The sequence below is a fragment of the Thalassiella azotivora genome (assembly GCF_054781695.1).
This window is the reverse complement of sequence record NZ_BAAGTX010000022.1, coordinates 1-54,841: the sequence shown is the minus strand read 5'-3', so window position 1 is coordinate 54,841 and position 54,841 is coordinate 1. Positions and strand designations below refer to the sequence as shown.

The 54,841-nt window shown below is 75.4% G+C and carries 63 protein-coding genes (1 of these 63 cut by a window edge); 37 read left to right on the top strand and 26 right to left on the bottom strand.

Annotated features, from left to right (window positions below; translation table 11 throughout):
* Window positions 1-1,073, top strand: partial view of a flagellar hook protein FlgE gene (locus ACYVQV_RS15275; protein WP_461024169.1) — the 3' portion only. It extends 121 nt beyond the left edge of the window; 1,073 of the gene's 1,194 nt are visible here — the last part of the coding sequence; its start codon lies beyond the left edge, outside the window; its stop codon occupies window positions 1,071-1,073.
* Window positions 1,074-1,109: 36 nt separating this feature from the next.
* Here the strand turns inward: ACYVQV_RS15275 and ACYVQV_RS15270 are convergent, their stop codons facing one another.
* Complete coding sequence (locus ACYVQV_RS15270; protein ID WP_461024168.1) at window positions 1,110-2,099, bottom strand: type IV toxin-antitoxin system AbiEi family antitoxin domain-containing protein; 990 nt, start codon at window positions 2,097-2,099, stop codon at window positions 1,110-1,112.
* A 298-nt stretch (window positions 2,100-2,397) separates the two neighbouring features.
* Here ACYVQV_RS15270 and ACYVQV_RS15265 point away from each other — a divergent pair, with 298 nt between their 5' ends.
* The 11 genes from ACYVQV_RS15265 (at window position 2,398) to ACYVQV_RS15215 (ending at window position 10,500) form a co-directional block, all read left to right on the top strand.
* Entirely contained in the window at window positions 2,398-2,757 is a 360-nt protein-coding gene (locus tag ACYVQV_RS15265; protein ID WP_461024167.1) for a flagellar FlbD family protein, read from the top strand.
* 3 nt (window positions 2,758-2,760) lie between these two features.
* Complete coding sequence (locus tag ACYVQV_RS15260) at window positions 2,761-3,528, top strand: motility protein A (RefSeq protein ID WP_461024166.1); 768 nt, start codon at window positions 2,761-2,763, stop codon at window positions 3,526-3,528.
* Window positions 3,529-3,559: 31 nt separating this feature from the next.
* Window positions 3,560-4,465: a flagellar motor protein MotB gene (locus ACYVQV_RS15255; RefSeq protein WP_461024165.1), complete on the top strand. Its 906-nt coding sequence runs from the start codon at window positions 3,560-3,562 to the stop codon at window positions 4,463-4,465.
* Window positions 4,466-4,513: 48 nt separating this feature from the next.
* The gene (locus ACYVQV_RS15250) at window positions 4,514-4,996 is read left to right on the top strand and encodes a flagellar basal body-associated FliL family protein (protein ID WP_461024164.1); all 483 of its coding nucleotides are present in this window, start codon (window positions 4,514-4,516) and stop codon (window positions 4,994-4,996) included.
* A 230-nt stretch (window positions 4,997-5,226) separates the two neighbouring features.
* Complete coding sequence (locus ACYVQV_RS15245; protein WP_461024163.1) at window positions 5,227-6,156, top strand: flagellar motor switch protein FliM; 930 nt, start codon at window positions 5,227-5,229, stop codon at window positions 6,154-6,156.
* Window positions 6,153-6,926, top strand: a complete 774-nt coding sequence (gene fliN, locus ACYVQV_RS15240) for a flagellar motor switch protein FliN (protein WP_461024162.1) — start codon at window positions 6,153-6,155, stop codon at window positions 6,924-6,926. The genes ACYVQV_RS15245 and fliN overlap by 4 nt, the downstream gene beginning before the upstream one ends.
* Window positions 6,926-7,465, top strand: a complete 540-nt coding sequence (locus ACYVQV_RS15235; RefSeq protein WP_461024161.1) for a FliO/MopB family protein — start codon at window positions 6,926-6,928, stop codon at window positions 7,463-7,465. Before fliN ends, ACYVQV_RS15235 begins: the two co-directional genes overlap by 1 nt.
* The gene (fliP, locus tag ACYVQV_RS15230) at window positions 7,462-8,346 is read left to right on the top strand and encodes a flagellar type III secretion system pore protein FliP (RefSeq protein ID WP_461024160.1); all 885 of its coding nucleotides are present in this window, start codon (window positions 7,462-7,464) and stop codon (window positions 8,344-8,346) included. The genes ACYVQV_RS15235 and fliP overlap by 4 nt, the downstream gene beginning before the upstream one ends.
* A 5-nt stretch (window positions 8,347-8,351) precedes the next feature.
* Window positions 8,352-8,627 (top strand): flagellar biosynthesis protein FliQ, encoded by a 276-nt coding sequence (gene fliQ / locus ACYVQV_RS15225; RefSeq protein ID WP_461024159.1) that lies wholly within the window; start codon window positions 8,352-8,354, stop codon window positions 8,625-8,627.
* Between the two features lie 2 nt (window positions 8,628-8,629).
* The gene (locus ACYVQV_RS15220; protein ID WP_461024158.1) at window positions 8,630-9,400 is read left to right on the top strand and encodes a flagellar biosynthetic protein FliR; all 771 of its coding nucleotides are present in this window, start codon (window positions 8,630-8,632) and stop codon (window positions 9,398-9,400) included.
* Window positions 9,397-10,500 (top strand): EscU/YscU/HrcU family type III secretion system export apparatus switch protein, encoded by a 1,104-nt coding sequence (locus ACYVQV_RS15215; protein WP_461024157.1) that lies wholly within the window; start codon window positions 9,397-9,399, stop codon window positions 10,498-10,500. The genes ACYVQV_RS15220 and ACYVQV_RS15215 overlap by 4 nt, the downstream gene beginning before the upstream one ends.
* Before the next feature lie 127 nt (window positions 10,501-10,627).
* On the opposite strand, the gene ACYVQV_RS15210 is transcribed toward ACYVQV_RS15215, so the two are convergent.
* The 3 genes from ACYVQV_RS15210 to ACYVQV_RS15200 form a co-directional block, all read right to left on the bottom strand.
* On the bottom strand, window positions 10,628-10,999 hold the full coding sequence (locus tag ACYVQV_RS15210; protein ID WP_461024156.1) for a hypothetical protein: 372 nt from the start codon (window positions 10,997-10,999) through the stop codon (window positions 10,628-10,630).
* A 39-nt stretch (window positions 11,000-11,038) separates the two neighbouring features.
* Complete coding sequence (locus tag ACYVQV_RS15205; protein WP_461024155.1) at window positions 11,039-11,953, bottom strand: hypothetical protein; 915 nt, start codon at window positions 11,951-11,953, stop codon at window positions 11,039-11,041.
* 320 nt (window positions 11,954-12,273) lie between these two features.
* On the bottom strand, window positions 12,274-13,281 hold the full coding sequence (locus ACYVQV_RS15200) for an iron-siderophore ABC transporter substrate-binding protein (protein WP_461024154.1): 1,008 nt from the start codon (window positions 13,279-13,281) through the stop codon (window positions 12,274-12,276).
* 270 nt (window positions 13,282-13,551) lie between these two features.
* On the opposite strand from ACYVQV_RS15200, the gene flhA reads away from it, so the two are divergent.
* From flhA to ACYVQV_RS15175, 5 genes are read left to right on the top strand one after another with little or no spacing between them, the layout of a single operon-like run.
* Window positions 13,552-15,633 (top strand): flagellar biosynthesis protein FlhA, encoded by a 2,082-nt coding sequence (flhA, locus tag ACYVQV_RS15195; RefSeq protein ID WP_461024153.1) that lies wholly within the window; start codon window positions 13,552-13,554, stop codon window positions 15,631-15,633.
* A complete protein-coding gene (locus tag ACYVQV_RS15190) occupies window positions 15,617-17,464 on the top strand; it encodes a hypothetical protein (protein ID WP_461024152.1) in 1,848 nt (615 codons plus the stop codon). Before flhA ends, ACYVQV_RS15190 begins: the two co-directional genes overlap by 17 nt.
* A complete protein-coding gene (locus ACYVQV_RS15185; RefSeq protein WP_461024151.1) occupies window positions 17,461-17,748 on the top strand; it encodes a hypothetical protein in 288 nt (95 codons plus the stop codon). The genes ACYVQV_RS15190 and ACYVQV_RS15185 overlap by 4 nt, the downstream gene beginning before the upstream one ends.
* 20 nt (window positions 17,749-17,768) lie before the next feature.
* Complete coding sequence (csrA, locus tag ACYVQV_RS15180; RefSeq protein WP_461024150.1) at window positions 17,769-18,011, top strand: carbon storage regulator CsrA; 243 nt, start codon at window positions 17,769-17,771, stop codon at window positions 18,009-18,011.
* Between the two features lie 21 nt (window positions 18,012-18,032).
* Window positions 18,033-18,593, top strand: coding sequence for a hypothetical protein (locus ACYVQV_RS15175; RefSeq protein ID WP_461024149.1), 561 nt, complete (start codon window positions 18,033-18,035; stop codon window positions 18,591-18,593).
* Window positions 18,594-18,600: 7 nt separating this feature from the next.
* On the opposite strand, the gene ACYVQV_RS15170 is transcribed toward ACYVQV_RS15175, so the two are convergent.
* The 5 genes from ACYVQV_RS15170 to ACYVQV_RS15150 form a co-directional block, all read right to left on the bottom strand.
* On the bottom strand, window positions 18,601-19,887 hold the full coding sequence (locus ACYVQV_RS15170) for a lectin (RefSeq protein ID WP_461024148.1): 1,287 nt from the start codon (window positions 19,885-19,887) through the stop codon (window positions 18,601-18,603).
* 127 nt (window positions 19,888-20,014) lie between these two features.
* Complete coding sequence (locus ACYVQV_RS15165; RefSeq protein WP_461024147.1) at window positions 20,015-20,371, bottom strand: tetratricopeptide repeat protein; 357 nt, start codon at window positions 20,369-20,371, stop codon at window positions 20,015-20,017.
* Between the two features lie 193 nt (window positions 20,372-20,564).
* Complete coding sequence (locus ACYVQV_RS15160) at window positions 20,565-22,031, bottom strand: MFS transporter (protein WP_461024146.1); 1,467 nt, start codon at window positions 22,029-22,031, stop codon at window positions 20,565-20,567.
* Window positions 22,032-22,033: 2 nt separating this feature from the next.
* Window positions 22,034-22,348 carry a DUF202 domain-containing protein gene (locus tag ACYVQV_RS15155; RefSeq protein ID WP_461024145.1) on the bottom strand — a complete coding sequence of 105 codons (315 nt, stop codon included), beginning with the start codon at window positions 22,346-22,348 and terminating at the stop codon, window positions 22,034-22,036.
* A gap of 32 nt (window positions 22,349-22,380) precedes the next feature.
* Window positions 22,381-22,755: a YidH family protein gene (locus tag ACYVQV_RS15150; RefSeq protein ID WP_461024144.1), complete on the bottom strand. Its 375-nt coding sequence runs from the start codon at window positions 22,753-22,755 to the stop codon at window positions 22,381-22,383.
* A gap of 76 nt (window positions 22,756-22,831) precedes the next feature.
* Between ACYVQV_RS15150 and ACYVQV_RS15145 the strand changes: the two genes are divergently transcribed.
* Genes ACYVQV_RS15145 through ACYVQV_RS15135 form a run of 3 tightly spaced genes read left to right on the top strand, consistent with a single transcriptional unit; the run spans window position 22,832 to window position 24,468 of the window.
* Complete coding sequence (locus ACYVQV_RS15145) at window positions 22,832-23,710, top strand: Fpg/Nei family DNA glycosylase (RefSeq protein WP_461024143.1); 879 nt, start codon at window positions 22,832-22,834, stop codon at window positions 23,708-23,710.
* A 58-nt stretch (window positions 23,711-23,768) separates the two neighbouring features.
* Window positions 23,769-24,185: a DUF3817 domain-containing protein gene (locus ACYVQV_RS15140; protein WP_461024142.1), complete on the top strand. Its 417-nt coding sequence runs from the start codon at window positions 23,769-23,771 to the stop codon at window positions 24,183-24,185.
* Window positions 24,186-24,195: 10 nt separating this feature from the next.
* Window positions 24,196-24,468: a DUF2277 domain-containing protein gene (locus tag ACYVQV_RS15135; RefSeq protein WP_461024141.1), complete on the top strand. Its 273-nt coding sequence runs from the start codon at window positions 24,196-24,198 to the stop codon at window positions 24,466-24,468.
* A gap of 5 nt (window positions 24,469-24,473) precedes the next feature.
* On the opposite strand, the gene ACYVQV_RS15130 is transcribed toward ACYVQV_RS15135, so the two are convergent.
* On the bottom strand, window positions 24,474-25,010 hold the full coding sequence (locus ACYVQV_RS15130; RefSeq protein ID WP_461024140.1) for an SSI family serine proteinase inhibitor: 537 nt from the start codon (window positions 25,008-25,010) through the stop codon (window positions 24,474-24,476).
* Between the two features lie 162 nt (window positions 25,011-25,172).
* On the opposite strand from ACYVQV_RS15130, the gene ACYVQV_RS15125 reads away from it, so the two are divergent.
* From ACYVQV_RS15125 to ACYVQV_RS15095, 7 genes are all read left to right on the top strand, one after another.
* On the top strand, window positions 25,173-25,595 hold the full coding sequence (locus ACYVQV_RS15125) for a rhodanese-like domain-containing protein (RefSeq protein ID WP_461024139.1): 423 nt from the start codon (window positions 25,173-25,175) through the stop codon (window positions 25,593-25,595).
* A gap of 277 nt (window positions 25,596-25,872) precedes the next feature.
* Window positions 25,873-26,523 carry a hypothetical protein gene (locus ACYVQV_RS15120; protein ID WP_461024138.1) on the top strand — a complete coding sequence of 217 codons (651 nt, stop codon included), beginning with the start codon at window positions 25,873-25,875 and terminating at the stop codon, window positions 26,521-26,523.
* Between the two features lie 110 nt (window positions 26,524-26,633).
* Complete coding sequence (locus ACYVQV_RS15115) at window positions 26,634-27,824, top strand: ATP-binding protein (RefSeq protein ID WP_461024137.1); 1,191 nt, start codon at window positions 26,634-26,636, stop codon at window positions 27,822-27,824.
* A 145-nt stretch (window positions 27,825-27,969) separates the two neighbouring features.
* Window positions 27,970-28,251: a hypothetical protein gene (locus ACYVQV_RS15110; protein ID WP_461024136.1), complete on the top strand. Its 282-nt coding sequence runs from the start codon at window positions 27,970-27,972 to the stop codon at window positions 28,249-28,251.
* Between the two features lie 7 nt (window positions 28,252-28,258).
* Window positions 28,259-29,029 (top strand): LamB/YcsF family protein, encoded by a 771-nt coding sequence (locus ACYVQV_RS15105; protein WP_461024135.1) that lies wholly within the window; start codon window positions 28,259-28,261, stop codon window positions 29,027-29,029.
* 2 nt (window positions 29,030-29,031) lie between these two features.
* On the top strand, window positions 29,032-29,694 hold the full coding sequence (locus ACYVQV_RS15100) for a 5-oxoprolinase subunit B family protein (RefSeq protein WP_461024190.1): 663 nt from the start codon (window positions 29,032-29,034) through the stop codon (window positions 29,692-29,694).
* Window positions 29,691-30,581: a 5-oxoprolinase subunit C family protein gene (locus tag ACYVQV_RS15095; RefSeq protein ID WP_461024134.1), complete on the top strand. Its 891-nt coding sequence runs from the start codon at window positions 29,691-29,693 to the stop codon at window positions 30,579-30,581. Before ACYVQV_RS15100 ends, ACYVQV_RS15095 begins: the two co-directional genes overlap by 4 nt.
* A gap of 25 nt (window positions 30,582-30,606) precedes the next feature.
* Here the strand turns inward: ACYVQV_RS15095 and ACYVQV_RS15090 are convergent, their stop codons facing one another.
* The 6 genes from ACYVQV_RS15090 to ACYVQV_RS15065 form a co-directional block, all read right to left on the bottom strand.
* Window positions 30,607-31,419, bottom strand: coding sequence for an ABC transporter permease (locus ACYVQV_RS15090; RefSeq protein WP_461024133.1), 813 nt, complete (start codon window positions 31,417-31,419; stop codon window positions 30,607-30,609).
* Complete coding sequence (locus tag ACYVQV_RS15085) at window positions 31,416-32,378, bottom strand: ABC transporter ATP-binding protein (RefSeq protein WP_461024132.1); 963 nt, start codon at window positions 32,376-32,378, stop codon at window positions 31,416-31,418. The genes ACYVQV_RS15090 and ACYVQV_RS15085 overlap by 4 nt, the downstream gene beginning before the upstream one ends.
* Window positions 32,379-32,459: 81 nt before the next feature.
* Window positions 32,460-33,134 (bottom strand): methylated-DNA--[protein]-cysteine S-methyltransferase, encoded by a 675-nt coding sequence (locus ACYVQV_RS15080; RefSeq protein ID WP_461024131.1) that lies wholly within the window; start codon window positions 33,132-33,134, stop codon window positions 32,460-32,462.
* Window positions 33,131-33,616 carry an RNA polymerase sigma factor gene (locus ACYVQV_RS15075; RefSeq protein WP_461024130.1) on the bottom strand — a complete coding sequence of 162 codons (486 nt, stop codon included), beginning with the start codon at window positions 33,614-33,616 and terminating at the stop codon, window positions 33,131-33,133. The genes ACYVQV_RS15080 and ACYVQV_RS15075 overlap by 4 nt, the downstream gene beginning before the upstream one ends.
* A gap of 33 nt (window positions 33,617-33,649) precedes the next feature.
* Window positions 33,650-34,660 carry a cobalamin B12-binding domain-containing protein gene (locus tag ACYVQV_RS15070; RefSeq protein ID WP_461024129.1) on the bottom strand — a complete coding sequence of 337 codons (1,011 nt, stop codon included), beginning with the start codon at window positions 34,658-34,660 and terminating at the stop codon, window positions 33,650-33,652.
* Complete coding sequence (locus ACYVQV_RS15065; RefSeq protein WP_461024128.1) at window positions 34,657-35,931, bottom strand: PP2C family protein-serine/threonine phosphatase; 1,275 nt, start codon at window positions 35,929-35,931, stop codon at window positions 34,657-34,659. The genes ACYVQV_RS15070 and ACYVQV_RS15065 overlap by 4 nt, the downstream gene beginning before the upstream one ends.
* A 139-nt stretch (window positions 35,932-36,070) precedes the next feature.
* Between ACYVQV_RS15065 and ACYVQV_RS15060 the strand changes: the two genes are divergently transcribed.
* The gene (locus ACYVQV_RS15060) at window positions 36,071-38,059 is read left to right on the top strand and encodes a diguanylate cyclase domain-containing protein (protein ID WP_461024127.1); all 1,989 of its coding nucleotides are present in this window, start codon (window positions 36,071-36,073) and stop codon (window positions 38,057-38,059) included.
* A 65-nt stretch (window positions 38,060-38,124) separates the two neighbouring features.
* On the opposite strand, the gene ACYVQV_RS15055 is transcribed toward ACYVQV_RS15060, so the two are convergent.
* Complete coding sequence (locus ACYVQV_RS15055) at window positions 38,125-38,328, bottom strand: hypothetical protein (protein WP_461024126.1); 204 nt, start codon at window positions 38,326-38,328, stop codon at window positions 38,125-38,127.
* 231 nt (window positions 38,329-38,559) lie between these two features.
* Between ACYVQV_RS15055 and ACYVQV_RS15050 the strand changes: the two genes are divergently transcribed.
* The 4 genes from ACYVQV_RS15050 to ACYVQV_RS15035 all read left to right on the top strand — a co-directional run bounded on the left by ACYVQV_RS15050 (window position 38,560) and on the right by ACYVQV_RS15035 (window position 41,839).
* Window positions 38,560-39,408, top strand: coding sequence for a glycerophosphodiester phosphodiesterase (locus ACYVQV_RS15050; protein ID WP_461024189.1), 849 nt, complete (start codon window positions 38,560-38,562; stop codon window positions 39,406-39,408).
* 182 nt (window positions 39,409-39,590) lie between these two features.
* Complete coding sequence (locus ACYVQV_RS15045; RefSeq protein ID WP_461024125.1) at window positions 39,591-40,037, top strand: ATP-binding protein; 447 nt, start codon at window positions 39,591-39,593, stop codon at window positions 40,035-40,037.
* Window positions 40,038-40,105: 68 nt separating this feature from the next.
* Entirely contained in the window at window positions 40,106-41,068 is a 963-nt protein-coding gene (locus tag ACYVQV_RS15040) for a DUF5926 family protein (protein ID WP_461024124.1), read from the top strand.
* 174 nt (window positions 41,069-41,242) lie between these two features.
* Window positions 41,243-41,839, top strand: coding sequence for a dihydrofolate reductase family protein (locus tag ACYVQV_RS15035; RefSeq protein WP_461024123.1), 597 nt, complete (start codon window positions 41,243-41,245; stop codon window positions 41,837-41,839).
* Window positions 41,840-41,941: 102 nt separating this feature from the next.
* On the opposite strand, the gene ACYVQV_RS15030 is transcribed toward ACYVQV_RS15035, so the two are convergent.
* The 4 genes from ACYVQV_RS15030 to ACYVQV_RS15015 form a co-directional block, all read right to left on the bottom strand.
* Window positions 41,942-42,892 carry a carbohydrate-binding domain-containing protein gene (locus ACYVQV_RS15030; RefSeq protein WP_461024122.1) on the bottom strand — a complete coding sequence of 317 codons (951 nt, stop codon included), beginning with the start codon at window positions 42,890-42,892 and terminating at the stop codon, window positions 41,942-41,944.
* A gap of 100 nt (window positions 42,893-42,992) precedes the next feature.
* Complete coding sequence (locus ACYVQV_RS15025) at window positions 42,993-43,922, bottom strand: carbohydrate-binding domain-containing protein (protein ID WP_461024121.1); 930 nt, start codon at window positions 43,920-43,922, stop codon at window positions 42,993-42,995.
* On the bottom strand, window positions 43,919-44,884 hold the full coding sequence (locus tag ACYVQV_RS15020) for a carbohydrate-binding domain-containing protein (RefSeq protein WP_461024120.1): 966 nt from the start codon (window positions 44,882-44,884) through the stop codon (window positions 43,919-43,921). Before ACYVQV_RS15020 ends, ACYVQV_RS15025 begins: the two co-directional genes overlap by 4 nt.
* 99 nt (window positions 44,885-44,983) lie before the next feature.
* Entirely contained in the window at window positions 44,984-45,880 is an 897-nt protein-coding gene (locus ACYVQV_RS15015; RefSeq protein WP_461024119.1) for a carbohydrate-binding domain-containing protein, read from the bottom strand.
* A gap of 264 nt (window positions 45,881-46,144) precedes the next feature.
* On the opposite strand from ACYVQV_RS15015, the gene ACYVQV_RS15010 reads away from it, so the two are divergent.
* The 3 genes from ACYVQV_RS15010 (at window position 46,145) to ACYVQV_RS15000 (ending at window position 48,433) form a co-directional block, all read left to right on the top strand.
* On the top strand, window positions 46,145-47,203 hold the full coding sequence (locus ACYVQV_RS15010) for a zinc-dependent alcohol dehydrogenase family protein (RefSeq protein ID WP_461024118.1): 1,059 nt from the start codon (window positions 46,145-46,147) through the stop codon (window positions 47,201-47,203).
* Window positions 47,204-47,270: 67 nt separating this feature from the next.
* On the top strand, window positions 47,271-47,810 hold the full coding sequence (locus ACYVQV_RS15005) for a hypothetical protein (protein ID WP_461024117.1): 540 nt from the start codon (window positions 47,271-47,273) through the stop codon (window positions 47,808-47,810).
* Entirely contained in the window at window positions 47,807-48,433 is a 627-nt protein-coding gene (locus ACYVQV_RS15000) for a nucleotidyltransferase family protein (protein WP_461024116.1), read from the top strand. The genes ACYVQV_RS15005 and ACYVQV_RS15000 overlap by 4 nt, the downstream gene beginning before the upstream one ends.
* Before the next feature lie 82 nt (window positions 48,434-48,515).
* Here the strand turns inward: ACYVQV_RS15000 and ACYVQV_RS14995 are convergent, their stop codons facing one another.
* Window positions 48,516-49,166: a TetR/AcrR family transcriptional regulator gene (locus tag ACYVQV_RS14995; RefSeq protein ID WP_461024115.1), complete on the bottom strand. Its 651-nt coding sequence runs from the start codon at window positions 49,164-49,166 to the stop codon at window positions 48,516-48,518.
* A gap of 101 nt (window positions 49,167-49,267) precedes the next feature.
* Here ACYVQV_RS14995 and ACYVQV_RS14990 point away from each other — a divergent pair, with 101 nt between their 5' ends.
* On the top strand, window positions 49,268-49,960 hold the full coding sequence (locus tag ACYVQV_RS14990; protein WP_461024114.1) for an NAD(P)-dependent oxidoreductase: 693 nt from the start codon (window positions 49,268-49,270) through the stop codon (window positions 49,958-49,960).
* Window positions 49,961-50,020: 60 nt separating this feature from the next.
* A complete protein-coding gene (locus tag ACYVQV_RS14985; protein ID WP_461024113.1) occupies window positions 50,021-50,173 on the top strand; it encodes a hypothetical protein in 153 nt (50 codons plus the stop codon).
* Here ACYVQV_RS14985 and ACYVQV_RS14980 read toward each other — a convergent pair.
* The 4 genes from ACYVQV_RS14980 to ACYVQV_RS14965 all read right to left on the bottom strand — a co-directional run.
* The gene (locus ACYVQV_RS14980; RefSeq protein ID WP_461024112.1) at window positions 50,164-51,204 is read right to left on the bottom strand and encodes a GGDEF domain-containing protein; all 1,041 of its coding nucleotides are present in this window, start codon (window positions 51,202-51,204) and stop codon (window positions 50,164-50,166) included. The genes ACYVQV_RS14985 and ACYVQV_RS14980 overlap by 10 nt on opposite strands.
* 92 nt (window positions 51,205-51,296) lie before the next feature.
* Complete coding sequence (locus ACYVQV_RS14975; protein ID WP_461024111.1) at window positions 51,297-52,343, bottom strand: NAD-dependent epimerase/dehydratase family protein; 1,047 nt, start codon at window positions 52,341-52,343, stop codon at window positions 51,297-51,299.
* Between the two features lie 19 nt (window positions 52,344-52,362).
* A complete protein-coding gene (locus tag ACYVQV_RS14970; protein WP_461024110.1) occupies window positions 52,363-53,523 on the bottom strand; it encodes a cytochrome P450 family protein in 1,161 nt (386 codons plus the stop codon).
* Window positions 53,520-54,841, bottom strand: a 1,322-nt coding sequence (locus ACYVQV_RS14965) for an AMP-binding protein (protein WP_461024109.1), incomplete at its 5' end; no start/stop codon positions are given. The genes ACYVQV_RS14970 and ACYVQV_RS14965, both read right to left, overlap by 4 nt.

Below are 54,841 nucleotides of genomic sequence, written 5' to 3'. Positions count from 1 at the left end.
TCCAGGACACGCTGAGCCAGATGCTCCAGGCCGCGGGCGCGCCGCAGGGCGAGCGCGGCGGCACCAACCCCGCGCAGGTCGGCCTCGGCGTCCGCGTCGCGGGCATCACCACGAACTTCGGCCAGGGCGCCACCCAGCTCACCGGCCGCAGCACCGACCTGATGATCAGCGGTGACGGCTTCTTCATGGTCCGGTCGAACGGCGAGCAGATGTACACCCGGGCCGGTGCGATGAACTTCGACGCCTCCGGCCGGATGGTCACCACCGAGGGGGCCCCGCTGCAGGGCTGGATGGCCGACGCCACCGGGACGATCAACCGCAACGGCCCGATGCAGGACCTGATGCTGCCCGTCGGTGCGCTGATGCCGCCGTCCGCGACGACGTCCACGACGTTCGGCGGCAACCTGCCGTCCGACGGGACGGTCACCTCGATCAGCACGCCGATCGAGGTCTTCGACGCCCAGGGCAACGCCCGCACGCTCGGTGCGGTGTTCACCCGCACGTCCACCCCGCCCGCTGTGCCCACGACCTGGGACCTGACGCTGACCGACCCGGCCGGTGCCACCACCACGGTCGCGGTGGCGTTCGACGCGAGCGGCAACCTGACCAGCGCCCCGACGGCGGCGGTCGGTGGCATCGCCGTCGACCTGGCCGGCCTGACCGGGTACGCGGGCAACAACTCCGTGGCCGCGCTGAGCCAGGACGGCTACGAGACGGGCGCGCTGCAGGCGTTCACCCTCGGGCCGGACGGCGTGCTGACCGGCGTGTTCAGCAACAGCCTGAAGCAGCCCCTCGGCCAGCTGGCGATCGCCACCTTCGCCAACGCCACCGGCCTGGAGAAGGCCGGCAGCTCACTGTTCCGGACCACGGCCAACTCCGGCAACGCGCTGATCGGCGTCCCCGGTGAGGACGGCCGCGGCACGCTGACCGGCGGCGCGCTGGAGATGTCGAACGTCGACCTGGCGCAGGAGTTCACCAACCTGATCGTCGCCCAGCGCGGCTTCCAGGCGAACTCGCGGATCATCACCTCCTCCGACGAGATCCTCCAGGACCTGGTCAACCTCAAGCGCTGACGCCCGACCTCGGCTCAACGGCGCAGTTCCGGTCCCTCACAGGGACCGGAACTGCGCCGTCGTCGTTCTCGGCCCTCCGCGGTCCGGACCCAGCTCGCAGGCGGGCCCGCACGGCACGGGATCGCCCGACCACCCGCGCGCCCGCAGGGCTCGTGCGACCTGCGCCGCCGTCCGGCAGGGCGTGCCCGCGACGTGCGACCACCGGTACCGCAGGGTCAGGTCCCCGTCGGTCAGCGCCACCTCGTTGTCTCGCCAGCAGTCCGAGTCGGTGCGCCCACCGGGATGCGCCAACCGGCCGTCGAGCTCGATCCTCAGCCGCCAGCGCGCGTGCCGACGATCCGCGCGGATCCACCCCCCGGCCAGCCGCTGGCGGACCTGCAGCTGGGCGGCGGGCAGCCGGTGGCGTCGCTCCACGTCGCGGTGGTACCGGCGCTCCAACGCCGACTCCACACCGGCCGCGACGTCCTCGAGGACGTCCAGGAGCAGCCGCCGGTGCCTGACCCTGGCGCGGGTCTCGACGACCTCACGCAGGTCCGCGACGTGGCACCCCGCCCGCACGGCGGCGCACAGCAGCGCGACCACGTCGTCCACTCCCGCCGTCGCCTGCGACAGCAAGACGACGGCAGGAGCCCGCCGCAGGCGCCTGGGCACCGATGGCTGGACGTCCTCCGGCCGCAGGCCGCGGCGCACGCGCAGGCCGGGTTGCTGCCGGACCGTGCGCCGGGGCACGAGGACGTCGATCGGGGCGGGCGGTCGCGGGAGGACGCCCGCCAGGTAGGCGGACGCCGCCGGCCCCAGCACGGAGTCCGGCCCGGCGTACAGCAGCGCGGCGTGCGCCCGGGTGGTCCACGGCACCGGCCCGGTGAAGGTCACGTAGGTGCCCGGCCAGGCCCGCTGCCACTGGTTCGTCCGGACGCGTGACCGCAGCCACGACGCGGACGCGCCGCTGGCCAGCACCTGCTGCCGGCTGACCGCCCCGTGCTGGCGCCGGGCCAGGCGCCCGATCCGCTCGTCGTCCCTCGGCACGTGCCTGAGCGTCGTCCACGGTGCCCTGCCCATGGGGCACGGTGGTGCCGGCGCTGGGGACGACGTGCCCGTCCGGGGAGCCTGTGGAGGGCTCGACGCGCACAGCGACGCAGTTCCGGGTCCTCACAGGGACCGGAACTGCGTCGCTCGTGCCGCTCCGCAGCAGGGGGGGGGCACGCGGAGCCAGCGGGCGCCGGTCCGCCGGGGGACCGAAGTCCTCAGCCCCCGGGCGCTGCTGCCGATGGGTGGTCCGAAGGGCTCACGGACGGGTCCTCCTCGAAGCCCAAGGACGGACGTCGTGATCATCCTGACGCGCCTCAACGGCCCCCGGTTCGCGGTGAACCCGGACCTGCTCGAGCGGGTCGACACCACGCCGGACACCGTGCTGACCCTGCTCGACGGGACGAAGTACGTGGTGGCCGAGCCGATGGAGGAGGTCATCGACCGGATCCGCGACTTCCGGGCCAGCGTCATCGCCTCGGCCCGCGCGTGGGACGGCGACGCGAGCCCCGCCGACCGGGCCGCGGAGCGCGCCGCCGAGCGCGCCCACGACCGGGCCGAGCGCGCCCACGATCGGGCCGAGCGAGCCCACGACCGAGACGGCGCGGACCCGGGCCTGGCGCCCGCGGTCCCCCTGCGGCGCACCCGGAGGAGCTGACCGATGGATCCCGCGACCCTGCTCGGACTGGGCATCGCCTTCGCCTCGGTCCTCATCATGATGCTGCTCGAGGGCGGCAACCCGATGAGCATCATGCTGCCCCCGCCGCTGATCCTCGTCTTCGGCGGCACCATCGGCGTGGCCATCGCCGGTGGCCTGCTGCGTGACCTGAAGCTCGTCGTCGCCGGGGCGAAGAAGGCGCTGCTCGGCGGTTCCGTCGCACCCGAGGAGACGATCGCCGAGGTCGTCGGCCTGGCCGAGCGCGCCCGGCGCGAGGGCCTGCTGGCCCTGGAGGACGCCGTCTCCGGCGTCGAGGACCCCTTCCTCAAGGACGGGCTGCAGGCGGCCATCGACGGCACCGACCCCGAGGACCTGCGCGGCATCCTGCTCGACAAGATCGACGCCAAGCGCGCCCAGGACAAGGTCCCCGTGAAGACGTTCACCGACATGGGCGGGTACGCGCCGACCATCGGGATCATCGGCACCGTCATCAGCCTCGTGCACGTCCTGGAGAACCTCAGCGACCCCTCGTCGCTGGGGCACATGATCGCCGCGGCGTTCGTCGCCACCCTGTGGGGCGTGGCCTCGGCCAACCTCATCTGGCTGCCGCTGGCGGCCCGGCTCAAGCGGCTCAACGAGCTCGAGGTCGCCCAGATGACGCTGGTGGTCGAGGGCATCCTGTCCATCCAGGCGGGCGCCAACCCGCGCCTCGTCCAGCAGCGCCTGAGCAGCCTCGTCCCGCCGGCCTCCGCGGACAAGACCGCGGCATGAGCACCCAGCGACCCGCGCCGGGGGGTGGCCGGTGAGCGCTGACCGCCGTCGCCGCGGCGGCCACGAGGAGGAGCACGAGAACCACGAGCGCTGGCTCGTCAGCTACGCCGACATGATCACCGTGCTGATGGCGCTGTTCATCGTGCTGTACGCCATGAGCCAGGTCGACCAGGCGAAGTACGTCGAGCTGCGCAACAGCCTCGCGCAGGGGTTCGGCAACGACTCCAGCTCCCCCGTGCCCGGCGGGACCGGCCTGCTGGAGGACAGCGGCCGCCAGCCCACCCCCGTGCAGGAGCAGGTCGGCGCGGCCCCGCAGCCCATCGACCTGACCGGTGAGGGCCGCACGGACGCCGGCCGGCAGGAGGACACCGGGCTGACCCAGGAGCAGCTGCGGGCCCTCGCCGAGGCGGAGGTCGCCGACCTGGAGCGGGTCAAGGCCGAGCTGGAGGCCGCGCTGGCCGCCCAGGGACTGGGCGACCGGGTGCGGTTCCGCATCACCGAGCGGGGCCTGGTCGCGGCGGTCGTCGCCGACGACGTGTTCTTCGACTCGGCGAGCGCGGCGATCCGCCCGACCGGCCTGCGGGTCCTGGACACCATCGCCCCGGTGCTCAAGCAGCGGCCGGAGGAGATCGCGGTCGAGGGCCACGCCAACCACCTGCAGATCACCAGCAGCGCGGTCTACCCGACGAACTGGGAGCTGTCCGCGGCCCGGGCGGCGAGCGTCGTCCGGCGCCTCGTCGACGCCGGCGGGCTCGCCCAGACCCGCCTGTTCGCCACCGGGTTCAGCGACACCCGCCCGCTGTACCCCCCGCAGTCCCCCGAGGCGCTCGCCGGCAACCGGCGCGTCGACCTCGTGGTCGTCTCGCAGCAACCGGCCCAGGTCCGCGTCCTCCTGCCGGAGATCGCGGCCGCCCGGGCCACGGCACAGGGAGGGTGAGACGTGGCGACGTCCGTTCCGGCACCCCGAAGCACCCAGGAGAGAGTCATGTCGACAGCGACCAAGGCGCGGCCCGCCACCAAGGGCGCCGCGAAGGCCAAGGCCGCCGCCGCGGAGGAGACCGAGGAGACCACGGGGGGCGGCCGCAAGAAGCTGCTGCTCGTCGTGGTGGCCGCCGTCCTGGTGGCCGCCGCGGCGGCGTGGTTCCTCCTGCTGCGCCCCGCCTCCGGCGAGGAGCCGGAGCGGGTCCCCGGTGAGGTGCTCGTGATGGAGCCGATCAGCGTCAACCTGTCCAACGGGCAGTACCTGCGCTTCGGCCTGGCCCTCCAGGTGGTCGAGGAACCGGCGCACGCGCCGGACGGCAGCAAGGCCCTCGACCTGGCGATCGCGCACCTGTCCGGCCAGGACGCCGCGGCGCTCGCCGACCCCGAGCAGCGCGAGGCCGTGAAGTCCGAGCTGCGGGACAAGATCGACGAGGCGTACCACCACGAGGTGATGGACATCTACTTCACCGAGTTCGTCACCCAGTAGCCCCCAGCGCACCAGCACACGCCCGAGGAGGACGCCGGCACGGACGCCGGCGCACGCACAACCGGGTGGGACGCCGGCACGGACGCCGCGTCGTCCCGCCCCGCACACAGCCGTCGGCAGGACGTCGCCCCGGCCGCCGCGCGAGCCCCGCGGCGCCGTTACCGCACCCGTCCCGTTTTCCCGGCGTGTCACGGCTCAGGGTCACCCACCTGGCTGCCGATGAACGGCTTGTGACCGTCGACAACGCTCCGCACACGTCAGTGCGCTCCCGCCGTCGCGGCGCCGTCGTGGGGTACGACTTCAGCGCCCCCGCCGGCCTGTCCCGCGAGCACACCCGGCTGCTCGAGGTCGCGTTCGAGACCTTCGCCCGGCAGTGGACGACCCAGCTGGCCAGCCGCCTGCGCTGCAGCACCGAGGTCACGCTGACCTCGCTCGAGCAGCAGACCTACGACACGTACGCCGCCGACCTCGTCGCCCCCACCGTGCTCGTGACCTTCGCGACCGAGTCGTTCGGCACCGGCCTGCTCCAGATGTCCGTGCCGACCGCGCTGCAGCACCTCGACCACGCCCTCGGCGGCCGGGGCGCCGCCGAGCAGCCGACCCGCCAGCTGACCGACATCGAGGTGGCGGTCACGCAGGGGATGTGCGAGCGGGCCCTCGGGACCCTGGGGTACGCGTTCGCGTCCGTCGCGCCGGTCGAGCCGCGGGTCGACGGCTTCCACCAGGACCCGCAGCTGCTGCAGGCGGCGAAGGCCAACGACATGGTCGTGGTCGCGACCTTCGAGCTGCGGATGGAGGACGACGCCCAGCCGGCGACGCTGATGCTGCCGCTCGCGCCGATCCTGCAGCGGCTCACCGCCGGCGACGCCGAGGACACCCGCACCCCGGAGGAGATCGAGCGCGCCCGGGCCGCGGCCGCCGCCCTCCAGGCGTCCCTGCCGGAGGTCCCGGTGGACGTCGCCCTGCGGCTGGCCCCGACGACCGCCGCCCCGCACGAGGTGCTGGCGCTCGGCGTCGGCGACCTGCTGCGCCTGCCGCACCCAGCCACCAGCCCGCTCGAGGTCGTCGCCGAGGGCGTCGTCGTCGCACGGGCCGTCACCACCGCGCGGGGCAACCGCCGCGCCGGCCTGATCGTCAGCACCGAGGAGGACCACCGATGACCGCGCAGCCGGTCGAGACCACCGGTCTCAGCCCGCAGGAGGCCCGGGCCCTGTCCGTGGCCGCCGCCACCGCCGCCGCCCCGACCATCCCGTCGCCGCACCCGCTGGAGGTGGGCGCGGAGTCGTCCGCCGCCCCGGCCGCCGGCACCCCGGTCTTCGTCGCGACGTTCACCGGGACGGCCAGCGGTGAGGTGGTGCTCGTCCTGGACGACGCCGTCACCTCGGCGCTGACGGACGAGGCCCTCGGTGTGACGGTCGAGGACGCCGTGAAGCCGGCCCTCGAGGCCGCGGCCGCCACGCTCGGGCCCTGCGTCCTCGGTCCGGTCCGGTCCGCGGGCACCGAGGAGGTCGCCGGGACGTCGCTCGTCGCGCTCGTCGGCGGCGGCTCCGCCCTGGCCTGGGTGGGCGTGACGCAGCGGTCCGCGCAGGGCACGCCGTCCGTCCCGCGGCAGAAGGCCTCCGCCGGCGCCGCCGCGCCGTCGGCCGCCCCGGCGCCCGGGGCCGTGGCCGTCAACAGCCTCGGTCTGCAGCTGCTGAAGAACGTCGAGATGACCCTGTCGGTCGAGATCGGCCGGGCGCGGATGACCGTCCGCGACCTGCTGAACCTCGAGCCCGGCTCGGTCGTCGAGCTCGACCGCGCCGCCGGCGCCCCCGCCGACCTGCTGGTCAACGGCCGGCTGATCGCCCGCGGCGAGGTCGTCGTCGTCGACGAGGACTTCGGCCTGCGGATCACCGAGCTGGTGCAGCCGTCCGGGGAGGGCTCCGCCTGATGGAGACCCTCGGCCTGGTCCTGCGCGTGGGCCTGTCGCTGGCCTGCGTGCTGGGCCTGGTCTGGTTGTTCAGCAAGGGGGCCCTCAAGGGCGGCCTGGGCACCCGCCCGTCCGCCCGCGGGCGAGTCCAGCTGCTGGCCCGCCAGCAGCTCAGCCGCTCGGGCAGCGTGGCCGTCGTCCAGGTGGGCGGGCGGGCCCTGGTCCTCGGGGTCACCGAGCAGCAGGTGACCCTGCTGACGGAGACCGACCTGGACGCGGTGGTCGCCCCCGAGCCGAGCGAGGCGAGGGACGACGTCACGGCGAGCCTCGTGGCCGCCGTCCCGACGTCGACCGACGCAGCCGACACGCCCCCGGCGGCCCACGGGACGGTCACCGACCCGGCGGCGTCGTCCGACCCCGCCCCGTCCGCCGGCCCGTCCGCCGTCCCCGCCCCGCGCACGCCGTCGGCGCCGTCCTCGGCGCTCGCCGGCTCGGCGCTGTCCCCAGCGACCTGGGCCCAGGCGGTCGAGGTCCTGCGCGAGAAGACGACGCGACGATGACCCGCCGACCTCACCGGCCGACGCCCGCCGTCCGCCGGGCCACGAGCACGCTGCTCGCCGGCCTGCTGGTCGCCGCGGCGACGGTCCTGGGCGTGCTCGTCACGGCGTCCGGCGCCCACGCCGACCCGGTCGCATCGACCGAGGTGCTGCTCGCGGCCCCGGTGCCTCCCACCCCGCCGGAGGCGCCGACCGAGCCCACCGCTCCCGCGGGGCAGGACCCGACGGTCTCGGTGGACATCAACGGCATCGAGGGGACGCCGAGCACGTCCATCGTCGTCATCCTGGCCATCACGGCCCTGTCGGTCGCGCCTGCGCTGCTGCTGATGATGACGTCGTTCACGAAGATCTTCGTGGTGCTGGCCATCACCCGCAACGCCCTCGGCCTGACGTCGGCGCCGCCGAACCAGGTGATCGCCGGGCTGGCGCTCTTCCTGTCGCTGTTCGTCATGGGGCCCGTGCTCAGCGACGTCAACGACACCGGCGTCCAGCCCTACCTGCGCGGTGACCTGACCCAGTCGCAGGCGCTGGAGACCGGCAGCGTCCCGCTGAAGGAGTTCATGCTCGAGCAGACCCGCGCCGAGGACCTCGCGCTGGTCACCCGCGCCGCGGACCGGCCGAACCCCGAGACGCGGGCCGAGACGCCGATGCTCACCCTCATCCCGGCGTTCCTGCTCTCGGAGCTGCGGGCCGCGTTCATCATCGGGTTCGTCGTCTTCGTGCCGTTCCTCGTCATCGACATCGTCGTCGCCTCGGTGCTGATGGCGATGGGCATGATGATGCTCCCGCCGGTCACCGTGTCGCTGCCGTTCAAGCTGCTCCTGTTCGTGCTCGTCGACGGCTGGGGCCTGGTCATCACCGCCCTCATCGGAAGCTACGGGTAGCCGCGATGGACGACACCGGGGTCATCGAGATCGGGCTGGCCGCCCTCACCGTCGCGGCCAAGCTCTCCGCGCCGATGCTGCTGACGGCGCTCGTCGTGGGGTTCGCGATCTCCTTGTTCCAGTCCGTCACCCAGATCCAGGAGATCACCCTCAGCTTCGTGCCGAAGGCCGTGGCGGTGGGGATCGCCCTGCTGGTGTGCGGCAACTGGATGCTGCACGAGATCACCTCGTTCACCATCGCCCTGTACGACCGCATCCCCGACCTCGTCCGCGGCGGGTAGCGGTGCAGTACGAGCTGCCGATGGAGACGCTGGTCAGCCTGTTGCTGGCCACGGTCCGGACGGCGAGCTGGCTGCTGCTGGCGCCACCGTTCTCGCACCGCTCGATCCCCGCCCAGGTCAAGGCGCTGCTCGCGCTCGCGCTCGGGCTAGCGGTGCTGCCCGACGTCCCGCCCGAGCTGCTGCGCGGTGGCCTGGACGGCGTCGCGCTGACCGTGGCGACGGCGCAGGAGGTGCTCGTCGGCAGCGCGCTGGGGTTCCTGTGCCTGCTCGTGTTCGCCGCCGTGCAGTCGGCCGGTGACCTGCTCGACCTGTTCGGCGGGTTCCAGATGGGCGTCCTGTTCGACCCGCAGACCGGCGTCGGGTCCGCGGTCATGGGCCGCACCTACTACCTGACCGCGCTCGCGCTGATGTTCTCCACGGACGCGCACCTGCTGGTGCTGCGCGGTCTGCTGCGCACGTTCGACGTCCTGCCGCTGGGGCAGCTCCTCGACCTCGGGACGCTCGCGCAGGTCCTCACCGACGGCGTCGTCGGGATGGTGCTCGCTGCGCTGCAGATCGCCGGTCCGATCATCGGCGTGCTCTTCCTCGCCGACGTGGGGCTGGGCCTGCTGACCCGGATCGCGCCGGCGCTCAACGCCTTCGCCCTCGGGTTCCCGCTGAAGATCCTCATCACCCTGGTCGTCGTCGGCCTGGCGTTCCAGACCCTCCCGCAGGTGGTCGTGGCGCTGGCCGACCAGGTCGTCGAGCTGACGGTGGGGGTGGCCGGCGGATGAGCTCGGACGGCAACGGCGAGAAGACCGAGAAGCCCACCCCGCAGAAGATCAAGGAGGGGCGCAAGCAGGGGCAGGTGCCCCGCTCCAGCGACCTGGCCGCGTGGGCGGGGATCGGCGCGGCGGCCGCGGTGCTGCCGATGGTCATCCGCAGCGGCCGGGACCGGATGAGCGAGGTGATGGCGCAGGTCTCGGACGTCGCCTCCGCCCCCGAGCCCGCGCTGGCCCGCGCGGCCCTGTCGGGGGCGCTCGTGGACGCCGCGTGGATCCTGGCGCCGCTCGGCTTCGTGACCGTCGTGGTGGCGATCGGGGCGACCGTCGCGCAGGGCGGCATGTTCTTCGCGACGAAGAAGGCCAAGCCGGACCTCAAGCGCCTCGACCCGCTGAAGGGCCTGAAGAACAAGTTCACCGTGCAGACGCTGTGGGAGGGCGTGAAGGTCACGCTCAAGACGGCGGTGCTGGGCGTCGTCCTGTACCTGACGGTGCAGGGGCTGCTGCCGATGCTCGTCGGCTCCGGGGCGCTGCCGCTGTCGGCGACGACGCAGACGGTGCTCGGCGGTGCCGGCAGCCTCATCCGGGCCGCCGTCATCGCGGGCGTGGTGCTCGCCGCGTTCGACTACCTGGTGTCGCGCCGGCAGATCATGAAGCAGCTGCGGATGAGCCACAAGGAGATCAAGGACGAGCACAAGCAGTCCGAGGGCGACCCGATGCTCAAGGGTGCGATCCGCAGCAAGCAGATGGCGATGAGCCGCAACCGGATGATGGCCGAGGTGGCCCAGGCGGACGTCGTCCTGGTCAACCCGACGCACGTCGCCGTGGCCCTGCGGTACGAGCCGTCGAAGGGCGCGCCGCGGGTCGTGGCCAAGGGGGCGGGGCACGTGGCCGCGCGGATCCGCGAGAAGGCGGCGGAGCACCGCGTCCCGATGGTGGAGGACGTCCCGCTCGCCCGGGCCCTGCACTCGGTCTGCGAGCTCAACCAGGAGATCCCGGCCGACCTGTACAACGCCGTCGCGCAGGTGCTCGCCTTCGTGATGCGGCTGCGCAGCCGTGGCGGGTCGTCCGGCGTCCACAAGGTCCCGCAGGCCGCCGTCCGCACCGCCTGACCCTGGGCGCACTGATCGTCAGACGTTCCTGGGGGTGATCACCACCAGGAACGTCCGACGATCAGTCGGCGCCAGTGGCGAGACAGCGCGGCTCCGGCGCGTGCGGAGCACCGGAGCCGCGCTCGGGTCACCGGTCGGCTGGGTCGCGGACGTCGGCTCCTGCGCTGTCCTGCGGCGTCGATGACTCACGGAGTCGTCGGTTGTTCATCGTGGTGAGCGCGAGGCGCTCCCAGTAGCCCGACCCGCTGAGCAGCTTGTGGTCCGCCCACCGCACAGGACGTGTGCCGAGGAAGCCGGCCAGCATCGTCACCACGAGCGTGGCAGTGACATAGCCGTTCGGCGCCGCCGACCGGGACAGCCCGACCGCCGTGACCGCGACGAGTGCGGCGACGGCAGAAGCCGCCCACCGGTCCACCCGAGGCACGGTCGCCCATGTGAGGAGTATGCCCAGGCTCGTACCGAACGCGGCTGCCAGAACATGTTCCACGGTGTCCACCACGATTCCCTCGCCGATGGCCGCTCGTCCACTCGAGCGGGCTCAGAAGCAGTCTTGGTCCTTGTACCGGAAGACTAGCCCGGGGGGTGCAGCGGTGACGGAGATGCACTGCTTGGCAGCGTTCGCGATATTGGCCTGAGCGAAGATGTACCCACCGTAAGCACCGCAGATCGCCGCGAGAGGCGGTGCATAAAGGCCCAGGATCCCGCACATGGCTGCCACGCCCCCAGCGCTCGCCAGGGTCTGCGTCTCCGTGCGGTTGAACTTTGCGTGGTAAGCCAGCTTCCACCACTTCCATCGGGGATCGGCGACGAGCGGGTACCGAACGTCCTCGTCTGCATCGATGACTTGGACGATCGTGCCCTCATGGACTTCGTAGTGCGTGGCCACGTCACGCCCCCGTGCATCTCGGACCCAGGGCTCGTCGAAGACGACGACGTCACCCATGTCGTTGGCCAGGACAAGTTGGCCGTCGGGGGCGTCCATCGGTCGATATCCGCTCGTGAACGCGTAGGTGAAGGTGTGTGGGGCCGACGCGGTCCGGATCACCGTCTGCATGCGCGTGGATCCGTCCTCGAGCAGTTGCACCGCGGCGTCCGCTCGACCGTCGCGGGCCCGGTAGACGACTGTCGAATCGGCGGCGACCTTGCCGGGATGCAGCTCCACCTCCTTCGGTAGCGAGATCGAGAAGGGCGCGCCGCCGTCTGGGGTGGCGGCGGTCACTGCCTGCGTCGGGTCGACGGGTGCCGTCCGGACGACCTGGTCCGTCTCATCAGTTACCGCACTCGACCCATCAAAGGCCCCGACGACATCTCCTTGGTCGGGAGCCACTTGGCTGATGAAGCCTGCCGTCTGGTCAGGGAAGGTTTCCTTTGCTTCGGTTGGCGACATGCCCGTTCCCAGCAGGGCAAGGGTCAAAGCGGTGGAGGTTGCTGAAAGCAGCGCGGTCTTGATCATGCCGGCACCCAAGCATCCGCATGACGAAAGTCAAAATTCGGTTGACTGATGAACCACTCGCATCGGGACGGGGTTCTGAAGTCCGTGGTCTCGTCAGCGCCTGGCGTCCGAGACAGTGTCAGCGCGACCAAGGTGGGTCAATCTGACAGCGATGGGCAGCGCAACCAGGCTGCAGCCCGGGGGCGACCGGGCCGGAGGTCATCCCCCGGGAGTGTCAGCTGGCCGCCGTAGGAAACGGCGCAGTTCCGGTGCCTGACAGGGACCGGAACTGCGCCGTCGTCACGCGCCGGCTCGGTGGCCGGAGGCGGGGGCGGTCGGCGTCAGGAGGCGGGGACCTTCGCGGCCGCCTCGGACAGCTTCGGCAGCAGGACGTCCAGGCCGTAGGGGATGGACAGCACGCTGACCGACGAGAACGCGGCGATCTGCTGCTGGTCGTCGAACAGCGCGGCGGAGCCGTTCTGCAGGGCGGGCAGCTGGGCGTACGCCGGGATGGACGACGGGTCGGCGCCGGCGAGCATCTCGGTGAAGGCGATCAGCACCTGGGAGGAGGTGTCCGGGACGTTCTCCAGGGACACGTCGGCGTAGAACGAGCCGGGGTTGGCCTCGGCGAGGGCCTGGACGCCGTCCGCGTTCGTCATGCCGAGCTGCTCGACGAGCTGCACCCGCGGGTCGCCCGGCAGGTAGACGCTCATGGTGTCGGGCGCGAGGCTCGCGTACGTGAAGGTCAGGCCCTCGAGCTCGGGGTGCTCGGCGGCCTGCTCGGCGAGCAGGGTGTCGATGTCGTCGACGAGCTGCTGGGCCTCGTCGGCCTTGCCGAGCGCCTCGCCGACGATGGTCGTCTGGTCCTGCCAGGAGGTCTGCCACGGCTCGCCGGGGTAGGCGACGGTCGGGGCGATCGCGGCCAGCTGCTCGTACACCGCCTCGTCGAAGCCCTCGTACGGCGCGAGGATGACGTCCGGCTCGAGGGTGGCGATGGCCTCCATCGGCGGGCCGTCGGTGGTGTCGAGCAGCGTGGTGACCTCGGGGTCGTAGTGCTCGACGTCCCAGGCGAGCAGGCCGTCCTCGTTCGCGCCGTAGTCGAAGCGCGGGATGCCGACCGGGTCGACGCCCAGCGCCCACACGACGTCCTGGGCGTTCCAGCCGAGGGTGACGACGCGCTCGGGCTCGGACTCGATGGTCGTCTCACCGAACGCGTGCTCGATGGTGACGGGGAAGGCACCGTCGGAGGAGCCGGCGGTGTCGCCGCTCGTGCCGGAGTCCTCGGACGACGAGCAGGCGGCGAGCAGGGACGTCGCCGCCAGGGCGGCGAGGACGGCGCGGACGCGCATGGGGGACCTCTCGGTGGGTGGGGCGCAGCGAGGCGCGGGAACACAACGGAGGGAAGGCTAACCTAACTCCGTCGCGGGTCGTCACCCGGTCGGTCCACGGAGAGGCGCAGGTCACGCGGCGCGTGCCGCGGATCGTGCCCAACGTGACCCGATCGCCACTCACGGCTACAGGTGGTCCCCGGGTCGGCCGAGAAAGGAGAACAGCCAGGACGGCGAACCAGCGGGGCCACGGATCGGCCACGACGACCAGCAGAAGGACCTCCTTCCCGCATGCCTCCGGCCTCCTCCGCCTCGACCCGCCGCGGTCCGGGCCTCGCCGCGCTCGCCGTCCCCGTCGGCGTCGTCGCGATCGTCCTGCTCCTCGTCGTCCCCATCCCCGCCGCGCTGCTCGACCTGCTCATCGCCGCCAACATCGTCGGCGCCCTGGTCATCCTGCTGACCAGCATGTACGTCAAGCGACCGCTGGACTTCGCGATCTTCCCGTCGCTCCTGCTCGTCTTCACGCTGTTCCGCCTCGGCCTCAACGTCGCGTCCACCCGCCTCGTCCTCGGCGACGGGTACGCCGGCAAGGTCATCGACGCGTTCGGCCACTTCGTCGTCGGCGGCTCCCTCGTCATCGGCCTGGTGATCTTCCTGATCCTGGTCGTCATCCAGTTCGTCGTCATCACCAACGGCGCCGGCCGCGTCGCCGAGGTCGGCGCGCGGTTCACCCTCGACGCGATGCCCGGCAAGCAGATGGCCATCGACGCCGACCTGAACGCCGGGATCATCGACGAGAACGAGGCGCGCCGCCGGCGGGCGGACGTCGGCGCCGAGGCCGACTTCTACGGCGCGATGGATGGCGCCTCGAAGTTCGTCAAGGGCGACGCGATCGCCGGCATCGTCATCACCCTGATCAACCTCATCGGCGGCTTCGTCATCGGGATGATGCAGCGGGGGATGGCACCGGGCGAGGCCCTGCAGACGTACTCGCTGCTGACGATCGGCGACGGCCTCGTCACCCAGATCCCCGCCCTGCTGATGTCGGTGTCCACCGGCCTCATCGTCACCCGGGCCACCACCCAGGGCGACATGGGCTCGGACGCCACCAAGCAGCTCACCCAGCACCGCAACGCGCTGCTCATCGCCGGCGGCGCGGCCATCGCCATCGCGCTGCTGCCGGGGATGCCGAAGCTGCCGTTCATGCTCGTCGGCGCCGGGATCCTGCTCGTCGCGCAGCGGGTCAAGGACCGCCCCGACGAAAACGCCGCCGAGACCTCCGAGGCCGCCGCGCTCACCGGCCCGCCGCAGCCCGACACCCCCGAGACGCTCATGCAGCAGATGCGGGTCGACCCGCTCGCCATCGAGCTCGCCCCCGACCTCGTCGACCTCGTCGACGCCGCGTCCGGCGGGGACCTGCTCGACCGGGTGCGCGCCCTGCGCCGCAAGGTCGCCCTCGAGCTCGGCGTCGTCGTCCCGCCCGTGCGGACGCGCGACAGCATCGACCTGCCCGCGCACACCTACGCCATCCGGATCTCCGGCGTCGAGGTCACCCGCGGTCAGGCCCCGGCCGGTCGGGTGCTGGCCCTCGGCGACGGCCTCGACGCCCTCCCCGGGACGCCGACCACCGAGCCGGTGTTCGGGCTCGCCGGCCGCTGGGTCCCCGCCGAGCTGCGCCACCAGGCCGAGCTCGCCGGCGCCACCGTCGTGGACCGCGCGTCCGTGCTCGTCACGCACCTGGCCGAGGTCATCCGCGGCAACGCCGCCCGGCTGCTCAGCCGCGAGGACGTGCGCGCCCTCGTCGACGGCGTCAAGGCCGAGCACCCAGCCGTCGTCGACGAGCTCGTCCCCGGCGCCCTCAGCCTGGGCCAGGTGCAGCAGGTCCTCCAGCAGCTGCTCGCCGAGGGCGTGCCGATCCGCGACCTGCCGCACATCTTCGAGGGGCTGTCGCTCAAGGCCCGCAGCGGCACCGAGCTCGACGGGCTCGTCGAGGCCGCACGGACCGCGCTCGGCCCCGCCGTCGCCGCCCAGTACGCCCAGGACGGCGTGCTGCGCGTCATCACCCTCGACCCGCTGCTCGAGCAGTCCGTGGCGGACGCCGTCCGGCCCGGTGACACCGGCCCGGTGCTGGCGCTCGACCCGCGCCGCGCGGAGGGACTCGTCGACCAGCTCCAGCGGCTCGTCGCCCAGGCCGAGGACCGCGGGCTCACCGCGGTGCTGGCCGTGGCGCCGGGCCTGCGCTCACCGGTCCGGCAGCTCGTGGCGCTCGGCGTCCCGCGGCTGTCGGTCCTGTCGTACACCGAGGTCGGCGCGTCCGGCCTGCCGATCGAGACCGTGGGGACGGTGACGAACCTCGATGCGCTTGCTGCTTGAGGGTCCGGCGATCGAGCCGCTGCTGGCGCGCGTGCGCGTCGAGCACGGCCCGAACGCGCGCATCGTGAAGGCCGAGCGGGTGCGGTCCGGCGGGTTCGCCGGCTTCTTCGCCCGGGAGCGCTTCGAGATCACGGTCGAGGTGGACGACGCCCCCACGGCGGCCGCGTCCCTCACGCCGTCGGTGCCCGCCCCCGCGCCGCTGAGCGCACAGGCCACCGCGCCGAACACCGCGCCGAACACCGCGCCGACCACCGCGCAGGCGACCGCGGGCCCGGCCGGTATCGAGGCCCTCGTCGCGGCCGCCGAGGAGGAGGAGCGGCGCACGGCCGCACCGGCTCCTGCTCCGGCCACCGCCGCCCTCACCGCCCCTGCGGCCACCGCGCCGCCGGCTCCGGCCGCCACCGAGACGGTCCCGGCTGCCCCCGCCCCGCCGACCGCCGGCCCGGGCGGGACCTCGACCCCGCAGGCCGCTGGTGCGGTGGGCGCCACTCCCGCCCCGGACACCCAGCGTCCGCTGTCCACGGACTCGCCGGCCTTCGCCAAGGTGCTGCAGGCGCTCCAGCAGCGGGCCGAGGCGGGCACCCTCCCGCTGCCCGGTCCCGTCGAGCCCCCGTCCACGCCGGGACCTGCGCCGGAGCCCGCGCCCGCGACGGGGCCCGCGTCGGCGCCCGAGCCCGCGTCGGCGCCCGAGCCCGCGTCGGGGCCTGCGCCCGCGTCGGGGCCTGCGCCCGAGGCGGCACCGGCCGCGCGGACCGTTCGCGAGCCGGCCGTGCGCACCTTCCGGGAGCGGTTGCGCGACGTCGGCCTGCCGCCGGCGCTGCTGGACCAGCTCGACGACGAGTCCGGCCCGACCGAGCTCGTCGACGCGCTGCGCACCCTGCCGGCGGCTCCCCGGCTGATGGCCCGCGCCGGCCACCTCGTGGCCGTCGTCGGTGAGCGCCGGGACGCGCTGGGCACGGCCCGTCGCTACGCCGACCGGCTCCGGCTCGACCCGGCCGCCGTGCTGGTGGCGGGCCGGCCCGTCGACCTCACCGACCACGTCGCCGAACCGGCCGGCGACGGCTCCGTCATCTGCTCGGCGGACCAGGGGCGGCGCGCGTCCGCGGCGGTCCGGGTCGCCGACGTCCCCGCGGTCGTCGCGGTCGAGTGCGGCGTCGGTGCCGACGAGACCGAGTGGGCCGTGCAGCTGCTGCGCGCGATCAGCCCGGACCAGGTCGTCGCGTGCGTGGACGCCACCCGCAAGCCGGCGGACACCCGCGCCTGGCTGGACGGGTGGGCCGGACCGGGCGTCGGCGTCGACGCCCTGAGCGTCGTCCGCGCCGCGTCCACGGCCGACCCGGGCACGGTGCTGGACCTGGGCGTCCCCGTGGCGGAGGTCGACGGGCTGGAGGCGACGGCGACCACCTGGCTCGCCCTGCTGCTCGACCGCGTCCAGCCGTCCGGGCTGCCCCGCACCCGGGCGCCGCGCCCGACCGCCCCGCCGCAGGTCGCGCGCCGGTCCCTGACCCAGCCGACCGAGACCCAGCCCACCGCGACGAAGCGGACGACAACCAAGCGCACCACCGCGACGCACGGCACCGCGAAGCGCGTGGCCGCCGAGCGCACCGGCACGAGCGCCGCGACGACCCGGTCCCGGGCGGTCCGGACGCCGGAGCAGCCGCTGGTCGCGGCGACCGGCGGCGGCACCCGTGGGCGCCGTCCCGTCCCGCCGGTGGCCTCGTTCGCGCCGCCCCGTCCCCGCGCGCCCAAGCCTGGCCCGCACCTGTTCCCGCAGGCCTCCCCCCAGCCCCGGCCCCAGTCCCAGCCGCCGACCTCCGGAGGGAACTCGTGAACATCGGGATCGTGGCCGTCCTGGCGGCCGTCCTGTCCGCCCCGGCGCTCGCCGGGATGCTCGACGGCTCGGTCTCCCAGGACCAGGCCGGTCTGCGCGTCCTCCTCGCGCTGGTGGTGGCGATGGTCGTGGAGACGCTGGTGCGCGGCTTCCTGACCGCCGTCCGGCCCGCTGACGAGGACGCGGTCGACGGCACCGGCGGGGACGGCGCGGACGGCGCCGCGGTCACGGCGACCTCCGGTGCGCCGGCCGACACCCCCCGCCGCAGGCGCACCGACGGCTGACCGGCACGTATGCTCGCCCGGTGCTGGTTCTGACTCGACGGGCGGGCGAGAGCGTCGTCATCGGCGACGACGTCGTGGTGACCGTCGTCGAGGTGCGCGGGGACGTCGTCCGCCTCGGCATCGACGCACCGCGCGAGGTGAAGGTGCACCGCGAGGAGGTGTACCGCGCCGTCGCCGAGACGAACGCGGCCGCCGCGGCGGTGTCGGACGACGACGTCTCGCGCCTGACCCAGTCGCTGCGCCGTTCCGCGCCCCCGGGCTGAGTCCGCACCTACCCTGGACCGGTGCGATCCGCCGCACCGCTGGTGCTGCTGCTGGTCCTCGCGGGGTGCACCGACGGGACGCCCCGCGACGGGGCCGTCGCGCCGTCCGGCTCCACCACGTCCGCGGCCCCGCAGTCCACGACCCTGATGGCGTCACCCACCACCGGTGGGCAGGGGACAGGACAGGACGGCACCCCGGTGGGCCGCTGGGAGACGGACCTGACGTCGTTCACGCGCGCCGCCGACGAGGTCGTCTGCAGCGGCCCGGTGCACCTGGACCTCGACCCCGGCGGCGCGTTCGCCGCGAGCGCCGAGCCCCGGTGCACCCGCCGTGGCGTGGTGGTCTCGACGTCGACCCGGTGGTCGGGCACGTGGCGCGCCGACGGTCAGGTGCTGGCGGTCGACGGCTCCCCGGGTGAGGTCGAAGTGACGGTCGACGGGGTGCCGGCCCCCCTCGGACCGCTGCGCGACCTGACCCACGCGCTGACGACGTCGGTGGGGTACCGGGTCGACGGCGACCGGCTGCTGCTCGGACCGCTGGACGGCTCCGGGGCCGAGGTGGCCCTGCGCCGCGCGGGGTGAGCCGACGTCAGCGCAGCGTCCACCGCTGGTTCGCCGCACCGGTGCACGTGTGCACGCGCACCGGCGTGCCGTTCGCCGCCCCCCAGCCGGTCGCGTCCAGGCACAGCCCGGAGGACACGGAGCGGATCGTCCCGTCACCCTCGAGCTGCCAGCGCTGGTTCGGCCGACCGTGGCACGGCCAGGTGCCCACCTCGCTGCCCGGCTCCGTCCGCGCCCGCAGGACGTCGAGGCACAGCGTGCCGTGCAGGCGCAGCTCGCCGGTGTCCGTCCACGTGAACCGCTGGCTCGACCCGTCGTAGCAGTCCCACAGGTGCGTCAGCGCCCCGGGCTCGCGGGACGCGCCGACCACGTCGAGGCACCGGCCCGAGTGCCGGCCCACGACGGCGGAGGGACGACCCGGGGGCGGTGGGGCGCCGGTCGTGACCTCGACCGCGTACCGGTGCGTGTCCAGGCGCCCGGCGCCGGTGAACACCTCGGTGCCCGCCTGCACGCTGGTCAGGTACGCGGTGGCGGGGACGGAGCCGCGCCGGACCAGCTCCTCCAGCGCGTCGGCCAGGTCGAGGTCGACGGACCCGGTGCTGCTGGTGCGGACGAAGGAGTGGACCCGCCACCCGATGTCGCCCTCGTAGAGGTCCCAGGTGGCGCCGCCGAGGGAGACCGTGCCCACGCGGGTCCCGATGGGCGCGGCCCCGCCGGTGCGGTACGGCCACAGCATGACCTCGTGGGTCGGCTGGTCCTGCCAGGTGGGGGCGGCCACGTCGTGCAGCCACAGGTCGTAGGCGACGTTCATCGCCCCGGGGGTGGTGCTCGTGACGGTGTAGTCCCAGGTCGTGGCGACCCGCGGCCGCTCGTCCAGCCGCACCGGCAGCCCGCCGCCCGGCACCTTGGTGCCCCAGTGCCACCCGAGCACCGCGCTGGTGAAGGACTTCACGGCGTCCGGGCGGCCCTGCCACTCCCACCGGGTGCTCCAGGAGACCTGCGACCCGTCGACCGTGCCGGGCGTCAGGCACTGCGTGCCGGTGCCGGCGTCCGCGCCCCACAGGTTGTTGTTCAGCCAGTAGGGGCCGAAGGGGGTGACGTGACCGAACGGCTCGCAGGTCTCCGCCGGAGGGGCCGCCCGGGTCGTCCCCAGGGCGCTCGCGGGTGCGGCGACGGCGCCGGCCGCCACGAGCACCGCGGCGGCCAGCCAGGCCAGCAGCGCCCTGGCCGTCCCCGCGGCGGGGGTGCGACGGCCGGTCGCCGGACCGGTCGCCGGGCCGGTCGCTGGGCGGGCCGGGTGCGCGGGTGTGGTCATCGGCGTCCTCGCAGCCGGTGGGTCGAGGACGTGGCGTGCGCGGCCCGCACCGGCCGGCGACCGCGCCGGGCAGAGTCTGCCGGACGGTGGCCGGCCGGTGGGGTCAGGCGGTCAGGCGGCCAGGTGCTCAGGCGGTCAGGCTGAGCGCCTCGGCGACGCGGCGGTGCTCCGCTGCCTCGTCGCTGCGCCCGGAGCGCTCGAGCGTGCGCGCGAGGGCGTGCCGCGCCCACCCGTCGTCCGGGCGGTCGGCGACGAGGTCGCGCAGGACGGTCTCGGCGCGCCCGAGCTGCGCCGAGCCGTAGTACGCGCGGGCGAGCAGCTCGCGGGCGCCGCGGTGCTCGGGGGCGGCCTCGACGACGGGCGCGACGACGCGGGCGGCGTCGGCGGGACGGCGCGCGGCCAGCAGGTTCTCGGCGCGCCGGAACTCGGCGTACAGCTCGTCCGCGCTCAGCTCGCGGGTGGCCATCGTGCGGGTGGAGGTCACGGCGCTCCTCCCGGGCGTCGGGCCGGCCCGGTCGGGCACGGCGGTCGGTCCCAGCACCGGTGCAACCGCGGTGGGGCCGCGGCTGTTCCGCGCGTCCACCGCCGACGGGCCGGCCCACGGGCCGCCCGACGAGCCCCGCCGAGCCGCCCGACGAGCCGCCCGACGAGCCGGGCGACGGGCCGCCCGTCGCCGGTCAGGTCCCGGGCGGCCGGTCCCGGCCCGACGTGGGCGCAGGGGCCTGCCGAAGCCGCGCCCCGCGCGGCAGCCCGAGCAGGCCCACGACGGCTCCCGCCGCGAGCAGCCCAACGCACGTGGCCATCCCGACGGCGTACGCCGGGGTCAGCCGGTCCGGGTCGGCGTAGGCCTGCCCGCTGATGCCCGCGACGGCGGGCAGCGCGGCGACGGCCAGGAGGCCGCCGGTGCGCGCGACCGCGTTGTTGACACCGCTGGCCGTGCCGACGAGGTGCGCGGGTGGGGCGGCCATCACGGTCGCCGTCAGCGGTGCGACGAGCAGGGTGAGCCCGGCGCCGAAGAGGACGAGCCCGGGCAGCTGGTCGAGCCAGTACCCGTCCCCGGCCCGCAGCGGCACGAGCAGCAGCAGCCCGGCGGCGGCGACGGCGGGCCCCAGGGTCAGCGGGAGCCGGGGACCGACGCGCTGCCCCAGGGCCCCGGCCGGGCCGGAGAACGCGGTGAGCAGGACCGTCACCGGCAGCATCGCGACACCGGCGGCGAGCGGGCTGTAGCCGAGCGACACCTGCAGGTGCAGCACGAGCAGGAAGCTCATGCCGGACAGCGCGGCGTACACCAGCAGCGTCTCGGCGTTCACGATCGTGAACACCCGGTCGGCGAACAGCCTGGGCGGCACCATGGGGTGCCGGGCGCGGCGCTGCCGCAGCACGAACGCCGCCCCGCCGAGCACCGCGAGCGCGCCCGCGAGGGCCGCCCGGCCACCCGAGCCGGGTTCGGGGGCGGCGACGAGCGCGTAGGTCAACGCGCCGAGGGCGAGGGCACCGAGCACGGCTCCCGGTGCGTCGACCCTGCCGGCGGCGGTGTCGTCGCGGCTCTCGGGGGCGTGCCGCAGCGCCAGCCACACGGTCAGCGCGGCCAGTGGCACGTTGACCCAGAACACCCACCGCCAGTCCAGGGCGACGAGCCAGCCGCCGACGAACGGGCCGACCGCCGTGCTCACCCCGGACAGCCCCGACCACAGCCCGATGGCGGTGGCCCGGTCGTCGGGGTGCAGCCCGGACTGCAGCAGCGCGAGCGAGCCCGGGGTCAGCAGCGCACCGCCGACTCCCTGCAGCACCCGCGCCGCGACGAGCCAGCCGGCGTCCGGGGCGAGTGCGCACGCGACGGACGCCACCGCGAACCAGACCACCCCGGCGACGAACACGCGACGGCGCCCGAGCCGGTCGCCGAGGGACCCGCCGAGCAGGATCAGCGCCGCCAGGGACAGCGTGTAGCCGTTGACGGTCCACTGGAGCTGGGCGAGCGAGGCGCCCAGGTCGCGGCCGATGGTGGGCAGGGCGACGTTGACGACCGTGGCGTCGAGGAACGCGACCCCCGACCCGAGGACGGTGGCCGTCAGCAGCCCCCGCCCGGCCGGTGAGCGCAGCCGGGGCGCGCCGGGCTCGGGGTCCGGGGCGGGCGCGGGGTCCACGGTCACCGCCCGACCAGGACGAGGACGGCGCAGGAGACGGCCAGGACGACGGTGAAACCGGTCAGCGCGAGCACCGGACCCGGCCTCACGGCGACGCGGTTGCGGTGCAGCCGGCGCTTCTGGTCGCGGGTGAGGACGACGGCCGCGAGCGACCCGCTGACGCTGACCACGACGGCGGCCCACCCGGCCTGGCCGCTGAGCCGGGTGGCCAGCAGCGAGACCACGACGAGCGCCAGAGCGGTGCGGGTCCAGGCCTGGTAGGTGCGCTCGGGCTGGGCGCCGGGGTCCCAGACCGCGCGGTGCCGGTCGGCGCTCACGCTGGCCCCGAGGCCTGCGGCGGGCCCACGGCTCAGCCCCCGCCGACGAGGACGCCGACGAGGAGCCCCCCGGCGCAGACCGCCACGGCGACCGCGAGCAGGGGTGCCATCCCGAGGCCGGGCAGGGTGCGGCCGTTGCGCAGCGCCCGCTCGCTGCGCAGCCAGCGCGAGAACGACGTCATGGCGAGCACCGCGCCGACCACGAGCAGCAGGATCGCCAGGACCTGGCGCAGGGCGACGGGCAGGGCGTCACCGGCGAAGGCCTCGAGCCCGATCCCGCCGGCGACGAGCGCCAGGGACGTGCGGATCCACGCCAGGAAGGTGCGCTCGTTGGCCATGGTGAACCGGGGGTCGGGGTCGTCGCCCTCGGCCAGGAGCCGGTCGAGCCAGCCGCGCGGGGACTGCATGACCCGCACGGTAGCCCCGGCCGGCGGGAACCTGCCGACCCTGTGGAGCGGTGGTGGGCTGTGCCACGCTGTGCGCGTGCCCGAGCTGCCCGAGGTGCAGGCGCTCGTGGACTTCCTCGCTGAGCGCGCGGTCGGTTCTGTCGTCGCGTCGGTCGAGGTGGCCGCGATCAGCGTCCTGAAGACGTACGACCCGCCGCCGACCGCCCTGCAGGGGATGCAGGTCACCGGCGTGGCGCGGCACGGCAAGTGGCTCGACCTGGACGTCGACGGGCTGCACCTGGTCTTCCACCTGGCGCGGGGTGGGTGGCTGCGGTGGTCCGACGCGTTGCCGGCGGCCCCGGCCCGCCCGGGCAAGAGCCCGATCGCGCTGCGGGTGCGACTGGACGACGGGTCGGGTGCGGAGCGGTTCGCCGGGTTCGACCTCACCGAGGCGGGTACCCGCAAGCGGCTGGCCGTGTACGTCGTGCGCGACCCTGCCGAGGTGCCGGCGGTCGCGTCGCTGGGCCCGGACCCGCTGGCGCCGGGCTTCGACCGGCAGGCGCTGGCCGGTCTGCTCGCCGGCTCCCGCCAGCAGGTCAAGGGCCTTCTGCGGGAGCAGTCGGTGGTCGCCGGGGTGGGCAACGCCTACAGCGACGAGATCCTGCACGCGGCGCGCATCTCGCCGTTCGCCGTCGCCGGCAAGCTCACCGACGAGCAGGTGGACCGCCTGCACGCCGCGCTGCACGAGGTGCTCGAGGAGGCCGTCGGCGCCGCGTCCGGCAAGCCGGCGAAGGAGCTCAAGGACGCCAAGCGCGCGGGCATGCGCGTGCACGGCCGCACGGGTGAGGCGTGCCCGGTCTGCGGGGACGTCGTCCGCGAGGTGTCGTTCGCGGACCGCTCGCTGCAGTACTGCGCCACCTGCCAGACGGGCGGCAAGCCGCTGGCCGACCGCAGGCTGTCCCGGCTCCTGAAGTGAGCCTGCTGACGTGAGCCCGCCGCCGGCGGCCGGCGGCCGGCGACCTAGCCTGGTGGCCATGCGAACCGCCCTGCGAACCGCCGTGCGAACCGTCGTGCCAGGGACCCCCGCGACGTGGTTCCGCCTGGTCGCGGTCGTCGAGGCCCTCACCTGGGCGGGCCTGCTCGTCGGTATGTTCTTCAAGCACGTCACCCGCACCACCGAGGTCGGCGTGCAGGTGTTCGGGGCGCTGCACGGCGGGGCCTTCCTCGCCTACGTGCTGGTGGTGCTGCTCGTCGCCCGGCCGCTGCGGTGGTCGCTGTGGACGACGGGGCTGGCGCTCGTCGCGGCGGTGCCGCCGTTCGCGTCGCTGGTGCTCGAGCGGTGGGCCGAGCGGTCCGGTCGGCTCGGTGAGCTGTCCGGTGCCGGCCGGGCCGACACCGCCGACGGCGCGGCGGGTGCGCGGGGCGTTCCGCAGGAGCAGCCCTCGGCGTAGCGTGCGGCGCATGTGCCGGAACATCACCGAGCTGCGCGGCCTGGAGCCCGCGGCGACGGACGAGGAGATCCGGGCCGCGGCGGAGCAGTACGTCCGCAAGGTCAGCGGCCTGCGCCAGCCGAACGCGGCCGCGCGGGCGGCGGTCGAGGCCGCGGTCGAGGAGGTCGCCGCGTCGACCGGACGGCTGCTCGCCGCCCTGCCGCCGCGCCGTCAGCCGCCGGCGACGGTGCCGCCGCTGCGGCGGCCGGAGGTGCGGGCGAGGATCGCCGCCCGCACCTCCTGACCGGCTCAGCTGTCGGGGCCGCCGTACTGCCCGAGCAGCGGGGACAGCGACTCCCAGCGCTCGATCTCGCAGCCGTTGGTGCGGTCGAACTCGGCGAGCACCTGGCCACCGCCGATCGTGCCGCTGATCGTGGCGGTCTGCGGGCCCCCGAAGACCATCGTGCAGGCGGCGTCCTTGGGGACGGCGGCGAACGCCGACGGCCACGCCTGGACGAGCGCGTCGCAGGCGGCCTGCGGGTCGGGGACGTCGCCGCCGGCCGGGTCGCAGGTGAGGCTGCGGGTGGTGGTGTTGCCGCTGCCGTCGTCGATGGTGATCGTCAGGTCCGCCGGCACGGGGCCACCGGGCTCGATGGTGGGGTCGCCGGTCTCGTCGGCGCTGGGCGACTCCGTCGGGGTCGGCGTGGCCTGCGTCGTCTCGGACTGGGCCCCGGGCACGACCTCGGGGTCGCCCTCGTCGCTCCCGCAGGCGGTCAGCGCCACGAGCGCGGCCGCTGCTGTCACGGCGAGGACGCGGCGGGCGGTGGGGCGGTGACGGACGGGCATCGTGGGCCTCCTGCGGGGTCGGTGGGTGGGGCGACGGTACCGGGGTGGGACGCACCTCAGGCACCCCCGGGTTCCGGGACGAACAGGACGAAACCGGACCGTTACCGACAGTCAAGGACGGGGCTGCTCCCGGCAGGCGGAGGACGGGCGTCAGGTGCCACGATGGGACCGCGAGACCACCCGACCGGGTCCAGCACCGAGGGCCGCCAGCACGTCCCGGAGCCGACCCCACCACCCGAGGAGCGCGCCGTGTACGAGGTCCCGACCGTGACCGTCGACGACGTCCCGAGCGACCTGCACGAGACCCTCGTGGTCGACGTGCGCGAGGACGACGAGTGGCGCGCCGGCCACGTCGAGGGGTCGGTGCACATCCCCCTCGGGCAGCTGGTGCAGCGGGTGACGGAGCTGCCCCGCGACCGGGAGGTCCTGGTCATCTGCCGCAGCGGCAACCGCTCGGGGCAGGCGGTGGCGTGGCTGAACGAGAACGGCTACGAGACCGTCAACGTCGCCGGGGGCGTCGGTGCCTGGCAGTCGGCGGGTCGTCCGCTGGTCGACGCCCAGGGGGAGCCCGGTCGCGTGGTGTGACGGCTGGGCGAGTCCGGACGCACGTCGTCGATGGGGTCGTCTCGCGCCATCTAGAACCTGCTCTAGACATCGCGAGACACGGCTCGACGGGCGCTCGGGGGGCCGCCCCCCGGCGCCTCTGTCGAGAGCGAGGGTCGGTAACGGGACGCAACCGGGCAAACACGACACGCCGGTCCGCGTCTCACGGAGCAAGTCGGCCTTGTCCATCCCCGGGTTTGCCTGTTGGGTGCGCGGTTGACCGGTGACACCCGCCGGTGCGACTTCCGAGGAGACGACGTTGACCCGACGCCCCGCGCGCCGCGCGATCCGCACCACCGCCGCGATCGCCGTCCTGGCCCTGCTGACCGCCTGCGGAGGCGGTGAGGACGAGGAGACCACCGCCGCCGAGGACACCCCGGCGGTGGAGCTGACCGAAGTGGAGGGCTCCGACCCCGCCGACGCCGGGTCGGCGCCCGCGCCCGAGGACGTCGCGCCCGTCGAGGCCGGGTCCCCCCAGCAGCTCGGCCCGGTGACCCTGGACTTCCCCGAGGGCTTCGCGCCGACGCCGGACAGCACGCCCGAGGGTCCGTTCGTCATCGCCCCCGAGAACCCGGCCGAGGGCGACCCGGTCATCACGGTCGTCGCCGAGCCCGGCGCGAAGATGACCGTTGCCGAGTACGCGCAGACGCTCGTCGACATGTCGCAGGGCACCGAGGCCGCCTCCGGGGTCCAGCAGGGGCCGGTGGAGTGGCCCGGCGCCGAGGAGGCGCACTTCGTGGTCCTCGACAAGACCCTGGAGACCTCGGGCGGCTCCGTGCCCAGCACCCAGGAGGCCCTGGTGCTGCGGTCCGGGGACACCCTCTACCTGGTGACCGCCGTGGCCGCGGCCGACGCCTACGACGCCTCCGGCGTGGGCCAGGCGCTGCGCTCCGCCCGCATCGCCGCCTGACGGCGGCCGCCGCACCCCTCGATCGGCCGCCCGGTCACGTGACCGGGCGGCCGATCGTGTCGTCTGCGTGTCTCTGCCGCTGACGCTAGACACGGCGATACGGTCCGATCGTGGACCCCGTGCGCAACCCCTACGCCCCCGGCGCCGGTCAGCGCCCGCCCGAGCTCGCCGGGCGCGACAAGGAGCTCGACGCGTTCGACGTCGTCCTCGAGCGCGTCGCCCGCGGGCGCCCCGAGCGCTCGATGGTCCTCACCGGGCTGCGCGGCGTCGGCAAGACCGTCCTGCTGAACGCCCTGCGGTCCTCGGCGGTGCGGCGCGGCTGGGGCACCGGCAAGCTCGAGGCACGCCCCGACACGCCCCTGCGCCGTCCCCTCGCGGCCGCGCTGCACCTGGCCGTCCGCGAGCTCGGCGTCCGCCAACGGGAGGAGGCCGACGAGGTCCTCGGCGTCGTCAAGGCGTTCGCGCTGCGCGCCACCGAACCCGGCGCGAAGGTCCGCGACCGGTGGCAGCCGGGCATCGACGTCCCCGCCACCACCGGCCGCGCCGACTCCGGCGACATCGAGATCGACCTCGTCGAGCTGCTCACGGACGTCGCCGGGCTGGCCGCCGCCACCGGCAAGGGCGTCGCCGTGTTCGTCGATGAGATGCAGGACGTCGTCCCGGACGACGTGTCCGCCCTGTGCGCGGCGTGCCACGAGCTGAGCCAGCAGGGGCTGCCGCTGATCGTCGTCGGCGCCGGCCTGCCGCACCTGCCCGCGGTGCTGTCGGCGTCCAAGTCGTACAGCGAGCGCCTGTTCCGGTACACCCGCATCGACAGGCTCGACCGGGCCGCCGCCGACCTCGCGCTGCAGGTGCCGGCGAAGGACGAGGACGCCGAGTTCACCGACGAGGCGCTGGACGCCCTGTACGAGCGCACCGACGGCTACCCGTACTTCGTCCAGGCGTACGGCAAGGTCGCCTGGGACGTCGCGCCGCAGTCCCCGATCACCGCCGGGGACGTCGCCGTCGCGGCACCCGACGCCGAGAACGAGCTGGCCGTCGGCTTCTTCGGCTCCCGCTACGAGCGCGCCACCCCCGCCGAGCGCGAGTACATGCGCGCGATGGCCGACCTCGGCACCGACGGCGACGAGGCCGTCGCCACGTCGGCCGTCGCCCAGGCCCTCGGGCGCAAGCCGCAGTCCCTGTCCCCGGCGCGGGACGGGCTGATCAAGAAGGGGCTCGTCTACTCCGGTGAACGCGGCCGGATCGCCTTCACCGTCCCCCACTTCGGCCGCTACCTGCGCGCGCACGCCACGGACTAGCACGTCAACCAGAGGTTGACATGGCGGATTCGTCAACCCGTCGTTGACGGGTGGAGATACGACCGTCGGCGTTGAAGCACGGTCTTCACGAGGCGGACGTGAGGCACGCGTGGGAGCACGCTGTGCGACTACTTGAGGTGAGGTGATGGACATGGCGAAGACCAGAGCGCATCAGGACGCCACGGGCTTGGAAGAGGTCGACCCTTCGACGCACCCTGCACGCGACGCCGCGTCGTTCCGTCGCATCGTCGCAGCGCGCCAGGACCTGTCGCTGGCCGAGGAGGCGCTGCGCGATGCCGTCCGGCGGGCACGGGAGGCCGGGGACTCGTGGACGGTGATCGGCGCCGCCCTCGACATCTCGCGCCAGGCAGCGCAGCAGCGGTTCGGCGCCCGTCGGGCGGTGGCGGACACCCACAGCGTGCTGTGATGGGGAGGTGGCGGACCGCGGCGCGACGATCGACCTGAACAGCGACCTCGGGGAGTCCTACGGGCGGTGGACGCTCGGGGACGACGAGGCGCTGCTCGGCGTCGTCACCAGCGCCAACGTGGCGTGCGGCTTCCACGCCGGCGACCCGTCGGTGCTGCGCCGCACCTGCCACCAGGCCGCCGAGCGGGGCGTCGTCATCGGGGCCCAGGTCTCCTACCGCGACCTGGCCGGGTTCGGCCGCCGGTTCATCGACGTCCACCCGGACGAGCTCGTCGACGAGGTGCTCTACCAGCTCGGCGCGCTGCAGGCGTTCGCGAAGGTCGCCGGCGCCGCCGTCCGGTACGTCAAACCGCACGGCGCCCTCTACAACGCCGTCGTCGAGCACGAGGAGCAGGCCCGTGCCGTGGTGGAGGCCGTCGCCCTGCACGACGACACCCTGCCCGTCCTCGGGCTGCCGGGCTCCGCGCTGCTCGCCGCGGCGCAGCGCGCCGGGCTGCGCGCGGTCCCCGAGGCGTTCGCCGACCGCGCGTACACCCCGCAGGGCACCCTCGTCAGCCGCCGCGAGCCCGGCGCCGTCGTCCACGACGCGCAGGAGGTCGCCCGCCGCGTCGTGCGGATGGCCACCGAGGGTGTCGTCACCGCCGTCGACGGCACCGACGTCCACGTCGGGGCCGCGTCGGTGTGCGTGCACGGCGACACCCCCGGCGCGGTGGACGTCGCGGCCGCGGTCCGCACCGCGCTCGAGGCCGCCGGGGTGCGGGTGGAGCCCTTCGCGTGAGCGTGCGGGTCCTGCCGTGCGGCGACGCCGCCCTGCTGCTCGAGGTGACCGGCCCCGGGGACGACGCGGAAGGCGGCCGCGACGACGCGGTCGACGCCGTCCTCGCGCTCGCCGACGCCGTGCGCGGCGCCACCTCCGGCGACGCGACGGTGCTGGACGTCGTCCCCGCCGCCCGGACCGTGCTCGTCACCGTGGAGCCGGGGACGCCGCTGGACCCGTTGCGGGACAGGCTGTCCCGGCTCCGCTCCGCACCGGGCGGGGGCGGCCGCCGGGCGGACGCCGACGTCGTCGAGCTGACGGTCCGCTACGACGGGCCGGACCTGGACGACGTCGCCGCCCTCACCGGGCTGACCGTCGACGCCGTCGTCGCCGCCCACACCGGGACCCTGTGGCGGGTCGCGTTCGGCGGGTTCGCCCCCGGGTTCGCCTACCTCGTCGGCGGCGACCCGCGGCTCGTCGTCCCGCGCCGCGAGGAGCCCCGCACCCGCGTCCCGGCCGGCGCCGTCGGGCTCGCCGGCACGTACAGCGGCGTGTACCCACGGCCCTCACCCGGCGGCTGGCAGCTCCTGGGCCGCACCGACGCCGTCCTGTGGGACGTCGACCGCGACCCACCCGCCCTGCTGCGCCCCGGCGCCGCCGTCAGGTTCGTGTCCGCCGACCGATGAGCGCGCCGACACGACCCCGGCTCGAGGTGCTCGCCACCGGGCCGCTCGCCCTCCTGCAGGACGCCGGCCGGCCCGGGCACGCCGCGGTCGGCGTCCCGCGGTCCGGTGCCGCCGACCGGACCGCGTACCGTCTTGCCAACCGCCTGGTCGCCAACACCGAGGGCGCCGCGGCGGTCGAGGTCCTGCTCGGGGGCCTGGCGCTGCGGGCGACCGCGGACGTCACCGTGGCCGTGACCGGCGCACCGGCGCCAGTCCGCGTCGACGGCCGGGACGTCGGCCACCACGCGGTCGTCGCCGTCCGCGCCGGGCAGGTGCTCGCTCTCGGGACGCCGACCGCGGGGCTGCGCAGCTACTTCGCGGTCCGCGGCGGCGTCGACGTGCGGCCCGTGCTCGGGTCGCGGGCCAGCGACACCCTGTCCGGAACGGGCCCGCCACCGCTCGCCGCCGGCGACCTCCTGCCCGTCGGCGACGACGTCACCGGGTACCCGCACGTCGACGCCGTCCCGCCCCCACCCGGCGACCACGGGGACGCCGTCGCCCTGCGCGTCGTCCTGGGGCCGCGGCACGACTGGCTGGACGACCCCGCCGGCCTCGTGACCGCGCTGTGGCGGGTCACCCCGGACAGCGACCGGGTCGGCGTCCGCCTCGACGGCCCGCCGCTGCGCCGCCACCCGTCGGTCGCCGACAGGGAGCTGCCGTCGGAGGGGACCGTCCGCGGGGCGGTGCAGGTGCCGCCGTCGGGCCGTCCCGTCCTGTTCGGCCCGGACCACCCCGTCACCGGCGGGTACCCGGTGGCCGGGGTGCTCCTGGCCGCCGACGCGGACCGGTCGGCCCAGCTGCGGCCGGGCGAGCGGGTCCGGCTGGTGGCGGTCCCGCCGCCGTGGTGAGCCAGGCCGCGCCGCGCGCCGCAGCTCACTCCCAGCGGAACAGCCGCCGCGCGAGCAGCGACGTCGCGAGCGCCCACACCGCGAGGACGAGCAGCGGCTGCCATCCAGGGACCCGGCCGGCCCACGACTCCCCGAGCGCCTGGACGAAGGCGCCGACGGGGGACAGGTCGCTGACCGTCAGCAGCCACCCGCTCATCAGCTCGCGCGGGTACCAGACGCCGGACAGGAACATCGCGGGGAAGAAGACCACCTGGCCGAGCGCCGCGGCGACCGAGCCGCGCCCCGCCACCGAGGCGATGACCAGGCCGAGCGCGAGCATCGCCGCGGACCCCAGCAACAGTGCCAACGCGAACCAGCCCGGCGACCGGGGCAGGTGGGCGTCGAAACCGACCCGGGCCACGAGCAGCACCAATCCCACCGCCGCGACACCGACGAGCAGGTCGACGAGCAGCACCGCCGCGAGCAGCCGGCCCGGCCCCAGCGGCGTGACCCGCAGCCGCCGCAGCACCCCGCGCTCGCGGTAGGACGCGAGCACGCTCGGCAGCGTCAGGATCCCCAGCATGATCAGGGACAGCACCGCCGTCACGGGCACGTAGGCGTCCACAGGCCGGATCCCGCCGAATCCCGGCGCGACGTCGGTGAAGCCGGGGTAGAACGCGCCGAGGACGGCGAGCAGCAGGGCCGGGAAGACCAGCGAGAAGCCGATGCCGACGGGGTCGCGGCACAGCAGGCGCAGCTCGACGGCCGCCACCCGCAGCGTCCCGGGGACGCGGTGGGGCGGTGCTCCCGGCGCCGGCCGGTCTGGTCGGCGCGGCCGGCTCGTGGTCGCGGCGCTCATGCGTGCTCCCCCTCGGTGACGGTCGCGGGAACCGGTGCGCCGGCGGCCCCGGTCAGGGCGAGGAACGCGTCCTCCAGCCCCCTCTGCTCGGTGCGGAAGCGGCGGGGCCGCACCCCGCGGGCGGCCAGGTGCGTGACCACGGTGACGAGCACGTCGGCGTCCCCGTCGACGACGACGTCGGCGCCCACGGTCCGGGCGGCCCGGACCCCCGGCAGGGCCCGCAGCGCGTCGAGGTCGACGCCGGGGTCCTGGGCGAACCGGACCGTCTGGTCGTCGTCCAGGGCCGCGGCGAGCTCGTCGGGGGTCCCGACCCGCACGACCCGGCCGGCGTGGACGACGGCCACCCGGTCGCACAGCCGCTCCGCCTCGTCCATCAGGTGGGTGACCAGCAGCACCGTGATCCCCTTGTCCCGCAGGCGCTCCACGTGCGCCCACGTGGCGCGGCGGGCGTGCGGGTCGAGCCCGGTGGTCAGCTCGTCGAGGACGACGAGCTCGGGGTCGCCGACGAGCGCGAGCGCGATCATCAGCCGCTGCTTCTGCCCGCCGGACAGGCGCTTGAACCGGCGCCTGACGACGTCGCGCAGGTCCCAGTCGTCGAGCAGCCGGTCGACGTCGGTCGGGGTGTCGTGGAAGGACGCGTGCAGGCGCAGCGCCTCCCCGACGGTCATCGCGTCGGGCAGCGCCGCCTCCTGCAGCTGCACGCCGACCTTGCGGACCAGGTGGTCGTGGTGGTGCCGCGGGTCGAGGCCCAGCACGGACGCGGTCCCCGAGTCCGCCGTCCGCAGACCGACGAGCACCTCCACCGTCGTCGTCTTGCCCGCCCCGTTCGTCCCCAGCAGCCCGAAGACCTCCCCGCGCCGCACCGCGAAGGTCACCCCGTCCAGCGCCCTCGTCGGGCCGTAGCTCTTGCGCAGATCCCGCACCTCGACTACGACGTCCGTGGCCTCCCGTGTCGTCATGCGGTGATCATCGGGGGCGGGCCGCCGCCGTGGGAAGGCTCGCGGGCCAGGTCCGGGGTCGTTCTCGGGGACGAACCAGGGTCATCCCCCAGACGGCAGGGCGCCCCTGGCGGGCAGGGCCCCCTCCAGCGCGAGCAGCCGGGTCTTGGCGTCCACGCCGCCGGCGTACCCGGTGAGCGCGCCCGAGGCCCCGAGCACCCGGTGGCAGGGCACGAGGACGCACACCGGGTTGCCTCCGAGCGCGGCGCCGACGGCCCGCGAGGCCCGCGGTGCCCCGGTGGCCGCCGCCAGCGCCCCGTAGGTGGTGGTCCAGCCGTACCCGGCGACCTGCGGCAACCGGCCCAGCACCGTGCGCTGGAACGGTGCCATCAACGCGGTGTCGACCGGGACGTCGAAGTCGCGGCGGTGGCCCGCCACGTACTCGGCCAGCTCGCGGCGCACCGCGTCCGTGGCGGCCGGTTCGCGCAGCACCCGCGGCGACACCCGGTCGGCGAGACGCTGCAGCCAGCGGTCGGCCTCGGTGTCGTCGGCGACGTAGCGGGTGAGCAGCACCGCCCCGCCGTCGCGGACCGCGAAGAGCATCCGGCCGAGGGCGGTGTCGTCGACGACGTAGCCGACGTCCGCGCCGCCCAGGGCGGGTGGGCGGACGTCGGGCGCGAACCCGCGCAGCGCCTCCTCGGGGCCGGTCGGGCCGGGCGGGGCGGTCGGGGTGGTCGGGCACGCGGGTCCGGGACCGGACCGGCGGGTCGGCTTCACGGCAGGTCCCTCCTCAGGGTCGCCAGGGCGTCGGAGACGAGCCGCCGGGTGGCGGCGGGGGTGGTGTCGAGCGCGCGCGCGACGGTGGCGTGGTCGAGGTCGGCGACGTACCGCAGGACCAGCGCGTGCCGCTGCCGGTCCGGCAGGCCGCGCACGCGCCGCCACAGGTCGTCGTCGCGGTCCGCCGGCGGTGGCGCCACGGGGTGGTGGCCGGCACCGGTCGCGGCCACGTCCTCGACCGGGACGGGACGTCGCCCGCGCGACCGGTGCGCGTCGGTCGCGCACCGGCTGACCACCGTCAGCAGCCACCCCCGCAGGTTGCGGGCGTCCCGCAGCGACGGGTAGGCGGCCAGCGCCTGCGTCCACGCCTGCTGGGCGACGTCGTCGCCGTCGACGGGGCCGGCCAGCGCGTGCGCGAGCCGGGCCACGTCACGCCAGTGGGCGTCGACGAGGTGCTGGAAGGGCGGCAGGCTCACGGGCATCCAACGCGCGGCGGCGGCGGCGTGTGAGGGCGGTCAGGCGAGCAGGTCGGCGACGTCGGCCAGGCCGTGCTCGCGCAGGGTGGCCACGACCTCCTCGCGGACGCGGGCGATGCTCTCCTGCGGCACGCCGCGGACCAGCAGCACCATCGACCACCACTCCAGGTCGTCGGCGGCGAGGCGGTCCTCGCCGACGAGGAGCGCGCTCGCGCACGCGCGCAGCAGGTGCGCCAGGTCCGTGCGCAGGTCCATACCGCTCGTCCCGGCGGCGTCCGCGACACCGGGCAGCGGCTCGAGCCGGCGCGCCGCGGCGTCCACGACGGTCGGCAGCCGGCCGAGCAGCCGGTACGCGTCGGCGGAACGGTCCGGCGCCCGCCACGGCAGCCCGCCCAGCCGGGGACGCCACGTGCGCAGCAGCCGGTCGGCGTCCTGCGGGTTCGCCGCCCACCCGTCGGCGCCGAGCGCGAACGCGCGGGTGTCGTCCTCGCCGAGCGCGCGCCCGCCGACGAGGACGGGGACGGCGGCGTCCTGGGCCTGCTGGATGACGTCCCGCAGCGCGACGAGGTTGCCCGGGACGGAGCACGAGACGGCCAGGGCGTCGGGGCCCACGTCGTGCAGGAACTGCGTCAGGTGCCCGGGGGGCACGCTGGCGCCCAGGTAGGTGACGTCCCAGCCGAGGTCGGTGAGCGACTCGGCGAGCAGCCGGGCGGCCATCGAGTGCCACTCGCCGTCGGCGCAGGCCACCACCACCCGGCCGTGCGGGCGGTCCCGGGTCAGCACCGCGGCCCGCCGGCGGGCGCTGCTGACCAGCGCCAGGGCCGCCTCGCTGATGGCGGTGGCGGCGTGCTCCTGGGCGACGTTCCACCGGCCGCACTGCCACAGCTCGCCGACCTGCCGCTGCACGTCGCCGAGCATCGTGACGACCTCGTGCGAGGGGACGCCCGCGTCCAGCAGCTCCTGGACGACGTCGAGTGCGCGGGCGCGGTCGACCGCCGCCACGGCGTCGAGGAAGCGGGCACGGGCCCCGGCCACGTCCGGTCCGGTCACGGGTCCTGCACCTCCTGGGTGAGCGGGACGCCCACGGCGACGATCGCGACGTCGTCCCGGGCTGCTCCCTCGTCCAGGGCGATGACGATCTCCTCGACGACCGACGCGACGGCCTCGGCGGGCATCCCCGCGTAGTGCCGGACCAGGTCGACCAGTCCTTCCGCCCCCAGCATGACCGACGCCCGGCCCGCCTCGGTGACCCCGTCGCTGAACAGCAGCAGCGTGTCCCCGCGCTCCAGGACGACGTCCGCCTGCTCCCAGCTCGGGTCCGGCACGATGCCCAGCAGCGGGCCGCGGGGCTCGACCGGGGTGACCGTGCCGTCCGTGCGCAGCAGCAGCGGCGCGGGGTGGCCGGCGCGCGCCACGGTCGCCCGGACGCTGCCCGCCCCGCCGGCCCCAGCCGTCCCGCCGGCCTCACCGTGGGGCCCGGAGGACGGCCGCAGCCGGACGACGACGGCGGTCGCGAAGCGCATCCCGCCGCCGGTGTCGTCGGCGCGCAGCACCCGGTCGGCCAGGGCGAGCTGGTCGACCGGTTCGGGGTGCAGGTGCGCGAGCACCCGCAGGGTCTGGCGGATCCGCCCGGTGGCGACCGCCGCCTCGGCCCCGTGGCCGGTGACGTCACCCAGGACGAGCGTCCAGTCGCCGCCGCGGTCGACGAGGTCGACGAAGTCGCCGCCGACGCCGTCCTCCTCGCGGCTGGGCCGGTACCGGGTGGCGACGTCGAAGGCCGGGACGGCGCTCAGCCGCGGCCGGTACGCCCCGGCCAGCTGGGTCGCCAGGCCGCTGCGCTGGGCGTAGCGCAGCGCGGCGTCGAGGTGTCCGCGCAGCAGCGGCACGACCCGGTCGTCGACGTCCCCGACCGGGTCGGCCAGCACGAGCAGCGCGCGGGTCCCACCGACCTGCACGGCCAGGGGCACACCCTGCGGGCTGGCCCCCAGGTCGACCGGGACGACGGGGCGCAGCGCGGCGAGCTCGTCGTCGTCCAGCGGGCGGCGGCCACCGACGAGATCGCGCAGGACGCCGCGGACGTCATCACCGACCGACCGGGGCCGGGTGCTGCGCTCGGACCGGCCGTCCGCATCGACGGCCCGCACCCGCAGGCCCGCCTCGTCGAGCACCAGCAGGGCGCCCGCCGGGGTGGTCGCCGGGACGAGGCGGGACAGCACCAGGGCGGCCAGCCGGCCCTCGTTGAGGACGCCGGCCGCGGACGTGGCGAGGTCCAGGAGGGCGCCGGTCGAGGCCGGCGGGGGCGTGCGGGGGTCGCGCGTCACGGGTCCCCCTCCTCGGGTCGGCTGCTCGTCCGGCTGCTCGTCCGGCTGCTCGTCCAGCTCGTCCGTCCAGCTCGTGCCCCCGTGGACCGGAAGGGTCGACCGTAGCAACCGCCGCTCAAGGTCGGACCCGGTCGTGCCGATGACGGGACCCAGCGGGTTCGAGCAGCGGGCCCGCGGCCGATCCGCGCAGGAGGCGGTCACGGTGACCGAGGCGACCGAGCTGGTCGAGGTGCCCGGTGCGAGCGGGGCGCGAGCGGTGCGGGACGCCGCCCGTGGCGTCCTGACCGGCCGCGTCGCCGGCCGCGGTGCGCTGGTCCTGCGGCTGTCCCTGTGGGCCGCCGCCTACGGCGCGGCGGTGTGGCTCGGCCGCCTGGTGCGCGTCGAGGGTGACCAGCTCGCGCTGGTCTGGCCCGCGGCGGCCGTCTCGTTCCTGTGGCTGGCCGGCTCCTGGGGGCGTCCGCGGCGTGCGCTGGCCGACGTCGCGGTGCTCTCCGTCCTGACCGTGCTCGGCAACCTCCTCACCACCGCCGGCTGGGGTCTGTCGCTGGCGATGGCGCCGGCGAACGTCGTCCACGCCGTCGTCGCGGTGGCGGTCGTGCGGCGGCTGCGGCCGGACCCCGGCTGGGTACCGCGCACCGTGCGGCACGTGCTGGTGCTCCTGGCCGGCGCGGTGACGGGCGCCCTGCTCAGCGCGACGCTGGGGGCCGGTGCGCTGGCCGTGACCGCGGGCGCCCCGTGGGTCGAGGTCGCCCCCGCCTGGGTGCTGCGCAACGCCAGCAGCACCTTCGTCCTGGCGACCGTCCTGCTCGTGGTCTGGGGGGCGTCGTGGCGCAGGCCGACGTTCTCCTGGGTCCGCGCGGCCGAGGTCGCGGTGCTCGTCGCAGCCGCGGCCACGGCCTACTGGCTGGTCGTGGCGGTCGGCGGCGCGGGGGCGCTCGCCCTGGCGACCCTGCCGTTGTGCGCGTGGACGGGAACGCGGTTCCCCACCGTCGTCGCCGCCGTCCTGACGGCCCTCGGCGGCGGGGTGGTGATCGCCCTGACGCTCATGGGGCACGGGCCGTTCGCCCAGGACAGTCCCACCCTGCAGGTGGCGCTGGCCCAGGCGCTCGCCGCGGTGACCGTGCTGGTCACCGTGCTGCTCGCCGTCCACCGGGACGAGCGGCACCTGCTGATCGCCGCGCTGCGCGGGGCTCTCGCGCAGGTGCAGGACCGGGACGAGCGCTTCCGCCTGGCGTTCGACACGGCGCCGGTGGGGATGCTCATGGTCGCCGGGTCGGAGCCGGGGCTCGGTCGCGTGCTGCAGGTCAACGAGGCGCTGACGGGTATGACCGGGTGGTCGGCCGGCGAGCTGGTCGGCCGGGACGTGCGCGGCCTGCTCGACGGCGGTGAGGGCGGCCGGCGGCTCGCCGACCTTCTCGCCGGCCGGGTCGAGCGGGTGAGCGCCCAGGAGCGGTACCTGCGGGCGGACGGCGGGCACGCCTGGGGCGCGTGGTCGGCGTCGCTGGTCCGTCCCCGCTCCGCGGAGCCGTACGTCATGGTCCTCGTCGAGGACGTGACGGCGCGCCGGGCCGCGGAGGAGGTGCTCACCCACCGGGCGCTGCACGACGCGTTGACGGGGGTGGCCAACCGCACGCTCCTGCAGGACCGGCTCGAGCAGGCGCTGGCCGCCGCCGGGCGGTCCGGGGACCGGGTGGGCGTGCTGTTCCTCGACCTCGACGGCTTCAAGGAGGTCAACGACACCGCCGGCCACGCCGCGGGTGACGAGCTGCTGCGGCAGGTGGCGTCGCGGCTGTCGGACGCGGTCCGGCCCGGTGACACCGTCGCCCGCCTGGGTGGCGACGAGTTCGTGGTGCTGTACCCGGTGGTCGCCGCCGACGAGCTGGCGGCCATCGCCGAGCGCGTCCGCGCGGTCGTGCGGGAGCCGTACGTCCTGCCCGACGGTGCCCACGTGGTGAGTGCCAGCGTGGGGGCGGCGTCGGCGCCGGGGACGGCGACGCCGGGCGACGTGCTGCGCGCGGCGGACGCCGCCATGTACGAGGCCAAGCGCTCCGGTCGCGACCGGGTGGCGTGGGCGGCCGAGCGGCCCGCGGCTCCCGGGGTGCCGGGCGCGCGCGACGCCACCTCCTGAACGCCCGCCGCGGGCCCCGTCCCGGTCGGAACGGGGCCCCGGAGCGCGGGTGGCCGGTTCTCCGCCTACAGGCCGAGCGTGCCGGCGATCCCCCCGGAGCCGCCGAGCCTGCCGAGCAGGTCCTGGACGTCGATGCCCAGCGTGTCGAGCAGGCCGGCGTCCCGGTCGGTGTCGACCTGCTGCGGCAGGTCCCGGTCGGCCTGCTCGGCCTTGTCCTGGTTCCCCTGGCTGCGGAGCAGCTCGATGATCTGGTTCTTGTCGATCTGCACGGTGCTCTCCCTCCGTCGGTGCCCGGGACGGGCACCGCCCGTCCACGGTCGCGCGCGGGGCGGCGGTGCGCGACCGGTGGCCGTCGGCGCACGGCGGGGCACCGTGCGTCGTCCCGGAGCGGGTGCGAGGGTTGACCGGTGAGTGAGCGAGGACGCTCCCGGGTGACCCAGGACGACGGTCAGGACGTCGGTCGGGACGCCGGCCGGGACGCCCGGCTGCGCGACCGGTTGCTGCGCGCGGACGGCCTCCGGCGCCGGGGGGCGAACGTCCCGCCTCCGCCGGTCGTCCCCCAGGTGGTGGCGCACCGCGGCGCCAGCCACGACCACCCCGAGCACACCCTGGGTGCCTACGTCCGAGCGATCGAGGCGGGCGCGGACGCGCTGGAGTGCGACGTCCGGATGACCGCGGACGGGCACCTGGTGTGCGTGCACGACCGGCGCGTGGACCGGACCTCGAACGGGCGCGGTCGCGTGTCCGCCCTGGAGCTGGAGCAGCTCGAGGGCCTGGACTGGGCGTCGTGGAAGCGGGCGCAGGGTGGTCGGCTGCCCGGCGAGCTGCCCGACCGGGACCAGGGCCGGCTACTGACCCTGCGGCGGCTGCTGTCGGTCGTGGCGGACAGCGGTCGCCCGGTCGAGGTGGCGGTGGAGACCAAGCACCCCACCCGGTACGCGGGGCACGTCGAGCGGGAGGTGGTCGACGTCCTCGACCACTTCGGGTGGGCGCACCCGCCGCGCGGACGGCGTCCCCGGGCGCGGGTGATGAGCTTCTCCGTGCGCGCCGTGCAGCGGGTCCGGGCGATGGCGCCGGCCCTGCCGCTGGTGCTGCTCACCGAGCGGGTGCCCGTCCGGCTGGGCGAGCCGCGCCTGCCCCGCGGGGTGGCGACCGCCGGGGTGTCCGTCCAGCTGCTGCGCGACGAGCGGTGGTACGTCGACCGGCTGCGCGCCGCCGGGTACGCCGTGCACGTGTTCACGGTGGACGAGCCCGAGGACGTCCAGCGGTGCCTGGACGCCGGGGTGGAGGCGATCATCACGAACCGGCCGGACGCGGTCCTCGGCCAGCTCGGTCGCGGCTCGGCCTGACGTCGTCAGCACGCGCCCCCGCACGCGACGGGCAGTGATCGACTGACTGCATCGAGTGATCTTCGTGTGACCTGGGGCACCGGGTGTTTGCCTGCGCGCCCGGGCGGGTACAGCATCCGTGAGAGCACCTGCTCCCGCCGCGGGGCAGCCGACGCCAGGAGCCGACCGCAGGAGGGGGAGCCGTGCCCGCCACCCAGGCGCTGACCGACGTCCCCCAGCGCGGTGACGCACGGGGTCTGAGGGTCCCGCACCGGGCGGCCGCCGTCCCCGCCGCCCGCCGCGAGTTCCTCTCCGACGTCTGCGCCCGGCTCGACGCCAACGTCAGCCACGAGGCCGCGGTGGTCCTGTCCGAGCTGCTCGGCAACGCGGTCCGGCACGCGGACTCCGTCGACGGGGACGTCCTCGTGCGCTGGCAGGTCCGCGGCGGCACCGTCGACGTCGAGGTCACCGACGGCGGTGCCCGCGCCCAGGTGCGACCGCTGCGGCCCGCGACCTACGCCACCAGCGGCCGGGGCCTGCGCATCGTCCGCAGCATCGCGCACGAGTGGGGCGTGGTCGAGGACGGCCAGGGACACCGCACCGTCTGGGCCGCCGTCGGCGGACCCTCCCGGCGACGCCGTCGCACCTGAGCGCCGCCGTCCCCGGCAGGACGCACCAGAGCGGCCCCGGGCCCCGCGCCTCGTTACGCTCGCCCCCCATGGGCAAGAAGTCGCGCCGTCAGGCGTCCACCGCACGCACCGCCGTCGCCGACGCCGACGTCCCCGTCGTCGGGATGCGCGAGCCGTGCCCGTGCGGGTCCGGCAAGCGCTACAAGATGTGCCACGGCCGGGCCGCCGCGCAGGCCGAGGTCGCGCTCGTCACCCGCCCCTACGAGGGCCTGCCCGGGGAGTGCGACTGGGTCGCCATGCGCGAGATCGTCCCCGCCGCGACGGCGACGGTGCGGACGACCTCCGAGCACGGCGCGCAGGACGTCACCGTCGCCACCGTGCTGCCGCTGGCGTGGCCGGCGCTGCACCGCGCCGACGGCCCGGTGCTCGTCGGGCTGCAGGTGCACGGCGGGTCCGGGGACCCGAGCCGCGACGCCGCGCAGGCGCTGCTGACCGCCCTGGACGCCGAGCCGGGGACGCCGGTCCCGAGCGTGCCGCTGAGCGGCGTCGGGCCCCGCCTGCAGGACGTGCTCGACCTCGACCAGCCGTTCCGCGTGTCCGTGCACGAGGGGTTCGACTTCTGGCTGGACGACGTGCAGGGTCAGGCCGACGACGTGCGCGCCTCGCTCGAGTCCGCCAACGCCGCCGCCGTCCCGACCGAGCGGCTCGCGTCCGTCGAGGCCGCGTACTGGTGCCGGATCGGTGAGCGCGACCACCTGCGCTGGGTCCTGCCGCACGACGAGGAGCCGCTGCTGGACGCGCTCGCCCGGCTGCACGCGCGCGGCGACTCGGGGCTCGGCGAGGGCACCCGGTACATCGGGGCGTTCCGCGCCCACGGCCTGCTCGTGCCGGTCTGGGACCTCGTCCCCGGGTCGACGGCGGACGACGTCGAGGAGCCCGCCCAGGCGTGGGCGGCCCGGCTCGACGCGGCGCTGGCGGACGACGCCCCGCTGACCGCCGAGGAGCGTCGGGCCCGGGCCGGGGTCGTCTCCCGCCAGCTCACCCTGCGCTGACCACCCCCGTTCCCCCGGTCCACCACCCACCCTCGCCGTGATCATGCAGATCTGACCGTGACCACTTCTGCATGATCACGAGGACGGGGTGGGGGAGGGCGATGACTTCCGGGTCGTGCGCCGGTCGGAGGTGCGACGTGGCCCACGAGGGGTCCTGACGAGGAGGAGAGCAGCGTGGACGTGACCGTCATCGACTTCATGAGCCTGGACGGCGTCGTGCAGGCACCGGGCGGTGAGGGGGAGGACGACGACGGCGGGTTCCGGCACGGCGGCTGGTCGGTGCCCTACTTCGACGACCAGGTGATGGGTGCGGCGATCGACGGCGTCATGTCGGACGCCGACGCCATGCTCTTCGGCGGCCGCACCTGGCGGGGGATGGCGACCGCCTGGCCGGAGCGGGCCGGTGACCCGTTCGCCGACCGGATGAACAGCATCACCAAGTACGTCGCGTCGCGGACCCTGACCGAGGAGGACGTCGCCGCCTGGTCGGGGTCGCGGCTGCTGCCCGCGGACGACGCGATCGGCGCCGTCCGCGAGCTGCGCGACCAGCCGGGCGGGCTCCTGCAGGTCTGGGGCAGCAGCTCGGTGGCCCGCCAGCTCGCCGAGCACGACCTGGTGGACCGCTACGTCCTGATGCTCGAGCCGGTGCTTCTCGGCGGCGGCAAGCGGGTCTTCCCCGACGACGGGCAGGCCCGGCCGCTGTGGCTCGAGTCCGTCGAGCAGGCGGGCACCGGCGTCCTGGTCTGCAGCTACCGGCGCGTCCGGGACTGACGCGCGCGCGCCGCCACGCGGACGAGGCGCGCGCACGGCCCGGGACGTCAGCGTCCCGGGCCGTGCGTCGTGCGTGCTGCGTCGTGCGTGCTGGTGAGTCGGTCAGCCGGTGGCGCCGGCCAGGACGACCCGGCCCACCCGCAGGTTGCGGTCGCACTCGCCGGTCAGCAGGTCGTTGACGAACCGGACCGTCACCTCGTGGATGCCGGCGCCGAGGTCACCGGGCAGCGCGAGCTCGTAGGAGCGCAGCTCGCCCCGGCGACCCGGCCCGGGGACGACCTGGCCGACGTCCTCGCCGTCGACGCCGACGACCAGCAGCGCCGGCCGCTCGCACTCCTGCGCCGACGCGTCCACGGTCACGGTGCCCGCGGCGAGCACGGGGGTCGTGACCCGGGTCGACACCGAGCCGTTGGACCACAGCAGCTGGGTCGGCTCGCCCTGCGGGCCCTTGCCGTACAGGAAGCCGGCGTCCAGCGGGGTGCGGGCGAACGAGCTCGCCCGCATGGTGAGCGACGCGGCGGTCGGTGCGTCGTCGAACCAGACGCGCGACACCTTGAGGTTGCGGTCGCAGGCCTGGGTCCGGTGGTCGTCGAGGTAGCGGACCTCGACCGCGTGGTCGCCCGCGGCCCACTGGCCGGCGACGCTCCAGCGGCCCCGGTCGGCGTCCACGACCAGGTCCTCGAGCACCGGCTCGCCGTCGACGAGCAGGGTGGCGGTGGCACCGCCCTCGCAGCGGTCCGCCCCGGCCTCGAGGACGACGCGGGTCGCGTCGTCGGTCACCGTCGTGGTGGCGGTCGCCGACCCGGTGCGCCACAGGCCGAGGCCGGTGCCGTCGTGGCCGGTCCACCCGCGGTAGACCGACCCGACGGCGGGGTCGACCTGCCACTGGGTGGCCGTCACGACGGCGGACGTGGCGGTCGTGCCGTCGTGCGGGGTCGCCGTCGCCGCGGCGGCGGAGGTGGTGAGCAGTGCGGTGGTCGCGGCCGCGACCACGGTGCGGCGGACCACCCGGCGGCGCGCGGTGCGTCCGCGGGTGGGGACAGCGTCGGTCAAGGGACTCTCCTCGTGGTGTGTTCGGTCGTTCCGGCGCGTGCGGGTGCCGCGCGGACGTGGAGGGGTGCCGGGCGGGCTCAGCCCGCGGGGGCCCGGCTGGTCAGTGCCACTCGTCCAGCCAGACGTCGCCGACCTTGAGGTTGCGGTCGCAGTCGCCGGTGCGGTGGTCGTTGACGAACTCGATGGTGAGGTCGGTGGTCCCTGCGGGGACGGCGAAGGGCACGCTGCGGCGGTGGCTGCCGAGCTGGCCGTACGCGTCGGGGCCGACGTCCTGCTGGCCGACGTACCGTCCACCGACCCGCATGACCATCCGTGCCGGCCCCTCGCAGTCGTGCCCGGCGACCCGGACGTTCAGCCGCGAGTGCTCCATCGCCTGCGTGGTGACCGTCGACGTGACGGACCCGTTGCTCCACAGCAGGTGGGTACCCTCGCCCTGCGGGCCCTTGCGGTAGAACGTGCCTGCGCCGGCGGGGACGAGCGTCGCGGAGTCGGCGCGCATCTGGACGCTCGCCTGCGGCCACTCCTCGGCGAAGTACACGCGTGAGACCTTGAGGTTGCGGTCGCAGTCCCCGGCGCGGTGGTCGTTGAGGAACCTCAGCTCGACGTCGTGGCGCCCCGGTCCCCAGCTGCCGGGGGCCCAGTACCGGCCCATGTCCGCGTCGACCAGCACGTCGGTGAGCACCGGCTCGCCGTCGACGAGGACGGACGCCCGGGCGCCGCCGTCCGGTCCGCAGCGGTCGGCCCCGGCCTCCAGGACGAGGCGCGTCGTCGCCCAGCCCAGGTCGACGTGCCCGGTGGCCGACCCGGTGCTCCACAGCCCGAGCCGGCTGGGAGGGCGACCGGTGTACGCGGCCCACCCGGTGAACACCGAGCCGACGGCGGGGTCGACGTCCCACTCGTCGGGGTAGACCGTGTAGGCGTCGTCGTGCCGCGGGGGCGCGGCGCTCGCCGCGGGCGCGACGGACGCGGCCGTCATGGCCACCAGCGCGGCGGCGATCACGCCGAGGCGGGCGGCGCCGAGCCGGGTCACGCCCGACCGCCATCGAGCGCGATCATGCCGACCTTCAGTCCGCGCTCGCAGGTCTCGCCGCGGTGCTGGTTGACGAACTCGACCTTCAGCCCGTGCCGGCCGGCGGGAAGGTCGAACGGGAGCGCCCACGAGTGCCAGCGCAGCGTGCCGTGCTGGTCCGGACCGGGCTCGGTCTGGCCGACGTACCGGTCGGAGACCCAGACGAGCATCCGCGCAGGCCCCTCGCAGTCGTGGGCCGACGCCAGCACGGAGACCGAGCCGCGGGTGATCGCCTGGGTCGTGACGGACGTGCCGGCGCCCCCGTTGGACCACAGGACGACGGTGGGTGACCCCTGGGGCCCCTTGGTGTAGTGCCGGCCGATGGACGGCGGCATGATGTTCAGCGAGCTCGCGTCCACGGCGACACGCGTCATCGCCGGGTCGCCGCCGTCGAACCACAGGCGCGACAGCTTGAGGTTCCGGTCGCATCCGGCGGTGCGGTAGTCGTCGGTGAAGCGGACCTCCACGTGGTGCGGTCCCGGCGCCCAGTCGCCGGTCGCGACGTACCGGCCGCTGTCGACGTCCACGAGCTGGTCGACGAGCACGCGCTCGCCGTCGACGAGGACGGTGGCGCGTGCGCCGACGTACTGCGGGCACAGGTCGGCGCTCGCCTCCAGCACCATCCGGGTCGCCGCCCGCGGCAGGTCCACCGGCGCGGTGGCCGACCCGGTGCGCCACAGCCCGAAGCCGGTGCCGGTCCACCCGGAGCGGCCGGTGTACACCGAGCCGGTGCCAGGGTCGGCGGACCACTCGTGCGGGAGCACCGTCTCGTCGGCCACGGCCCGGGGGCGGTCGACGCCCGCCGCCGCCGGCAGCGTCGCGCCCGTCAGGGCGAAGGTCGCCGCCACCGCCGCCACGACCCCTGGCAGGTGACGACCGCGGGTGCGCCGCGCCGCGCCCCGTGGTCCGTGGGTCGCGCTCATGTGGACCTCCCCCGATCGAGTGACTAAATGTCACTCATCCCTGACGGAGAGTAATACATCGTTCACGCACCTGAAGACGTCCTGCGGTGCGCGGTGCGTTCACGACCTGACCGCCACGGCGACCGTCCCGACCTTGAGGTCGCGGTCGCACGTCCCGCTGCGGTGGTCGTTCCCGTAGGTGAGCGTCACCACGTGCCGACCCGCCTCGACGAGGAAGGGGAGGGCCATCTCGTAGTGGCGCAGGCTGCCGTACCGGTCGGCGTCGGCGGTGACCCGTCCGACCTCCCGGCCGTCGACAGCCACGACGACGGTCGGCCCGCCCTCGCAGAGGTGGCCGGACACCTGCAGGCGCAGGAAGCCGACCTGGATCTCGGGCGTGGTCAGCGTCGCGGTGAGGCTGCCGTTCGACCACAGCAGTTGGGTCGGCTCACCGGTGGGGCCCTTGCCGTAGACCGTCCCGGCGGACGCCGGCGTCCGGTCCAGCGAGTCGGCGCGCAGGAGCACGCGCGTCCAGCCGGGCGCGTCGTCGTCGAACCAGACGCGGGCGATCTTGAGGTTGCGATCGCACTCCGGCGAACGGTGGTCTGCCGGGTACCGCACCTCGACCGCGCGCCGGCCCGCGGACCAGCTGCCGCGGACGTCGTACTGGCCGAGGTCGGCGTCGACCTCCGGGACGGCCAGGACCGGCACCCCGTCCACGAGCACCTCCGCGGCGGGTTCCCCGCTGGAGCCGCCCGTGCCCCCGCACCGGTCACCACCCGCCTCGAGGACGAGCCGGGTCAGCGGCCGGGGCAGGTCGACGTCACCGGCCGCGCTGCCCGCCGCCCAGAGCCCGAAACCCTCGCCCTCGTGGCCGGACCACCCGCGGTACACCGAGCCCGTGCCCGGGTCGGCCCGCCACTCCGTCGCGGTCACGACCGTGTCGAGCTGCCCCGTCGCCGCGGCGGCGTCACCCGACGGCGGTGCGAGCAGCACCGCGGCCGTGGTGACCGCCACCGAGGGCGCCCCGAGGGCCCGGCGCCACCGGCTGGTGCCTCTCCCGATCGCGCTCCTCGATGCCGCGCCGCCCGTGCTCGTCAGTGGCATACCGCCCCCCGTCCGCCCGCCGGAGCCCACTGGCCCCTGCTGTGCTGTGACCGTACGTCACAGAACCGTGACGTCGTGGAGTCGGGAAGAACGGCCCTGGTCGCGACCGCGCCACCGGCGAAGGATCGGACCACCGGTCGGACCGCCCGCCCGGTTCCGGCGCAGGAGGCGGCGATGAAGGCTCTGGTGTTCCACGGTCCCGGTCAGAAGGCCTGGGAGGAGGTGCCGGACGCGACGGTCGTCGACCCCACGGACGCGGTCGTCCGGGTGGACACGACGACCATCTGCGGCACCGACCTGCACATCCTCAAGGGCGACGTCCCCGCCGTCGCCGACGGCCGGGTCCTCGGCCACGAGGCCGTCGGCACGGTCACCGAGGTCGGCAGCGCCGTCCAGGGCGTGAAGGTCGGCGACCGCGTGATCGTCTCCTGCATCACCTCGTGCGGCACGTGCGCGTACTGCCGCGCGCAGCTGCCTGCGCACTGCCTCGCCGACGTCGGCCAGTCCGGCATCGGGTGGGTGCTCGGTCACCTCGTCGACGGCACGCAGGCCGAGCTGGTCCGGGTGCCCTTCGCGGACAGCTCCCTGCACGTGCTGCCGGACGGCGTCACCGACGAGCAGGCCGTCATGCTCAGCGACATCCTCCCGACCGGCTTCGAGATCGGCGTCCGCAACGGCCGCGTGAAGCCCGGTGACACGGTCGCCGTCGTCGGCGCGGGCCCGATCGGACTCGCCGCCATCATGACGGCCGGCCTGTACGGCGCCGCGCGCGTCATCGCGATCGACCTGGACGACAACCGGATCGAGCAGGCCCGGTCCTTCGGCGCCACAGACGGCGTGAACAGCGGCCGTGCCGGCTGGCGCGAGGAGGTCATGGGCATGACCGACGGGCTCGGCGTGGACGTCGCCATCGAGGCGGTCGGCGTCCCGGAGACGTTCGTGATGACGACCGAGCTCATCCGCCCCGGTGGCGTCGCCGCGAACGTCGGCGTCCACGGCCGGCCCGCCGAGCTGGCGCTGCAGGACCTGTGGATCAAGGACGTCACCATCACCACCGGCCTGGTCAGCACGACGACGACGCCGATGCTGCTGCGGCTCGTCGCCCAGGGCAAGCTGCCGGCGGACAAGTTCGCGACGCACCACTTCACCTTCGACGAGGTCCTCGACGCCTACGACACCTTCGGCCGCGCGGCCGAGACGAAGGCGCTCAAGGTGGTCATCAAGCGCAGCTGACCCGCCCGCACCGACGAGCGACGCAGTTCCGGTCCCTGACGGGCACCGGAACTGCGTCGCTGACGTCGTGGCGCGACGTCGTCAACAGGCGGCGTGGCAGGCTGCCGCCTGTGACGGACCGCGGGGTGGACCGGCTGCGTGCGACCCGGCGAGCAGGCGGTTCCTCGCCTCCGAGGGCTGGTTCACCGCGGTCCTCCTGACGACCACCGTGGTCACCCTCGGCTACGTCGCGGGGGCGCCGTTCTGGTGGTCGGCGCGCCAGCACGACGCCGAGGTGGACCGCCTGGTGGACGACGTCGAGTCCGGGTTGCCCGACGACGTCGAGTGGGCGGGCTGGGACGGGCGAGCGCACGGCTGGGTCGGCGCAGGGGACGTCAAGGGCGGGTGCGAGGTGTCGGCACAGCTCACCGTGGTGTCGTCGCTGTCGCGTGACGGACTGGAACGCGCCTTCCGCGAGCGGGACCTCGACGCGCAGGTCAGCGTCTACGAGGGTGACCGGTTCGACGACGGCCTCGGCGCCCCCTCCTTCGCCGACGGCTCCGCGGAGTTCGTGGTCGTCGTCGTCCGGGGCGTCGACCGCCTCCTCGACCTGCGGTGTGAATGGTGACCTCACCTCCGCGAGTGGTCGCGGCGTGCCCGGCGACCGTGCTGATGCCGGTCCACCGGCAGGTCGTCGACATGGTGCTGCAGAACCCTGTCAGCGCCGCGGTCCTGGAGCGTGGGCCGCGCCTCGGCGCCCCGGACTGGTGGCTGACCGGCGGCGCGCTATTCCAGACCGTCTGGAACGTCCTGACGGGTCGAGACCCCCGGGAGGGCATCGTCGACTACGACGTCTTCTACTTCGACGGCGGAGACCTGTCCTGGGACGCCGAGGACGCCGTGATCCGCCGCGCGGCCGTGCTCCTCGACGACCTGGACGTCAACGTCGAGATCCGCAACCAGGCGCGCGTCCACCGCTGGTACGAGCAGCGGTTCGGCGTCCCGGTCGAACCGCTCACGTGCGCCACCGAGGCCATCGACCTCTTCGCCGCGTTCGCCTGCTGCCTCGGGCTGACCCGCGGTGCGGACGGCACCGTGCGGCTCCACGCACCGTTCGGAGTCACCGACACCCTGGGGATGCACCTGCGCCCCAACGCCCGGCGCGCTCCGAGGCAGGTGTACGACGCCAAGGTGGCGCGGTGGTCGGCGCAGTGGCCAGCCCTTCGTGCGGACCCGTGGCCGCGCCACTGACGCGCCGGACCCTCCACAGCGACAACCCGTACAGCGACGTGTGTCCGGTCCCTGTGAGGCACCGGAACTGCGCCCCTGTCGTTCAGCGCAGGCGCTCGACCGCGTCCAGCACCAGCTCGAGGCCGACCGCGAACTCGTCGGTGTGGTCGTAGCCGGGGCGCAGCGCGTGCGCGACCATCTCGGCGAGGTGCGGGTGGGTGCCGCTCGGCAGCCGCGCCAGCATCCCCTCCGCCACGTCGCCGAGCTCCTCGCCGGTCGAGAACGGCAGGCTCCGCTCCTGGAGCACGAAGCCGTACACGTAGCTGTCGAGCAGGCTCACGGCGCTCGCGGTCGCGGCGACGTCGAAGCCCGCCGCGCGCAGGGCGCCGAGGACCGCGTCGTGGTGCCGGAGGGTGGCGGGGCCGGGTGTGGCCCGCGAGTCGAGCAGCCCGAGGGCCCAGGGGTGCGCGAGCAGGACCGCGCGCGCCGAGACGCACCGGTGCCGGACGGCGTCCCGCCAGGGCAGGTCGCCAGGTGGCAGGGCGATGTCGGCGAAGACCGCGTCCACCACCCCGTCGAGGATCGCCTCCTTGTTCTCGACGTGGTGGTAGAGCGACATCGCCTCGACGCCGAGCCGTTCGGCGACCTTGCGCATGCTCAGGGCGCCGACACCGCCGTCGTCGGCGACCTCGACCGCCGCTCTCAGCACCCGCTCCCGCGTCAGGGGGGTCCGGGAACGACCCGTCCTCGGCATCCGGTGTCGTCCTCTCCTCGGTGTCGCGACGTTGACACCTTACACCTGTACGTCTACGGTGTCGACATCCAGACTTACAGTCGTAAGGGAGAGTGGTGGTCGTGAGGGTCTGCGTCATCGGCGCGTCCGGCAAGCTCGGCCGGGCGATGGTCCGGCACTGCCTGGACGACGGCCACGAGGTGGTCGGCGTCTGCCGCGAGCAGAGCGTCCACAAGCTCGACGACCTGCGGGACCGGATCACCGTGGTCGCGGGTCGCACGGACGACCGCGACGCCGTCGCGAGAGCGGTCGCCGGCTGCGACGGCGTGCTGACCGTGCTCGTCCCCCGCGGGGTCCACGGCTACGCGACGGGCACCGCGCAGGCGGTCCTCGACCTCGCCGAGCCGGACGCCCGGCTCGTGTTCTCGTGCGGGTGGCACATCAGCCGGGACGGGCAGGACGTGTACCCGCCGTCCCTGCGGCTCGCCGTCCCGGTCGTCACCGTCCTCGGCCGGCTGCTCCGGCTCGTCGACGTCGACGACCAGGTCGAGGCCTGCCGTCGGGTCTTCGACAGCGACCGGCGGTGGACCGTCGTCCGGGGCAGCGACCTCGAGGAGGGCCCGAGCCAGGGGCTGCCGGTCTGGCGCCGCCACGTCGGCGACCCGGCCCTGGCGAGCAACCTCACCCGCCGCGTCGACTTCGCCCGCTTCATGGTCCACGCGCTCACCGACGACTCCCTGCTGCGCGAGGCGCCCGCGATCGTCGGCCGCCTCACGCCCTCGGCCAGGGCGCACGCGGGGACGGTGACCCCGTGAGCGGCGACCCCGTGGACGTCGACCTCGTCGTCGAGGTGCGGCCTCCAGGGGGTCGTCGAGGTGAACCCGGTAACCGTGCTGGTGCGCGCGATGCGCGCGCTCGCGCACGGGGAGCCGGCCGGCGGCGACGTGACGGTCGTCCTCCTGGTCAGCGCCGGTCTCGCCGCGGTGTTCGGCCCGCTGGCGGCGCGCGCCTACGGGCGTCAGGCCTGAGCCGGCCTCGCCGCCCGTCCCGCCGTGGTCCGTCGCCGGCGCTTGACCTCGTACATCCGGGCGTCGGCCGCCGCGAGGAGGCCGTCCAGGCTCGGCGGGCCGCCGTCCCGGGCGGCGAGGTCGTCGCACGCCCAGCCCATGCTGGCGCTCACCCCGACGGTCGCGAGCCGCTCGGTGCACCGTCCCACCAGGGCGCGCGCCTCCGCCGCGCCGGCGTGCGGCAGCAGGACGGCGAACTCGTCGCCGCCCAGCCGCGCGACGACGTCCGAGGAGCGGACCGTCGCGGACAGGACCTCCGCGGTCGCGAGGATCATCCGGTCACCGGCGGCGTGCCCGAGCGTGTCGTTGACGCCCTTCAGCCCGTCGAGGTCGAGGTACACCACCGTGACGGGCGCGCCGTCCCGGTGCGCGAGCTGCAGCAGGGGCTGCCCGGCCAGCAGCAGGCCGCGGCGGTTGCGCACGCCGGTCAGCTCGTCGGTGATGCTCAGGGCGCCCAGCTGGCTGCGCGCGACCTCCAGCCGCTGCACCGTCCGGTAGCGCGTCACGTGCAGGACCCCGGCCAGCCCGCTGGCCGCCAACAGGGCACCCGCCGACTGCTGCCACGTCTCGTCGAAGCCGTGCCGCAGCGCGATGACGAACCAGGCGACGTCCGCCACCACGACGACGGCGAGCGCGTGCGCCCGCACGCTGAGGATCGCCCCCACGCCGATCACGACCGCCACCAGGTTCGCCGTCGGGTACGGCGAGCCCGTCGCCTCCAGGTGCACCAGCGTGTTCGCGACCGCCATGCACGCCACCGCCAGCGCCAGCTCCGGCCCGCGGGAGTGCACGAACGAGTCGGGACCGGCCGTCCGCAGGGCCACGCCGACCCCGGCGATCACCACCGCGGTCACCGCGGCGACCGCCGCCACGACCGTCCCCGCGGCGCCATCGAGCGTCAGCAGGTGCAGCGGCGCGATGCCGGCGAACACGACGGCCAGCACGGTGCAGGCGGGACGGAGCGCGTCCGCGAGCATCGCGTGCCGGTCCACGGGCACGTCGACGTCGCCCCCCGGTCCGGCCGGGGGCGAGGACGAGGGGGATCCCGGTCTTCCGGCGGGAGCCACGCCCTCCTCATCGGCGGTCACGCGGGCGTCCTTGACCACGGTCCTCCGCGCGGCGCACCCGGCGGGCCGCCGGCACCCCCGGTCAGCACTGCCGGCTCGGCCAGCACGGCCAGGTAGTCGCCGGCGTCCCGGTGCGCTCGCCACCCGGCGGACCCGGCCCGCGCGGTGGCGAGCACGAACGGCGCGGACACCTGGTCGACGGCGTAGCGGGTGACGACCGGCTCGACGGGCAGCACCCGCCCGACGCTACCGAGGACGTCGGCGGCGCGGTCCGCCAGCGCCACCGGCACGTGCCGCACGCGCACCGTGCCGCCGGTGGCGGCCGTCAGGACCCGGGCGACCACGTCGTCGCGCCGGTACGGCTCGGCGTCGGCCACGTTGTACGCGCCCGGAGCCCAGCGGGCGCCGAGCAGGCACGCGGTCGCCAGGTTCTCCACCGCCGTCAGGCTGACCGGGACGTCGGGGCCCGGCAGGACGGCCACCCCGCGGCGGGCCGTGCGCAGCAGCCGGGGCAGCAGGTGGTGGTCCCCCTCCCCGTAGACGGCGTGCGGGCGCAGGACGACCGCACCGGCGGCCAGGGCCAGGCGCTCGCCGGCGGCCTTCGTCCGGCCGTAGGCGTTGAGGTGGCCGCCGGCCGTCGGGTGGTCCTCGGTGACGAGCGACCGGTCCACCCGCGGGTCGTACACGCTGGCCGAGGACACCCACACCACCGCCCGGTCACCCGCGGCGTCGAGCACCCGGCGCGCGCCGTCGACGTTGACGGCCTCGAACGCCCGCGCCGGCCGGCCGCGGGCCGGGTCACCGACCGCGGCCGCGAGGTGGACGAGGACGTCGACCCCGGCCAGGTCGGGTGCGCCGGCGACGGCGTCCCAGGTGCGGTGCGAGCCGACCGGCCCGGGACGGCGGCCCAGGGTCACGACGTCCGCCCCGGCCTCGAGCGCGGCGCGAGCGACGACGCCCCCGCAGAACCCACTGGCCCCGGTCACCCCGACCGTCACCCCGCGCAGGGCACCCGGCGCGACGGGGGCCCCGTCGAGCACCGGTCGGCCCGGGCGGCCGGTCACGGCAGCATCACGGCAGCAATCACGACTGCACCGTCGCCCGGACGACGAGCCGTCGCCACGACGGCAGGGCGGCGTCCCGGTCGGCGACCGCCTCGACCACCTCGGGGCGCAGCGGGGCGAGCGCGGCCAGCAGGTCGGCGAGCTGTGCCCGCGCCAGGCCGGCCCCGGGGCATGCGTGCGGTCCGGCGCCGAAGACGAGCTGGGACACGGACGCGGGCGCCGGGTCGTCCACCGACGGGTCGCACCACGGCGCCAGGGCGGCGTCCCGCGCCACGAGGAGCAGCCGGTCACCGGCGCGGACCGGGCACCCCGCCACGTCGGCGTCGGCGGCCGCCGCCCGGGGCAGCACCGGGGAGGCCGCGGTCACCCGGAGCAGCTCGGTGGCGAGCACCGCCCGCCGGGCCGGGTCGGCCGCGTCGTCCCACAGGCCCGCGTCGGCGACCCAGGCCACGGCCCGCGGGAAGCCGGCGACGGTCGTGTTCACGGTGGCGAGAGTGACCATGTGCGCCAGCCCGTCCGCGTCGTCCCCGAGCAGCCGGGTCACGGGGTCCCCCGCCCCGGCCAGGCCGCCGCGCCGCCGCCACGGCGGGCGCGGCAGGTGGTCGCCGACCGCCCGCGCCGCGACCGCCCTCGCCGCGTCGGCGAGAGCAGCCCCGTCGACGTCCCGCCCGGTCAGGGCGACAGCCGTCGCCCCCGACACGTCGGCGACGAGCCGGACGACGTCGACGTCGCCGCCGTCCCGCAACCGCCCGGAGGCGTCGCGCAGCAACGGTTCCCACGTGCACCGCAGCCCGTCGACCCCACGCTGGTCGAGCCGGTCGGCCAGGGAGCGGCGCGTCCCGCGGTGCGCCGCGCCGTCCTGGTCGAACAGCAGGTCACCGTCCCCGAGCGCGTCGCTGGCCGCCCGCCCGGTCGTCCCCTCCGCGGACCGGTCGAGCGGCACCCTGGTGAGCACGTGCCGCACCGCGTCGGTCCCGGTGACCACGACGACGGGGCCGAGCCGCCGCACGGGTCGCCGGCCCCCCAGCCCGAACCGCAGCGCCGACAGCACGGCGAGCAGCACCGGGTGGCTCGCCCGGTAGACCCGGCGGTCACGGCGCCGGGCACGGCGGTGGTCGACGGCTGCCCGGACGGTGGTGCGGACGGTGGTGCGGACGGTCCGGGTGGTCGCGGCGGTCACCGCGCCCCTCCGGCGAGCAGCCGGGCGGCCAGCCGGGACGCCGCGGCGCGGTCCGGCTTGCGGGAGCGGCCCGAGAGCGGGACGTCGGCCAGCAGCACCGCGTCCGGCCGGGCCGTCCCCATCCGCGACAGCGGCCCGGCGAGGGACGCCCGCACCTGCGCCGCGGGCACCCCGGCCCCCGGCTGCACGAGGGCGACGAGCCGCTCGTCGCCGTCGTCCGCCGGGACCCCGACGAGCACCGCGACCTCGACACCCGGCACGTGCAGCGTCGGCTCGTACAGGCCGGGGTAGATGTTCTCCGCGCCCCGCAGCACCATGTCCTTGAGCCGACCGCCGAGGACGACGCGTCGCCCCTCGACCCGGCCGACGTCACCGGTCGCGACCTCCGCGAACGGCTCCTGACCGAGGTACCGGTCGGCGGTCGAGGGCCCGGCGACGAGCACCTGCCCGTCGCCGTCCACCCGGGCGGTCAGCCCGGGCACGAGGTCGCCGACCAGGTCGCCCGCGGCGCCGTCCGCGGCGAACGCGGACTTCTCCCGCGACTCCACCGCCGCCACCGGGAACGCCTCGGTCAGCGCGTACACCCCCCACGCCTCGTCGGCCCCGGCCGCGCGCACCCGCTCCAGCAGGGCCGCCGACACCGGCGCGGAGCCGGAGAGCACCCGGCCGGAGAACCGGCCACCCGCGGCGAGGACGGCCCGCAGCTGCGGCGGGGTCAGATAGGTGGCCTGCGGCCGCAGCCGGCGCAGCTGGTCGACGACCCGCCGCGGCGACCGGGCGGGCTGCAGCACCGGCGCGCCGGCGAGCAGGGACGGGGCCATGACGAAGAACGTGCCGCCCACCACCGGCCGGCCCGGCTCGGGCGCGACCAGGTCGGTGACCGCGGCCATCCCCGCGGACAGGCTCGCGACGGTGTGGACGACGGCGCGCGGCGCGGCGGTCGTGCCGGACGTGAAGACGACGACCGCGTCCCCGTCGTCCCCGCGCCGGTCCGGGACCCGGGTGGCGCCGGTGGGCCCGTCGTCCAGCCGCGGCGCGCAGCCGGGCAGCCGCCGTCCGAGCGTGACGACGGGCGCGATGGCGCCGAGGTCGGGAAGCACCAGCCCGGCCCGGCGGGCGAGCGGGGCGGCCCACGACGCGGCGGCCTGCGCGGCGGCGTCCGCCACCAGCAGCGTCGGCCCGGCCAGCGCGAGCCTGGCGGTGACGACGTCCGGTCCGGCGCCGGGGTCGACGAGGGCGACCCGCACCCGCAGCCGCAGCGCCGCGAGGACGACGGCCAGCGCCGCCGGCCCCGGGCGGACGGCCATGTGACCGCGGC

Excerpts from the sequence above, each read along its gene's own strand:
- ACYVQV_RS15260 (WP_461024166.1), top strand. The coding sequence starts at position 2,761 with ATGGATCCCGCGACCCTGCTCGGACTGGGCATCGCCTTCGCCTCGGTC.
- ACYVQV_RS15250 (WP_461024164.1), top strand. The coding sequence starts at position 4,514 with ATGTCGACAGCGACCAAGGCGCGGCCCGCCACCAAGGGCGCCGCGAAG.
- fliN (WP_461024162.1), top strand. The coding sequence starts at position 6,153 with ATGACCGCGCAGCCGGTCGAGACCACCGGTCTCAGCCCGCAGGAGGCC.
- ACYVQV_RS15235 (WP_461024161.1), top strand. The coding sequence starts at position 6,926 with ATGGAGACCCTCGGCCTGGTCCTGCGCGTGGGCCTGTCGCTGGCCTGC.
- fliP (WP_461024160.1), top strand. The coding sequence starts at position 7,462 with ATGACCCGCCGACCTCACCGGCCGACGCCCGCCGTCCGCCGGGCCACG.
- fliQ (WP_461024159.1), top strand. The coding sequence starts at position 8,352 with ATGGACGACACCGGGGTCATCGAGATCGGGCTGGCCGCCCTCACCGTC.
- ACYVQV_RS15215 (WP_461024157.1), top strand. The coding sequence starts at position 9,397 with ATGAGCTCGGACGGCAACGGCGAGAAGACCGAGAAGCCCACCCCGCAG.
- ACYVQV_RS15205 (WP_461024155.1), bottom strand. The coding sequence starts at position 11,953 with ATGATCAAGACCGCGCTGCTTTCAGCAACCTCCACCGCTTTGACCCTT.
- ACYVQV_RS15200 (WP_461024154.1), bottom strand. The coding sequence starts at position 13,281 with ATGCGCGTCCGCGCCGTCCTCGCCGCCCTGGCGGCGACGTCCCTGCTC.
- flhA (WP_461024153.1), top strand. The coding sequence starts at position 13,552 with ATGCCTCCGGCCTCCTCCGCCTCGACCCGCCGCGGTCCGGGCCTCGCC.
- ACYVQV_RS15190 (WP_461024152.1), top strand. The coding sequence starts at position 15,617 with ATGCGCTTGCTGCTTGAGGGTCCGGCGATCGAGCCGCTGCTGGCGCGC.
- ACYVQV_RS15170 (WP_461024148.1), bottom strand. The coding sequence starts at position 19,887 with ATGACCACACCCGCGCACCCGGCCCGCCCAGCGACCGGCCCGGCGACC.
- ACYVQV_RS15150 (WP_461024144.1), bottom strand. The coding sequence starts at position 22,755 with ATGCAGTCCCCGCGCGGCTGGCTCGACCGGCTCCTGGCCGAGGGCGAC.
- ACYVQV_RS15140 (WP_461024142.1), top strand. The coding sequence starts at position 23,769 with ATGCGAACCGCCCTGCGAACCGCCGTGCGAACCGTCGTGCCAGGGACC.
- ACYVQV_RS15135 (WP_461024141.1), top strand. The coding sequence starts at position 24,196 with ATGTGCCGGAACATCACCGAGCTGCGCGGCCTGGAGCCCGCGGCGACG.
- ACYVQV_RS15130 (WP_461024140.1), bottom strand. The coding sequence starts at position 25,010 with ATGCCCGTCCGTCACCGCCCCACCGCCCGCCGCGTCCTCGCCGTGACA.
- ACYVQV_RS15125 (WP_461024139.1), top strand. The coding sequence starts at position 25,173 with ATGGGACCGCGAGACCACCCGACCGGGTCCAGCACCGAGGGCCGCCAG.
- ACYVQV_RS15110 (WP_461024136.1), top strand. The coding sequence starts at position 27,970 with ATGGACATGGCGAAGACCAGAGCGCATCAGGACGCCACGGGCTTGGAA.
- ACYVQV_RS15095 (WP_461024134.1), top strand. The coding sequence starts at position 29,691 with ATGAGCGCGCCGACACGACCCCGGCTCGAGGTGCTCGCCACCGGGCCG.
- ACYVQV_RS15090 (WP_461024133.1), bottom strand. The coding sequence starts at position 31,419 with ATGAGCGCCGCGACCACGAGCCGGCCGCGCCGACCAGACCGGCCGGCG.
- ACYVQV_RS15085 (WP_461024132.1), bottom strand. The coding sequence starts at position 32,378 with ATGACGACACGGGAGGCCACGGACGTCGTAGTCGAGGTGCGGGATCTG.
- ACYVQV_RS15075 (WP_461024130.1), bottom strand. The coding sequence starts at position 33,616 with ATGCCCGTGAGCCTGCCGCCCTTCCAGCACCTCGTCGACGCCCACTGG.
- ACYVQV_RS15060 (WP_461024127.1), top strand. The coding sequence starts at position 36,071 with ATGACGGGACCCAGCGGGTTCGAGCAGCGGGCCCGCGGCCGATCCGCG.
- ACYVQV_RS15040 (WP_461024124.1), top strand. The coding sequence starts at position 40,106 with ATGGGCAAGAAGTCGCGCCGTCAGGCGTCCACCGCACGCACCGCCGTC.
- ACYVQV_RS15020 (WP_461024120.1), bottom strand. The coding sequence starts at position 44,884 with ATGAGCGCGACCCACGGACCACGGGGCGCGGCGCGGCGCACCCGCGGT.
- ACYVQV_RS15010 (WP_461024118.1), top strand. The coding sequence starts at position 46,145 with ATGAAGGCTCTGGTGTTCCACGGTCCCGGTCAGAAGGCCTGGGAGGAG.
- ACYVQV_RS14995 (WP_461024115.1), bottom strand. The coding sequence starts at position 49,166 with ATGCCGAGGACGGGTCGTTCCCGGACCCCCCTGACGCGGGAGCGGGTG.